At 56.8% G+C, this 57,671-nt stretch carries 51 protein-coding genes and 1 pseudogene (2 of these 52 cut by a window edge); 28 read left to right on the top strand and 24 right to left on the bottom strand.

What is annotated here, in order from left to right:
* Positions 1 to 1,202, top strand: the 3' portion of a protein-coding gene (gene tamB / locus IPZ49_RS03480; RefSeq protein WP_063146641.1) for an autotransporter assembly complex protein TamB. The gene continues 2,575 nt to the left of window position 1, outside the view; only the last 1,202 of its 3,777 coding nucleotides appear in the window; its start codon lies beyond the left edge, outside the window; it ends in the stop codon at positions 1,200 to 1,202.
* 2 nt (positions 1,203 to 1,204) lie between these two features.
* Complete coding sequence (locus IPZ49_RS03475; RefSeq protein WP_045307822.1) at positions 1,205 to 1,549, top strand: gamma-glutamylcyclotransferase; 345 nt, start codon at positions 1,205 to 1,207, stop codon at positions 1,547 to 1,549.
* Positions 1,550 to 1,863: 314 nt separating this feature from the next.
* Here IPZ49_RS03475 and IPZ49_RS03470 read toward each other — a convergent pair whose 3' ends face one another.
* The 3 genes from IPZ49_RS03470 to ppa form a co-directional block, all read right to left on the bottom strand.
* Complete coding sequence (locus IPZ49_RS03470) at positions 1,864 to 2,334, bottom strand: hypothetical protein (protein ID WP_063146639.1); 471 nt, start codon at positions 2,332 to 2,334, stop codon at positions 1,864 to 1,866.
* Entirely contained in the window at positions 2,331 to 2,915 is a 585-nt protein-coding gene (locus tag IPZ49_RS03465) for a hypothetical protein (RefSeq protein WP_063146638.1), read from the bottom strand. The genes IPZ49_RS03470 and IPZ49_RS03465 overlap by 4 nt, the downstream gene beginning before the upstream one ends.
* 219 nt (positions 2,916 to 3,134) lie before the next feature.
* A complete protein-coding gene (gene ppa / locus IPZ49_RS03460) occupies positions 3,135 to 3,665 on the bottom strand; it encodes an inorganic diphosphatase (RefSeq protein WP_006810347.1) in 531 nt (176 codons plus the stop codon).
* A 309-nt stretch (positions 3,666 to 3,974) separates the two neighbouring features.
* Here ppa and ytfQ point away from each other — a divergent pair, with 309 nt between their 5' ends.
* The 5 genes from ytfQ to IPZ49_RS03435 all read left to right on the top strand — a co-directional run bounded on the left by ytfQ (position 3,975) and on the right by IPZ49_RS03435 (position 10,251).
* The gene (ytfQ, locus tag IPZ49_RS03455; protein WP_022646853.1) at positions 3,975 to 4,931 is read left to right on the top strand and encodes a galactofuranose ABC transporter substrate-binding protein YtfQ; all 957 of its coding nucleotides are present in this window, start codon (positions 3,975 to 3,977) and stop codon (positions 4,929 to 4,931) included.
* A gap of 131 nt (positions 4,932 to 5,062) precedes the next feature.
* Positions 5,063 to 6,565, top strand: a complete 1,503-nt coding sequence (gene ytfR / locus IPZ49_RS03450; protein ID WP_045307823.1) for a galactofuranose ABC transporter, ATP-binding protein YtfR — start codon at positions 5,063 to 5,065, stop codon at positions 6,563 to 6,565.
* A 10-nt stretch (positions 6,566 to 6,575) separates the two neighbouring features.
* Positions 6,576 to 7,601 carry a galactofuranose ABC transporter, ATP-binding protein YtfT gene (ytfT, locus tag IPZ49_RS03445; protein WP_161177600.1) on the top strand — a complete coding sequence of 342 codons (1,026 nt, stop codon included), beginning with the start codon at positions 6,576 to 6,578 and terminating at the stop codon, positions 7,599 to 7,601.
* Positions 7,588 to 8,589, top strand: a complete 1,002-nt coding sequence (yjfF, locus tag IPZ49_RS03440) for a galactofuranose ABC transporter, permease protein YjfF (RefSeq protein WP_063932811.1) — start codon at positions 7,588 to 7,590, stop codon at positions 8,587 to 8,589. Before ytfT ends, yjfF begins: the two co-directional genes overlap by 14 nt.
* A 93-nt stretch (positions 8,590 to 8,682) precedes the next feature.
* Entirely contained in the window at positions 8,683 to 10,251 is a 1,569-nt protein-coding gene (locus tag IPZ49_RS03435; protein ID WP_058647065.1) for a methyl-accepting chemotaxis protein, read from the top strand.
* A gap of 39 nt (positions 10,252 to 10,290) precedes the next feature.
* Here the strand turns inward: IPZ49_RS03435 and fbp are convergent, their stop codons facing one another.
* Positions 10,291 to 11,289: a class 1 fructose-bisphosphatase gene (gene fbp / locus IPZ49_RS03430; protein ID WP_022646858.1), complete on the bottom strand. Its 999-nt coding sequence runs from the start codon at positions 11,287 to 11,289 to the stop codon at positions 10,291 to 10,293.
* Positions 11,290 to 11,468: 179 nt separating this feature from the next.
* On the opposite strand from fbp, the gene mpl reads away from it, so the two are divergent.
* Positions 11,469 to 12,842 (top strand): UDP-N-acetylmuramate:L-alanyl-gamma-D-glutamyl-meso-diaminopimelate ligase, encoded by a 1,374-nt coding sequence (gene mpl, locus IPZ49_RS03425; protein WP_022646859.1) that lies wholly within the window; start codon positions 11,469 to 11,471, stop codon positions 12,840 to 12,842.
* A gap of 105 nt (positions 12,843 to 12,947) precedes the next feature.
* On the opposite strand, the gene yjgA is transcribed toward mpl, so the two are convergent.
* Positions 12,948 to 13,499: a ribosome biogenesis factor YjgA gene (gene yjgA / locus IPZ49_RS03420; protein WP_003856072.1), complete on the bottom strand. Its 552-nt coding sequence runs from the start codon at positions 13,497 to 13,499 to the stop codon at positions 12,948 to 12,950.
* Between the two features lie 95 nt (positions 13,500 to 13,594).
* On the opposite strand from yjgA, the gene pmbA reads away from it, so the two are divergent.
* The 12 genes from pmbA to IPZ49_RS03360 all read left to right on the top strand — a co-directional run bounded on the left by pmbA (position 13,595) and on the right by IPZ49_RS03360 (position 24,355).
* Positions 13,595 to 14,947, top strand: a complete 1,353-nt coding sequence (gene pmbA, locus IPZ49_RS03415; RefSeq protein WP_023299182.1) for a metalloprotease PmbA — start codon at positions 13,595 to 13,597, stop codon at positions 14,945 to 14,947.
* A gap of 42 nt (positions 14,948 to 14,989) precedes the next feature.
* Entirely contained in the window at positions 14,990 to 15,376 is a 387-nt protein-coding gene (gene cybC, locus IPZ49_RS03410) for a cytochrome b562 (protein ID WP_193762833.1), read from the top strand.
* A 310-nt stretch (positions 15,377 to 15,686) separates the two neighbouring features.
* On the top strand, positions 15,687 to 16,025 hold the full coding sequence (locus tag IPZ49_RS03405) for a PRD domain-containing protein (RefSeq protein ID WP_026080657.1): 339 nt from the start codon (positions 15,687 to 15,689) through the stop codon (positions 16,023 to 16,025).
* A 10-nt stretch (positions 16,026 to 16,035) separates the two neighbouring features.
* Positions 16,036 to 16,398: an SFCGS family glycine-rich protein gene (locus tag IPZ49_RS03400; protein ID WP_006810339.1), complete on the top strand. Its 363-nt coding sequence runs from the start codon at positions 16,036 to 16,038 to the stop codon at positions 16,396 to 16,398.
* A gap of 2 nt (positions 16,399 to 16,400) precedes the next feature.
* On the top strand, positions 16,401 to 16,700 hold the full coding sequence (locus tag IPZ49_RS03395; protein WP_047354580.1) for a DUF4312 family protein: 300 nt from the start codon (positions 16,401 to 16,403) through the stop codon (positions 16,698 to 16,700).
* Positions 16,701 to 16,722: 22 nt separating this feature from the next.
* Positions 16,723 to 17,499 carry a DUF4311 domain-containing protein gene (locus IPZ49_RS03390; RefSeq protein ID WP_006810337.1) on the top strand — a complete coding sequence of 259 codons (777 nt, stop codon included), beginning with the start codon at positions 16,723 to 16,725 and terminating at the stop codon, positions 17,497 to 17,499.
* Between the two features lie 13 nt (positions 17,500 to 17,512).
* Complete coding sequence (locus IPZ49_RS03385) at positions 17,513 to 18,154, top strand: DUF4310 family protein (protein ID WP_003856081.1); 642 nt, start codon at positions 17,513 to 17,515, stop codon at positions 18,152 to 18,154.
* 42 nt (positions 18,155 to 18,196) lie between these two features.
* Positions 18,197 to 19,330: an amidohydrolase/deacetylase family metallohydrolase gene (locus tag IPZ49_RS03380; RefSeq protein WP_032625226.1), complete on the top strand. Its 1,134-nt coding sequence runs from the start codon at positions 18,197 to 18,199 to the stop codon at positions 19,328 to 19,330.
* Positions 19,314 to 20,432: a DgaE family pyridoxal phosphate-dependent ammonia lyase gene (locus tag IPZ49_RS03375; protein WP_058677081.1), complete on the top strand. Its 1,119-nt coding sequence runs from the start codon at positions 19,314 to 19,316 to the stop codon at positions 20,430 to 20,432. Before IPZ49_RS03380 ends, IPZ49_RS03375 begins: the two co-directional genes overlap by 17 nt.
* Complete coding sequence (locus IPZ49_RS03370; protein WP_022646864.1) at positions 20,429 to 21,169, top strand: KDGP aldolase family protein; 741 nt, start codon at positions 20,429 to 20,431, stop codon at positions 21,167 to 21,169. Before IPZ49_RS03375 ends, IPZ49_RS03370 begins: the two co-directional genes overlap by 4 nt.
* A gap of 119 nt (positions 21,170 to 21,288) precedes the next feature.
* On the top strand, positions 21,289 to 22,425 hold the full coding sequence (locus tag IPZ49_RS03365; protein ID WP_063146637.1) for a lactonase family protein: 1,137 nt from the start codon (positions 21,289 to 21,291) through the stop codon (positions 22,423 to 22,425).
* A 19-nt stretch (positions 22,426 to 22,444) separates the two neighbouring features.
* Entirely contained in the window at positions 22,445 to 24,355 is a 1,911-nt protein-coding gene (locus IPZ49_RS03360; RefSeq protein WP_023305322.1) for a transcription antiterminator, read from the top strand.
* 32 nt (positions 24,356 to 24,387) lie between these two features.
* Here the strand turns inward: IPZ49_RS03360 and nrdG are convergent, their stop codons facing one another.
* The 5 genes from nrdG to IPZ49_RS03335 all read right to left on the bottom strand — a co-directional run bounded on the left by nrdG (position 24,388) and on the right by IPZ49_RS03335 (position 32,044).
* Entirely contained in the window at positions 24,388 to 24,852 is a 465-nt protein-coding gene (nrdG, locus tag IPZ49_RS03355) for an anaerobic ribonucleoside-triphosphate reductase-activating protein (protein WP_022646867.1), read from the bottom strand.
* Positions 24,853 to 24,957: 105 nt separating this feature from the next.
* The gene (nrdD, locus tag IPZ49_RS03350; protein ID WP_022646868.1) at positions 24,958 to 27,096 is read right to left on the bottom strand and encodes an anaerobic ribonucleoside-triphosphate reductase; all 2,139 of its coding nucleotides are present in this window, start codon (positions 27,094 to 27,096) and stop codon (positions 24,958 to 24,960) included.
* 368 nt (positions 27,097 to 27,464) lie between these two features.
* Positions 27,465 to 28,037, bottom strand: a complete 573-nt coding sequence (locus IPZ49_RS03345; RefSeq protein ID WP_063146636.1) for a PTS sugar transporter subunit IIA — start codon at positions 28,035 to 28,037, stop codon at positions 27,465 to 27,467.
* Position 28,038: 1 nt separating this feature from the next.
* Entirely contained in the window at positions 28,039 to 30,636 is a 2,598-nt protein-coding gene (locus tag IPZ49_RS03340) for a glycoside hydrolase family 38 C-terminal domain-containing protein (protein ID WP_063146635.1), read from the bottom strand.
* A gap of 10 nt (positions 30,637 to 30,646) precedes the next feature.
* Positions 30,647 to 32,044: a PTS fructose transporter subunit IIC gene (locus IPZ49_RS03335; RefSeq protein ID WP_074134716.1), complete on the bottom strand. Its 1,398-nt coding sequence runs from the start codon at positions 32,042 to 32,044 to the stop codon at positions 30,647 to 30,649.
* Between the two features lie 179 nt (positions 32,045 to 32,223).
* Here IPZ49_RS03335 and IPZ49_RS03330 point away from each other — a divergent pair, with 179 nt between their 5' ends.
* A complete protein-coding gene (locus IPZ49_RS03330; RefSeq protein ID WP_022646872.1) occupies positions 32,224 to 32,883 on the top strand; it encodes a MurR/RpiR family transcriptional regulator in 660 nt (219 codons plus the stop codon).
* A gap of 8 nt (positions 32,884 to 32,891) precedes the next feature.
* On the opposite strand, the gene IPZ49_RS03325 is transcribed toward IPZ49_RS03330, so the two are convergent.
* From IPZ49_RS03325 to treR, 4 genes are all read right to left on the bottom strand, one after another.
* The gene (locus IPZ49_RS03325; RefSeq protein ID WP_063146634.1) at positions 32,892 to 33,638 is read right to left on the bottom strand and encodes an oligogalacturonate-specific porin KdgM family protein; all 747 of its coding nucleotides are present in this window, start codon (positions 33,636 to 33,638) and stop codon (positions 32,892 to 32,894) included.
* Positions 33,639 to 33,772: 134 nt separating this feature from the next.
* Entirely contained in the window at positions 33,773 to 35,428 is a 1,656-nt protein-coding gene (treC, locus tag IPZ49_RS03320) for an alpha,alpha-phosphotrehalase (RefSeq protein ID WP_063146633.1), read from the bottom strand.
* Positions 35,429 to 35,479: 51 nt separating this feature from the next.
* On the bottom strand, positions 35,480 to 36,898 hold the full coding sequence (gene treB / locus IPZ49_RS03315) for a PTS trehalose transporter subunit IIBC (protein WP_022646875.1): 1,419 nt from the start codon (positions 36,896 to 36,898) through the stop codon (positions 35,480 to 35,482).
* 127 nt (positions 36,899 to 37,025) lie between these two features.
* The gene (gene treR, locus IPZ49_RS03310) at positions 37,026 to 37,973 is read right to left on the bottom strand and encodes a trehalose operon repressor TreR (protein WP_022646876.1); all 948 of its coding nucleotides are present in this window, start codon (positions 37,971 to 37,973) and stop codon (positions 37,026 to 37,028) included.
* 386 nt (positions 37,974 to 38,359) lie between these two features.
* On the opposite strand from treR, the gene mgtA reads away from it, so the two are divergent.
* Complete coding sequence (gene mgtA / locus IPZ49_RS03305) at positions 38,360 to 41,068, top strand: magnesium-translocating P-type ATPase (protein ID WP_063146658.1); 2,709 nt, start codon at positions 38,360 to 38,362, stop codon at positions 41,066 to 41,068.
* 200 nt (positions 41,069 to 41,268) lie between these two features.
* The gene (locus IPZ49_RS03300) at positions 41,269 to 43,653 is read left to right on the top strand and encodes a beta-N-acetylhexosaminidase (RefSeq protein ID WP_063146632.1); all 2,385 of its coding nucleotides are present in this window, start codon (positions 41,269 to 41,271) and stop codon (positions 43,651 to 43,653) included.
* A 108-nt stretch (positions 43,654 to 43,761) separates the two neighbouring features.
* Here IPZ49_RS03300 and gbpA read toward each other — a convergent pair whose 3' ends face one another.
* The 5 genes from gbpA to IPZ49_RS03275 all read right to left on the bottom strand — a co-directional run bounded on the left by gbpA (position 43,762) and on the right by IPZ49_RS03275 (position 47,355).
* On the bottom strand, positions 43,762 to 45,213 hold the full coding sequence (gene gbpA, locus IPZ49_RS03295) for an N-acetylglucosamine-binding protein GbpA (RefSeq protein WP_048966074.1): 1,452 nt from the start codon (positions 45,211 to 45,213) through the stop codon (positions 43,762 to 43,764).
* Positions 45,214 to 45,349: 136 nt separating this feature from the next.
* Entirely contained in the window at positions 45,350 to 45,736 is a 387-nt protein-coding gene (gene ridA, locus IPZ49_RS03290; RefSeq protein ID WP_003863373.1) for a 2-iminobutanoate/2-iminopropanoate deaminase, read from the bottom strand.
* 73 nt (positions 45,737 to 45,809) lie between these two features.
* Positions 45,810 to 46,271 (bottom strand): aspartate carbamoyltransferase regulatory subunit, encoded by a 462-nt coding sequence (pyrI, locus tag IPZ49_RS03285; protein ID WP_003863370.1) that lies wholly within the window; start codon positions 46,269 to 46,271, stop codon positions 45,810 to 45,812.
* Between the two features lie 12 nt (positions 46,272 to 46,283).
* Positions 46,284 to 47,216 carry an aspartate carbamoyltransferase gene (pyrB, locus tag IPZ49_RS03280; RefSeq protein ID WP_003863368.1) on the bottom strand — a complete coding sequence of 311 codons (933 nt, stop codon included), beginning with the start codon at positions 47,214 to 47,216 and terminating at the stop codon, positions 46,284 to 46,286.
* 34 nt (positions 47,217 to 47,250) lie between these two features.
* Complete coding sequence (locus IPZ49_RS03275; RefSeq protein ID WP_022646880.1) at positions 47,251 to 47,355, bottom strand: pyrBI operon leader peptide; 105 nt, start codon at positions 47,353 to 47,355, stop codon at positions 47,251 to 47,253.
* On the opposite strand from IPZ49_RS03275, the pseudogene IPZ49_RS03270 reads away from it, so the two are divergent.
* Positions 47,335 to 47,452 (top strand): annotated as a pseudogene (locus tag IPZ49_RS03270) (hypothetical protein). The gene IPZ49_RS03275 and the pseudogene IPZ49_RS03270 overlap by 21 nt on opposite strands.
* Positions 47,453 to 47,455: 3 nt before the next feature.
* Here IPZ49_RS03270 and IPZ49_RS03265 read toward each other — a convergent pair.
* The 5 genes from IPZ49_RS03265 to arcA form a co-directional block, all read right to left on the bottom strand.
* A complete protein-coding gene (locus IPZ49_RS03265; RefSeq protein ID WP_003863366.1) occupies positions 47,456 to 47,935 on the bottom strand; it encodes an arginine repressor in 480 nt (159 codons plus the stop codon).
* An 80-nt stretch (positions 47,936 to 48,015) separates the two neighbouring features.
* On the bottom strand, positions 48,016 to 49,419 hold the full coding sequence (locus IPZ49_RS03260) for a YfcC family protein (protein WP_046621045.1): 1,404 nt from the start codon (positions 49,417 to 49,419) through the stop codon (positions 48,016 to 48,018).
* 46 nt (positions 49,420 to 49,465) lie between these two features.
* Positions 49,466 to 50,470 (bottom strand): ornithine carbamoyltransferase, encoded by a 1,005-nt coding sequence (gene argF, locus IPZ49_RS03255; protein WP_003863360.1) that lies wholly within the window; start codon positions 50,468 to 50,470, stop codon positions 49,466 to 49,468.
* Between the two features lie 129 nt (positions 50,471 to 50,599).
* A complete protein-coding gene (gene arcC, locus IPZ49_RS03250; protein ID WP_063146631.1) occupies positions 50,600 to 51,511 on the bottom strand; it encodes a carbamate kinase in 912 nt (303 codons plus the stop codon).
* A gap of 10 nt (positions 51,512 to 51,521) precedes the next feature.
* Complete coding sequence (gene arcA, locus IPZ49_RS03245; protein ID WP_063146630.1) at positions 51,522 to 52,742, bottom strand: arginine deiminase; 1,221 nt, start codon at positions 52,740 to 52,742, stop codon at positions 51,522 to 51,524.
* Positions 52,743 to 53,417: 675 nt separating this feature from the next.
* Here arcA and IPZ49_RS03240 point away from each other — a divergent pair.
* The 4 genes from IPZ49_RS03240 to IPZ49_RS03225 all read left to right on the top strand — a co-directional run.
* Complete coding sequence (locus IPZ49_RS03240) at positions 53,418 to 53,870, top strand: YhcH/YjgK/YiaL family protein (RefSeq protein ID WP_022646886.1); 453 nt, start codon at positions 53,418 to 53,420, stop codon at positions 53,868 to 53,870.
* A gap of 237 nt (positions 53,871 to 54,107) precedes the next feature.
* The gene (gene yagE / locus IPZ49_RS03235) at positions 54,108 to 55,016 is read left to right on the top strand and encodes a 2-keto-3-deoxygluconate aldolase (RefSeq protein ID WP_046621051.1); all 909 of its coding nucleotides are present in this window, start codon (positions 54,108 to 54,110) and stop codon (positions 55,014 to 55,016) included.
* 14 nt (positions 55,017 to 55,030) lie between these two features.
* A complete protein-coding gene (gene yagF, locus IPZ49_RS03230; RefSeq protein WP_063146629.1) occupies positions 55,031 to 56,998 on the top strand; it encodes a xylonate dehydratase YagF in 1,968 nt (655 codons plus the stop codon).
* Positions 56,999 to 57,224: 226 nt separating this feature from the next.
* On the top strand, positions 57,225 to 57,671 hold the 5' end (the start) of the coding sequence (locus IPZ49_RS03225; protein ID WP_063146628.1) for an MFS transporter. It continues 936 nt past the right edge of the window; the window shows 447 of its 1,383 coding nt (coding positions 1–447); the start codon lies at positions 57,225 to 57,227; the stop codon falls past the right edge of the window.

Raw genomic sequence — 57,671 nt, 5'->3', positions numbered from 1 at the left:
AAAAGGCGGCGGGGATGCTCAGCGCCAACCTGCGTCTGGCGGGGGATGCGCAAAGCCCGCAGCTGTTTGGCCAAATGCGGTTAAACGGCGTGGACATTGACGGTAACTTTATGCCGTTCGATATGCAGCCAAGCCAGCTGACGATGAACTTTAACGGCCAAAGCTCAACCCTTAGTGGCTCAGTGCTGACACAGCAGGGACAAATCAACCTGACTGGTGACGCAGACTGGAGCCAGCTCGACAACTGGCGCGCCCGTATTGCGGCCAAAGGCAGCAGGGTGCGTATCACGGTACCGCCGATGGTGCGGCTGGACGTATCGCCAGACGTGGTCTTTGAGGCAACGCCAAGCCTCTTCACGCTGGACGGCCGCGTCGACGTCCCGTGGGCGCGCATCGTGGTTCACGAGGTGCCGGAAAGCGCGGTTGGCGTCTCCAGTGATGAAGTTATGCTCAATGAAAATCTGAAACCTGTTGAACAGAAGAGCGCTGGCATACCGATCAATAGTAATCTTATCGTGCACGTGGGGAATAACGTGCGTTTGGACGCGTTTGGGCTGAAGGCGAGACTCACGGGTGACCTGAAGGTGGCGCAGGATCAACAGGGGCTTGGCCTCAATGGACAAATCAATATTCCTGAAGGGCGCTTCCATGCCTACGGTCAGGATTTGATTGTGCGTAAAGGTGAGCTGCTGTTCTCCGGCCCACCGGATCAGCCGGTACTCAATATCGAAGCGATCCGTAACCCGGAAGCCACCGAAGATGATGTGATTGCGGGCGTGCGCGTGACGGGCTCCGCCGATGAACCTAAGGCAGAGATCTTCTCTGACCCGGCCATGTCGCAGCAGGAAGCGCTCTCCTACCTGCTGCGCGGCCAGGGTCTGGATAGCCAACAGGGCGATGGTGCGGCAATGACATCGATGTTAGTCGGTCTGGGGGTTGCACAAAGTGGTCAGGTTGTGGGTAAAATCGGCGAGACGTTTGGCGTAAGCAATCTGGCGCTGGACACTCAGGGCGTGGGTGACTCTTCGCAGGTAGTGGTCAGCGGCTATGTACTGCCGGGTCTACAGGTAAAATATGGCGTGGGGATCTTTGACTCACTGGCTACACTCACGTTACGTTATCGCCTGATGCCTAAGCTATATCTGGAAGCAGTGTCCGGCGTAGACCAGGCACTTGATCTGCTCTATCAGTTTGAGTTTTAGCAATGCGAATATTTGTTTACGGCAGTTTACGAACCAAGCAAGGCAACAGCCACTGGATGACCAACGCCCAGTTGCTGGGAAATTACACAATCGAAAACTACCAGTTGTACAGTCTGGGCCACTATCCAGGCGCGGTTCCGGGGAACGGAACGGTACAGGGTGAGGTTTATCGTATTGATAATGCTACGCTGGCCGAACTTGATGCCTTGCGCACCAGGGGCGGTGAATACGCTCGCCAGTTGATCCAGACGCCTTACGGCAGTGCATGGATGTATGTGTACCAACGTTCGGTCGACGGGTTAACGCTGATTGAAAGCGGTAACTGGTTAGACAGAGACCAGTTCTGAAAAACGACAACGCCACCGTAAGGTGGCGTTGTTTTTTGTTCAATCAGCTTTGTTCTGTATCCTTGCGCCGGGTTAAAAACAAAGGAATGAACAGCATGATGTACGGGGCGATAAGCCATAACAAACACAAGGAGCGTGAACGGCCATAGTAGTTTATGCACCGCGTATTGCTTGAAATGACGGGCAGAAAGAACAGTAAAAACAGCAGAATCGCATAATCGCTTCGATAAGGGATCCATAAGTAAAACATAAACCAGGCAAGCTGGAACGTCATGATGCAGAGATACTGCCCTTTGCTGTCTTTGCCATAGCAATCAAACGCCTTTATGTAGCCCATCTTTATGCTTTGAAGAAAGAAACTTAGCATGTATTACGCTCACGATCGCGACGGTCAGGAGAGTGCTCGTCAGCAACGCCCCTAAAAAATAGCTGTGGGTGATGTCAGTAGCACCAGAGCCTAAAGTATGCAATTTACTATAACCTCTATCTACTGCAACAAAAAGAGTATATAGCCCAATATTAATACAGAACTGAAGCAGACATGAAACTACAATATTTTTGGGGATTCTCTTTAATATAATGAGTAACACGTAAATAATACATGCTGAAAGGGCGAAGTAGAGCCCGTTAAATAAACTGGATACTAATGAGGGGGTTGTTTCGTTAAATATTAAATCATTGGTCCCATAATACCATGCCAGGTATTCAATATACGTGCTTCTGCCGAAGATAAACGCGGCAATGATAAGGATGGTTAAACTTACTAAATGACTTTTTTTACTCATAGTTTTGCTCCTTTTGAGAGCAGCTCTTTCATTGTCTTACTGGCTTCTAGCTGATCTTTGATTATGGCAAGATCACGCGTATTATGGTTATATTTTGCAATAGCGGTTGGTGTACCTTTTCCACCATTATCCATAAAAAAGATAATATCCTTACGACCATAAAGGAGAACATGTGGAATGGGATCTCGACCATAACTCACCGCCTGTGGCAGGGAGTGGATAGACTCTGTAGTGAGGAACCGAGGAATATTCTCAAGTTCAATATTGCCTAACGGCGTTGTGGCAACAAGGGAGCCGATAAAATCGGTTGTATACACTAGCGTATCTGTATCTTTAGTCGTGACTTTTGAACCCGTAAGGTATTTTATCTGTTGCCAAAGGGTAATATCTTTTGGGGTAACTTTAACCCCATCCATGAACATGTCTTGCTTACGTTTTAGCTGAATGACAGTACGGTGCACCTGCGTTAAAGAGGGGCTTATTTCTCCAAAGGAAGGCATAAGGCCATCGCGGGAATACAGCCTTTCAATAATAAAATAAATTCCAGTTGGGCGGGCTACATCAATGTTAATGGATGACATATGAATCCAATAATAAATGGGGATTAATGTTCATCATGACAGTATGTTGTGAACAGCCAAGCTATTCAACTACTCCCACCATAATTAATAGGGATATTTTTTTCATTTTTGAATGCCTCGCCCAAAATGAATGAGATTCTTCTTAAAAATCATCTGTAGGGCTTTTAACCAGAGAAAAAAAAAGCCCCGACGCGCGGGGCTTAGTATCAGCAGTAAGAATTACTTCTTAGCTGCACGTTCGAAAGAGGCGATGATTTCTGCTTTCGCCGCTTCTGCGTTATCCCAGCCTTCAACTTTAACCCATTTGCCTTTTTCGAGATCTTTGTAGTGCTCGAAGAAGTGGGCGATCTGCGCTTTCAGCAGCTCTGGCAGGTCGTTCACATCTTTAATGTGATCGTACTCTTTGCTCAGCTTGGTGTGCGGTACGGCAACCAGTTTCGCATCTTCACCCGCTTCGTCAGTCATTTTCAGCACGCCAACAGGGCGGCAGCGAATGACGGAGCCTGGCTGCAATGGGTATGGCGTTGGGACCAGTACGTCAACCGGATCACCGTCCAGAGACAGAGTGTGGTTGATGTAGCCGTAGTTGCACGGATAGAACATGGCGGTAGACATGAAACGGTCAACGAACAGCGCACCGGTGTCTTTGTCGATTTCGTATTTGATTGGATCTGCGTTGGCCGGGATTTCGATCACAACGTAGATGTCTTCTGGCAGTTCTTTACCCGCAGGGACGTTGAGTAAGCTCATGTCGGTGTCCTTTAAAATGGATGGTAAACAAGTGGCAGGTATTATAGCCAACTGGCGCTGAAAGTCTTCGCCTGTTTTCGTCTTATCTCCCTCGCGCTTTCACTTTTCAGACCGTTTCCATGACAGGATAATCCATAAACTCAGCCGCATTTTAAATGTGGAAATGAAAGCGATTACAAACTTGTGATTAACGTTTTATTCACTTTTCTGAAGTGTGATGTAACGCAATCCGTAACATATTCCATTGGCTATAGTTCATCCGCAGAACATCTTTTAACCAACAATAACCTACCCTACGAGGACGTTCATATGTGGAAGCGCTTACTTCTTGTTACAGCAGTTTCGGCAGCCATGTCGTCTATGGCGATGGCCGCACCGTTAACCGTTGGATTTTCGCAGGTCGGATCTGAATCCGGCTGGCGCGCCGCTGAAACGAACGTGGCGAAAAGTGAGGCCGAAAAGCGCGGTATTACCCTGAAAATCGCCGATGGTCAGCAAAAGCAAGAGAATCAGATTAAAGCGGTGCGCTCTTTTATCGCTCAGGGCGTGGATGCCATCTTTATCGCCCCGGTTGTTGCCACGGGCTGGGAGCCGGTGCTGAAGGAAGCTAAAGAGGCTGAAATTCCTGTGTTCTTGCTCGACCGTTCCATCGACGTTAAAGACAAATCTCTCTATATGACCACCGTCACCGCCGATAACGTGCTGGAAGGCAAACTGATTGGTGACTGGCTGGTGAAGCAGGTGGATGGCAAGCCGTGTAACGTGGTTGAGTTGCAGGGCACCGTCGGGGCGAGCGTGGCTATCGACCGTAAGAAAGGTTTCGCGGAGGCCATCGCCAAAGCACCAAACATCAAGATCATCCGTTCTCAGTCCGGCGACTTCACCCGCAGCAAGGGTAAAGAGGTCATGGAAAGCTTCATCAAGGCAGAAAATAACGGCAAAAATATCTGCATGGTTTACGCCCACAACGACGACATGGTGATCGGCGCCATCCAGGCCATCAAAGAAGCGGGCCTGAAGCCGGGCAAAGATATTCTCACCGGCTCGATCGACGGCGTACCGGACATCTACAAAGCGATGATTGACGGCGAAGCGAACGCCAGCGTGGAGCTGACGCCGAACATGGCGGGCCCGGCATTCGATGCGCTGGAGAAATTCAAGAAAGACGGCACCCAGCCTGAGAAGTTGACCATCACCAAATCCACGCTCTACCTGCCGGACACGGCGAAAGAAGAGTTAGAGAAGAAGAAAAATATGGGCTACTAAGCTCAGCCCACCCTCACCCTAGCCCTCTCCCCGGAGGGGAGAGGGAAAAGGGCAGTTTGGGCAGAAAATTAAAGACTGGCACGAATAATCCCCTCTCCCCTCCGGGGAGAGGGTCAGGGTGAGGGGAAACCATGACCACCGAACAACACCAGGAAATCCTCCGCACAGAGGGCCTGAGTAAATTTTTCCCTGGCGTTAAGGCGCTGGATAACGTTGATTTCAGCCTGCGGCGGGGGGAGATCATGGCGTTGCTCGGCGAAAACGGGGCGGGGAAGTCGACGCTGATTAAAACCCTGACCGGGGTCTATCACGCCGATCGCGGCGCTATCTGGCTGGAAGGTAATGCTATTTCGCCCAAAAACACCGCGCATGCGCAGCAACTGGGGATCGGCACGGTCTACCAGGAAGTGAACCTGCTGCCAAACATGTCGGTAGCGGATAACCTGTTTATTGGCCGCGAGCCCAGACGTTTTGGCCTGCTGCGCCGTAAAGAGATGGAAGCGCGCGCCGCGAAGCTGATGGAATCGTATGGCTTCTCTCTCGACGTGCGCGAACCGCTGAACCGTTTTTCCGTGGCGATGCAGCAGATCGTGGCGATCTGTCGCGCTATCGATCTCTCGGCGAAAGTGCTGATCCTCGATGAACCCACCGCCAGCCTCGATACCCAGGAAGTGGAGATGCTTTTTACCCTGATGCGCCAGCTGCGCGATCAGGGCGTGAGCCTGATCTTTGTTACGCACTTCCTCGATCAGGTTTACGAGGTAAGCGACCGTATTACGGTGCTGCGCAACGGCGGCTTTGTCGGCTGCCGGGAAACCCGCGAGCTGCCGCAGATTGAGCTGGTCAAAATGATGCTGGGCCGCGAGCTGGAGACCAACGCACTCCAGCGCGCGGGCCGTACGCTGCTGAGCGAAAAACCGATCGCCGCGTTTCACGATTACGGCAGAAAAGGGACCATCGCGCCGTTTAACCTCGAGGTACGCCCCGGTGAAATTGTGGGTCTGGCAGGGCTGTTAGGCTCCGGGCGCACCGAAACCGCCGAAGTGATCTTCGGGATCAAACCTGCCGACAGCGGAACGGCGCTGATCAAAGGCAAACCACAAACGCTACGTTCACCACATCAGGCGTCGTGCCTCGGCGTGGGCTTCTGCCCGGAGGACAGAAAAACGGACGGGATTATTGCCGCCGCCTCGGTGCGGGAAAACATCATTCTGGCGCTACAGGCCCAGCGCGGCTGGCTGCGTCCGATCCCTAAGCGCGAGCAGAACGCCATTGCCGAGCGCTTCATCCGCCAGCTCGGTATCCGTACCCCGAGCGCGGAACAGCCCATCGAGTTCCTTTCGGGCGGTAATCAGCAGAAGGTGTTGCTCTCGCGCTGGCTGCTGACCAAACCGCAGTTCCTGATCCTCGACGAGCCCACGCGCGGTATCGACGTGGGCGCGCATGCCGAAATCATCCGGCTTATCGAAACGCTGTGCGCCGACGGTCTGGCGCTGCTGGTGATCTCGTCTGAGCTGGAGGAGCTGGTTGGCTATGCCGATCGCGTCATCATCATGCGCGATCGCAGGCAGGTGGCAGAGATCCCGCTGGATAAACTGTCGGTTCCGGCGATCATGAATGCCATCGCGGCGTAAGGAGTCATATGTGATGTCCCGTTCTCTTTCGCAAACTGGCGAAGCGAAGCGCCGCTTCAGCTGGCCGACCGGCACGCCGCAAATCGTGGCGCTGCTGCTGGTGCTGCTGGTGGATAGCCTGGTGGCTCCGCATTTCTTCCAGATCGTCGTGCAGGATGGCCGCCTGTTTGGTAGCCCGATCGACATCTTAAACCGTGCCGCGCCCGTGGCACTGCTGGCGATGGGCATGACGCTGGTGATTGCCACCGGCGGGATTGACCTCTCCGTCGGTGCGGTAATGGCAATTGCGGGCGCCACCGCCGCCTCGATGACCGTTGCCGGGCACAGCCTGCCGGTGGTTCTGCTGGCCGCGCTGGGCTCCGGTGTATTAGCCGGGCTGTGGAACGGCATTCTGGTCGCGGTGCTCAAGATCCAGCCGTTTGTCGCGACGTTGATTTTGATGGTGGCCGGGCGCGGTGTGGCGCAGCTTATCACCTCCGGTCAAATCGTCACCTTTACCTCCCCGAATCTTGCGTGGATCGGCAGCGGTAATTTTCTGTTCTTCCCGACCCCGGTGATCGTCGCGCTGGTGACGCTGGTGGTGTTCTGGCTTTTCACACGCAAAACGGCGCTCGGGATGTTCATCGAAGCGGTGGGGATTAACATTCGGGCCGCGAAAAACGCCGGGGTAAATACACGGCTGATGGTGATGCTGACCTACGTGCTGAGCGGCGTCTGTGCTGCGATTGCCGGGGTGATTGTGGCGGCCGACATTCGCGGGGCGGATGCCAACAACGCCGGACTCTGGCTGGAGCTTGATGCGATCCTCGCGGTGGTTATCGGCGGTGGGTCGCTGATGGGCGGACGTTTTAATCTGCTGCTCTCGGTGGTGGGGGCGTTAATTATTCAGGGTATGAATACCGGTATTTTGCTCTCCGGGTTCCAGCCGGAGCTTAATCAGGTCGTCAAAGCGGTCGTGGTGCTTATCGTACTTATCGTGCAGTCGCCGCGCTTTATCACTCTCATTAAGGGGTTCCGCGGTCATGATAAAACGTAATTTGCCGTTAATGATCACGCTGGGTGTGTTCGTGCTGGGATACCTTTACTGCCTGACCCAGTTCCCGGGCTTCGCCTCCACGCGGGTGATTTGCAACATCCTGACCGACAACGCCTTTTTAGGCATTATCGCCGTCGGCATGACGTTTGTGATCCTCTCCGTCGGGATCGATCTCTCCGTTGGGTCGGTGATCGCCTTTACCGGCGTGTTCCTTGCCAAGGCGATTGGCTTTTGGGGCATTTCGCCGCTGCTGGCGTTCCCGCTGGTGCTGATTATGGGCTGCGCGTTCGGCGCCTTTATGGGGCTTTTGATCGACGCGCTGAAAATCCCGGCGTTTATCATCACCCTCGCCGGGATGTTCTTCCTGCGCGGCGTGAGCTATCTGGTGTCGGAGGAGTCAATTCCGATTAACCACCCGATCTACGACACGCTCTCCAGCCTGGCGTGGAAAATCCCCGGCGGGGGGCGCCTGAGCGCAATGGGGCTGCTGATGCTGGGCGTGGTGGTTATCGGGATCTTCCTCGCCCACCGTACCCGGTTTGGTAACCAGGTTTATGCCATTGGCGGCAGCGCCACGTCCGCGAACCTGATGGGGATTTCCACGCGCAGCACCACCATCCGCATCTATATGCTTTCGACCGGCCTTGCCACGCTCGCGGGGATTGTGTTTTCGGTATACACCCAGGCAGGCTATGCCCTGGCGGGGGTGGGCGTTGAGCTTGACGCCATTGCCTCGGTGGTGATTGGCGGTACGCTGCTCAGCGGCGGGGTAGGGACGGTGCTCGGTACGCTGTTTGGCGTGGCGATCCAGGGGCTGATTCAGACCTACATCAACTTCGACGGCACGCTCAGCTCCTGGTGGACCAAAATCGCCATCGGTATTCTGCTGTTTATTTTTATCGCGCTCCAGCGCGGCCTGACGGTGCTGTGGGAGAACCGCCAGAGCTCGCCTGTTACCCGTGTGAATACATCTTTAACAGGGCGATAACATGCTGAAATTGCTTAAACTCTAAACATTTTCCGGTAGCGGTCGATACTCTTTTTTTATGCCCAGAAATATCTCGCTACCGGAAATAACATCATGCTTAAAACGCTATCGATTCGTACCGGCTTGCTCTCTTTACTGGCCGTTATGACCCTTCTGCTGCTGATTGTCAGCGGCATTGGCATTTATGCCCTTACACAAAGTTCCACTTCTCTCCAGCGCATCAATCATCTTCAGGGTGAACAGATGGTGCAGCTGAATGCCGGCTATACGCTGATCCTGCGCGCGCGTAACGAAGCGGGTCAGGCCGTCCGCATGATGGAGGTCGGCCTGCTGGACGATGCGGCCAGGGCGGTCAAAACCATTAACCAGGAAGTGGCGCTGGCACAGAAAACGCTGAAGGGCGTGATCGGCGGCGGCGTGGCGGATGAGCAGGGGCAAAAGCTGCTGGATAACGTCGCCTCGAGCCTGGCGGTGTACAACCAGCAGGGTATCAGCCCGATGCTGAAGGCCCTGAACGAGCAAAGTGCGGACGGCTATTACGATCTGCTGGAAAGTAAGCTGGTCCCGGTGGCGAAGCAGTTTGATAACGATATGCAGGCGTTCCAGACGTGGAGCGAGGCGCGCGGCAAAGCGGAGGTGAGCGCCGTGCAGGCGAGTAAAACCCGTGTGCTGATCCTGATTATCGTCGCGGCGCTGCTGACGGCAGGCATTATCGTGCTGGCCTGGCTGGTGCTGCGCCATATGCTGCTCAAGCCGCTTTCAGCCTCAATTGCCCAGCTGGAGCACGTAGCGGCCGGGGATTTAACCCACACCCTGAACGCGCCGGCGAGCCAGGAATTTAATCGCCTCAACGCGGTCATCGAAGAGATGCGCCAGTCGCTGATGAACTCCGTTCTGCGGGTGCGTGACGCCAGCTCGCAGATTGATACCGGCAGCCGCGAGCTGACGGCAGGGAACCTGAACCTGGCCCAGCGCACGGAATCCACCGCCACCTCGCTGGAACAGACGGCCGCCAGCATGGAAGAGATCACCGCCACGGTGAAACTTAACGCCGATAACGCCGGGCAGGCGCATCAGCTGGCGCAGTCGGTCTCCGATACCGCCGATCATGGCAGCGAAATGGTCTGCTACGTCATTGAGAAGATGCGCGACATCGCCGGCAGCTCGGCGCGCATCGCCGATATCCTGAGCGTCATCGACGGCATTGCCTTCCAGACCAATATTCTGGCGCTGAACGCCTCCGTGGAAGCGGCGCGCGCGGGCGAGCAGGGACGGGGTTTTGCGGTCGTGGCGGGTGAGGTGCGTAATCTCGCCAGCCGCAGTGCTGATGCGGCGAAAGAGATCCGCTCGCTGATCAGCGATTCGCAAACCCACGTGAACGAGGGCAGCGAGCTGGCGCAACAGGCCGGTGAGACGATGGACGAGATCGCTACCGAAGTGCTGCGTATGACCAAACTGATGCGAGAAATTGCGACGGCGTCTCAGGAGCAGAGCCGCGGTATTGAGCAGGTTAACATTGCCGTCAATCAGATGGATGAAACGGCGCAACAAAACGCGGCGCTGGTTCAGCAATCCTCTGCGGCAACGCGTTCCCTGGAGGAACAATCGCGCGAGCTGATGGAGGCGATGGCATCCTTCAAACTGACGGCGCAAACGGCATGATAAAAATAGGGGAGCCTGTCGGGCTCCCCTATTTACGCGTTACGCGTCCGGGAATTCGCGGATCATGCGTTCAACGTCTTCAACCATGTGGTCGTTGCCGACAAAGAACGAACGGCGCTGGTGCAGGCTTTCCGGCACGATATCCAGAATACGCTCTTTACCGTCACTCGCTTTGCCGCCTGCCTGTTCGGCCAGGAATGCCATCGGGTTGCACTCGTACAGCAGACGCAGTTTTCCGTCCGGGTGGCTGGCGGTGCTTGGGTAGAGGTAAATACCACCCTTCAGCAGGTTACGGTGGAAATCCGCCACCAGCGAGCCGATATAGCGCGAGGTGTACGGGCGCTGGGTGGCTTTATCCTCTTCCTGGCAGAATTTGATGTACTTCTTCACGCCATTCGGGAATCGGATGTAGTTGCCTTCGTTGATGGAGTAGGTATTGCCCTTCTCCGGGAAGCGCATGCGCTCCTGGCTCAGACAGAAAACGCCCAGCGACGGATCGTAGGTAAAGGCGTGCACGCCGCAGCCGGTGGTGTACACCAGCATGGTGGACGAGCCATACACCACATAACCGGCAGCAACCTGCTTGCTGCCCGGCTGCAGGAAGTCTTCTTCCGTCACCGGTGTGCCAACCGGGGTGACGCGACGGTAGATGGAGAAAATGGTACCGACAGAAACGTTAACGTCGATGTTGGAGGAGCCGTCCAGCGGATCCATCAGAACAACGTATTTTGCGTGTTCACACCCTTCGAATACGACGATCTCATCTTCTTCTTCAGAGGCGATACCCGCAACGATGTCGCGCGCGCGCAGTGCTGCTTTCAGTTTTTCATTGGCGAACAGGTCGAGTTTCTGCTGAACCTCACCCTGAACGTTCTCGGCACCGCTGGCACCCAGGATATCGACCAGACCGGCCTTGTTGATATCGCGGTGGATGATCTTAGCGCCCAGCTTTATTGCCGACAGCAAAGCAGTGAGCTCACCCGTAGCATGAGAGAACTCGTGCTGCTTTTCGACAATAAATTCACCTAACGTTTTCATAACACTTTCCCTGCATCTTATGTTGAGTAAAGCGGTTGATGTCCAACAATCTTAACAAACATTCAAATATTAGCGCAGAGGTGAATCGCGCCAGCAAAATACGGATTTACCTGAAATGCGTTTCACAGCCGCTGACATGTGAGTAAAATGTGCGCCACATTGAAGAAGGATAGTGACGTATGCGCATTCATATATTGGGGATTTGTGGCACTTTCATGGGCGGACTGGCAATGCTGGCGCGCTCGCTGGGCCATGAAGTGACAGGTTCGGACGCCAATGTGTATCCGCCGATGAGCACGCTGCTGGAGAAGCAGGGGATTTCTCTGATTCAGGGATATGACGCCAGCCAGCTCGAGCCGCAGCCGGATCTGGTGATCGTTGGTAACGCCATGACCCGTGGGAATCCATGCGTTGAAGCGGTGCTGGAACGTAATATCCCGTACATGTCTGGCCCGCAGTGGCTGCATGACTTTGTCCTGCGCGACCGCTGGGTTGTCGCCGTTGCCGGGACGCACGGCAAAACCACCACCGCCGGTATGGCGACCTGGATCCTCGAAGCCTGCGGCTACAAGCCGGGGTTCGTGATCGGCGGCGTGCCGGGGAATTTCGACGTCTCCGCGCGTCTGGGCGACAGCCCGTTCTTTGTGATTGAAGCGGATGAATACGACTGCGCGTTCTTCGACAAGCGCTCCAAGTTCGTGCATTACTGCCCACGCACGCTGATCCTCAACAACCTTGAGTTCGATCACGCGGATATCTTTGACGACCTGAAAGCGATTCAGAAACAGTTCCACCATCTGGTGCGCATTGTTCCGGGTCAGGGCCGCATTATCCTGCCGGAGAACGACATCAACCTGAAGCAGACTATGGCGATGGGGTGCTGGAGCGAGCAGGAGCTGGTTGGCGAGCAGGGGCACTGGCAGGCGAAAAAGCTCAACGCGGATGCTTCCGAATGGGAAGTGCTGCTCGACGGCGAAAAAGTGGGCGAAGTGAAGTGGGGCCTGGTGGGCGAGCACAATATGCACAACGGCCTGATGGCGATCGCCGCGGCGCGTCACGTGGGCGTACTGCCTGCGGATGCCGCCAATGCGCTGGGTTCGTTCATTAACGCCCGCCGCCGTCTGGAGCTGCGTGGTGAAGCGAATGGCGTGACGGTGTACGACGATTTCGCGCACCACCCAACCGCCATTCTGGCGACGCTTGCCGCATTGCGTGGCAAAGTTGGCGGCACCGCGCGCATTCTGGCCGTGCTGGAACCGCGTTCGAACACCATGAAAATGGGGATATGCAAAGACGATCTCGCGCCGTCCTTAGGGCGTGCCGACGAGGTCTTCCTCCTGCAACCGCAGCATATTCCGTGGCAGGTGGCCGAAGTGGCCGACGCTTGCATTCAGCCAGCGCACTGGAGTGCGGACGTGGATGTCTTAGCGGATATGGTGGTGAAAGCCGCACAGCCTGGCGATCACATTCTGGTGATGAGCAACGGCGGGTTTGGTGGGATCCATCAGAAGCTGCTGGACGGTCTGGCGAAGAAAGCCGCGGCCGCAGAGTAAAAAAAAGCCCGGTGGCGCTAGCGCTTACCGGGCCTACATTTCTTCGCACGACCTTGTAGGCCGGATAAGGCGTTTACGCCGCCATCCGGCGCAAACCCGCACAGTTTACTCTTCGTTCTCAGACAGCTCGCGCAGATACTGGAAAATCAGACGCGCAGACTTCGGCGGCTTATTCCCTTCTTTCTCTTTCTTCGCGTTACGGATCAAAGAACGCAGCTGCTGGCGGTCGGCATTCGGCCACAGGTTCAGCACTTCAGGTACCGCGTCATCACCTTGCTCGATCAGACGGTCGCGGATCTGCTCCAGCTTATGGAACAGCGCAACCTGCTGGTTGTGGCGGTTCTTCAGTTTATCCAGCGCCTGACGGATCGGCTCCACGTCGCGCTGACGCAGCAGTTTCCCGATAAGCTGAAGCTGGCGGCGACGCCCTTCTTTCTTGATTTTCTGTGCCAGTTCAATGGCATCACGCAGATCCTGGTCGAGCGGGATCTTATCCAGCGCGTTCTTACCCAGTTCTACCATTTCTGCGCCAAGCTGTTTTAACTCTTCGGCGTCACGTTTAATTTCACTTTTACTGACCCAGATGATCTCATCATCTTCGTCTTCGATGTCATCACCGGGAACGTCGTCGAGCCAGTCTTCGGGCTGCTTAGTCATGTCAGGCTCCTTAAAAAAAGAGGCTAATGTTACCAGTTAAGACGCGCACTGAAAAACGGTTCTCTGTTAGACTTCACTTAACTCTCTCTTACAGTATGGCATTTGCGATGAAAGTAACCTCACAAGTTGAAGCGCAGCGTAAGATCCTGGAAGAAGCCGTCTCCACCGCGCTGATGCTCGCTTCAGGTAAATCAGATGGCGCCGAAGTGGCGGTCAGCAAAACCACCGGTATTAGCGTGAGCACCCGCTATGGCGAAGTGGAGAATGTAGAATTTAACAGCGATGGCGCGCTGGGGATCACGGTGTATCACCAGAATCGCAAAGGCAGCGCGTCGTCTACCGATCTCAGCCCGGATGCCATCGCCCGTACAGTGCAGGCGGCGCTGGATATCGCGCGGTACACCTCCCCGGATCCTTACGCTGGCGTGGCTGATAAAGAGCTGCTGGCGTTTGACGCGCCGGATCTCGATCTGTTCCATCCGGCGGAAGTGACCCCGGATGAAGCCATTGAGCTGGCCTCGCGCGCCGAGCAGGCGTCTTTGCAGGCTGACAAACGCATCACCAATACCGAAGGCGGCAGCTTTAACAGCCACTACGGCATCAAAGTGTTTGGTAACTCCCATGGCATGTTGCAGGGGTACTGCTCAACCCGCCACTCGCTTTCCAGCTGCGTGATCGCCGAAGAGAACGGCGATATGGAGCGTGATTACGCGTATACCATTGGCCGCGCGCTGGGGGATTTGCAGTCTCCGGAGTGGGTGGGAAAAGAGTGCGCCGAACGTACGCTGTCACGCCTCTCGCCGCGTAAACTCTCCACCATGAAAGCCCCGGTCATTTTTGCCAACGAAGTGGCAACCGGTCTGTTTGGTCATCTGGTGGGGGCGATTGCGGGTGGTTCGGTGTACCGTAAATCGACCTTCCTGCTCGACTCGCTGGGCAAGCAGATCCTGCCGGAATGGCTGACCATCGAAGAGCACCCGCACCTGCTGAAAGGGCTGGCCTCCACGCCGTTCGACAGCGAAGGCGTGCGCACGGAGCGCCGGGATATCGTTAAAGACGGCATTCTGACCCAGTGGCTGCTGACCAACTACTCCGCGCGTAAGCTGGGGCTGAAAAGCACCGGGCACGCGGGCGGCATTCATAACTGGCGCATTGCCGGGCAGGGCCTGAATTTTGAACAGATGCTGAAAGAGATGGGCACCGGTCTGGTGGTCACCGAGCTGATGGGGCAGGGCGTGAGCGGTATCACCGGCGACTACTCTCGCGGCGCAGCGGGCTTCTGGGTGGAAAACGGTGAAATTCAGTATCCGGTGAGCGAAATCACCATCGCCGGCAACCTCAAGGACATGTGGCGCAATATTGTTACGGTCGGTAACGATATTGAAACACGCAGCAATATTCAGTGTGGTTCTGTATTACTGCCGGAGATGAAAATCGCCGGGCAATAATCCCCGTAAAAGCGTGATTTATAATAAAAAAGGAAGTGAGCAATGCGTAAACACCTGTTAGCGATCGTCGCGGCTTCAACGCTGGTTCTTGGTTCATCTGCGTTTGCTGCCGATCTTGAAGACAACATGGACATCCTCAGTCAAAACCTGAAGGTGGTGCAGAAAACCGACGATGCGGCGGAGATGAAAGACGCACTGACCAAAATGCGTGAAGCGGCGCTGGATGCGCAAAAAGCGACGCCGCCGAAGCTGGAAAGCAAAGCGGCGGACAGCGCCGAGATGAAAGACTACCGCCACGGTTTTGACGTGCTGGGCGGCCAGATCGACGGCGCGCTGAAGCTGGCGAACGAAGGCAAAGTGAAGGAAGCCCAGGCGGCAGCCGACCAGTTTGCGGCGACCCGCAACGCGTATCACAAAAAGTATCGTTGATAGTCTGGATGAGCGGGGCGCGTTAAGCATCCCCGCTCACACTCTTCTCCCTCCCCATAAGAAAACCTTATCCACGTCACATTTCTACGAGCCTGCTCGTAATCTTTTCCACTCCGCTTACCTGTTTAGTGCCGCGTAATAGCGTGATATTCATCACGTAAATCCAGCGATTAATCCAGATTCACCGCATTTATGTGGCACAGATCACTGCCGCGGCTCGCCTTTCCACTTCGAAGTGGAAAACAACTCGCTACAAACAACGCCCCCTCGACGTTAGTTTTATTCCAGAGCCATTAACGGGGTAAGACGAGTGATTAACGGAGCGGTAATGAACGACGTTGGGGAACAGGCGGTGCAAACAGAACAGCTCGCGAACACCATGCTTCAGCAGGTCTACGCCCTGCTGGCCCGGCACAACATCATCCCCAACGCGGTACAGGAGCAGATGCTGACCTCCCACGTTCGCGCAATGGCGCACCGGTCTGTGACCGGCGAGCCGCTGCCGGAGGTTGAAGCAGAGCTGTTCGACGAAATTTCACCAGATTCAATGCAACTTGCCCGTGAAGTGGTAGCGCAGTTTGGCAATCTTCCTGATGAAGAAGCCTGGCTGCTCTCCGTTCACTTCGAAGTCGCGAAAGACAACCTTTAAGGAGCAACACATGGAACAGATTACAGTCGTGATTGGCGATCGCCTGGGTAAAGGTCAGAAAGTGGCTGCGGGTGTGGAAAAAGCCGGCGGACGCGCGGTTGTCGTACCGGGCATGGCAGCGGATATGAAGCTCGGTGACGTGATGAAAGCAGAAAACGCCACCTTCGGGATCTCGTTCTGCGGCAGCGGCGGCGCGGGTGCCATCACCGCCCAGACCAAATACGGCTACAAGGCCAAATACGGCATGCGCTCCGTGGATGAGGGGGTGACCGCTATCAACGAAGGCTGCAACGTGCTGGGCTTTGGCTTTATGGATAAAGAAGAGCTGGGCGAGCGTCTGGTACAGGCGTGGCAGAAGAAATACGGCGCGTAAGCATGAAAGAACAGTTCACGACCACGGTGAGAGTGAAGGGGAAGGGCGATGCCAAAGCGCGCGCCTTTGCCGACGCCCTCAACCACGTACAGGCCGCGGTGATGAAAGCCTCACCGCATATCTTACTGCGTATTGAGCCACAGGGTGTGCAGGTTGTTCAGGCGCAAGAAGCGGTGCGAAAAGAAGCGTTTTTGTTCTTCTTTCTGCGTCGGGAAAGACGCACCTACAGCGTGGAGCTGGATGTGACCGTCAACGTGACCGCCATCAATCTCGACCAGGTGGATTTCGTCACGCAACGCTGATTATTCATAAAAGGGCAGACTGATGTTCTTAATTATATTAATAAAATCGCTCATCATTGGCGGCCTGGTTGGCGTCGGTGTTGGAGCCGGGGCTGCACGCATGTTTCATGCGCCTACCACTCAGGGTATGGGCGCGTTTCGTACATTGGGGGAACTGAACTCCTGTGAAGGGGATCCGGCGTCCCACTTCTCCTTTGGGTTAGGTTTCTTCTTTAACGCCTGGGCCTCTTCCGTGGCCGCAGGTGCCTTCACACAGGACGTTGACCACCGCATCATCCCGAACTGGGGTGCTGCTGCACTGATGATCAAAAACCGTAACGTCGGTGAAACGCTGCATGACCCGCGCAAAATGGCGATTGCCTGCGGCATTATCGGCATGATTGTCGTGACCTTCCTTAACCTGACCGCCTCCTCCGTTCCGGCTGCGCTTCAGGTCACCGCCGTGAAGGTGCTGGTGCCTGCCGCGAACCTGCTGGTCAACACCGTGATGCCGGTGATCTTCTGGCTGGCAGCCATCGACGCGGGTAAAAAATCGGGCTTCTGGGCCACCATCTTTGGCGGCGCAGCGCAGCTGATCATGGGTAACGCCGTGCCGGGCCTGGTGCTGGGGATCCTGATCGGTAAAGGCGTGGAAGAGAGCGGCTGGAACCACGTCACCAAAGTGATGATGGCGGCGATCGTCCTGCTGTTCGTGCTGAGCGGCTTCTTCCGCGGCTTCGACATGAAGATGATCGAATCCTTCCATCTGACCGTGCCGAACTGGCTCGACATGATCCACAACTCGCTCAGCGGTAAATAACAGGAGCCTCTAAATGGAACAGAATAAAGGTTTTTGGTATGCCGACTGGTCGTTCCCGATCTTCGTTGGCCTGCTCTCCTCCGGCGTCTTCGCCGGGACGCACATGTACTACCTCTACGGCATCGGCGCGTTTAACGAAGTGGCCTTCGTGGCGATGCTGAAAGCGGGAATCGATACCGGCGTTTACGGCGCGGTGGCGGCGTTCGGCGCAAGCTTCCTGTTCGCCCGTATCATCGAAGGGTCGCTGGTCGGGATTCTCGACATCGGCGGGGCGATCCAGACCGGCGTGGGCCTCGGCGTACCGGCGCTGCTGCTGGGCGCGGGGATCATGTTCCCGGTGACCAACTTTATTGCCTCGCTGATTACCGGCCTGGTGATTGGTCTGGCGATTGGCTACGTCATCATCCTGGCGCGTAAGTTCACCATCAACCAGAGTAACTCCACCTACGGTGCAGACGTGATGATGGGCGCGGGTAACGCCTCCGGCCGCTTCCTCGGGCCGTTGATTATCCTCAGCGCCATGACCGCCTCCATTCCAATCGGCGTCGGTTCCCTGGTGGGCGCGCTGCTGTTCTACATCTGGCAGAAGCCGATTACCGGTGGCGCCATCCTCGGCGCAATGATTTTGGGCTGGCTGTTCCCGGTCGCCCTTTAATACCTGCGGGCGCTTCGGTGCCCGCCTTATCAGGAGAACCCCATGTTTGATCTACTCCTGCGCCGTGCGCGCCTCGCCGACGATACCCTGACCGATATCGCCATTCAGGACGGGAAGATCGCCGCGACAGGCCAAATTGACGCTCCCGCTCGTAAAACGGTTGAGCTTAACGGTGACGTGTTCGTCAGCGCGGGCTGGATTGACTCCCACGTCCACTGCTACCCGAACTCCCCGATCTACCACGACGAGCCGGACAGCGTGGGCATTGCCACCGGCGTCACCACCGTGGTGGACGCGGGCAGTACCGGGGCCGACGACGTGGATGATTTTTACGCCATCACCCGCAAAGCATCCACCGAGGTGTTTGCCCTGCTGAACATCTCCCGCGTGGGGCTGATTGCCCAGAACGAGCTGGCCAATATGGCCAATATTGATGCTGATGCGGTGAAGCAGGCGGTGACGCGCTACCCGGATTTTATCGTCGGCCTGAAGGCGCGCATGAGCAGCAGCGTGGTCGGTGAAAACGGCATTACCCCGCTGGAGCGCGCGAAAGCGATTCAAAAAGAGAATGGCGACCTGCCGCTGATGGTGCACATCGGCAACAACCCGCCGAACCTTGATGAGATTGCCGAGCTGTTAAGCTCCGGCGACATCATTACCCACTGCTACAACGGCAAGCCCAACCGCATTCTGACGCCCTCCGGCGAGCTGCGCGCCTCCATTACGTCTGCGCTGAAGCGCGGCGTGCGTCTGGACGTCGGCCACGGCACGGCGAGCTTCAGCTTTGAGGTGGCGAAACGCGCCATCGCGATGGGCATTCTGCCGCACACCATCAGCTCGGATATCTACTGCCGCAACCGCATCAACGGCCCGGTCGGCTCGCTGGCAAGCGTGATGTCGAAATTCCTCGCCATCGGCATGTCATTGCCGCAGGTGATTGACTGCGTCACCGCCAACGCCGCAGACGGCCTGCGCCTGACGCGCAAAGGCCGCATTCAGCCTGGCCTCGACGCTGACCTGACGCTGTTCACCCTTAAACGCCAGCCGACGGTGCTGACGGATGCTGAAAACGACAGCCTGCAGGCTGAACACATTCTGGTGCCGCTTGCCGCGATCCGCGCGGGCAAGGGCTACATGACCGAACAAGGGAGCACGGAACATGCCTTCGATTTATGAGAAGTACAACTTAAAGCAGGTTATCAACACCTCTGGCCGCATGACGGCGCTGGGTGTCTCCACGCCGCGCCCGGAGGTGGTGCAGGCGGCGATGGACGGCATGAATCACTATTTCGAGATAAAGGATCTGGTCAATAAAACCGGCGAATACATCGCGAAGCTGCTGGAGGTGGAAGGCGCAACGGTGGTCTCCTGCGCGTCAGCGGGCATTGCCCAGTCCGTGGCGGCGGTACTGGTGAAAGACAGCGACTGGCTGCTGGAAAACCTGCACGTCACACCGATTGAGAACAACGAGATCGTCCTGCCGAAAGGCCACAACGTTAACTTTGGCGCGCCGGTAGGCACCATGGTAGCGCTGGGCGGCGGCAGGCTGGTGGAAGCGGGCTACGCCAACGAATGCTCTGCCGATCAGCTGGCGGCAGCGATCACCCCGCGTACAGCGGCTATCCTCTACATTAAATCGCACCACTGCGTGCAGAAAAGCATGCTTAGCGTTGAGCAGGCGGCGGTCGTGGCGCGTAAACACGATCTGCCGCTGATCGTTGACGCCGCGGCGGAAGAAGATCTGCATACCTATTACCGATCCGGCGCCGATCTGGTGATCTACAGCGGCGCGAAGGCGATTGAAGGGCCAACCAGCGGCCTGGTGATCGGCAAAACCCAGTACGTTGAGTGGGTGAAGCGCCAGACGGCGGGCATTGGCCGCGCGATGAAGGTGGGCAAAGAGGGGATCCTCGGCCTGACCTGCGCCATCGAACACTACCTGACGGCCACCAGGGAGAGCGGGGCCGAGATGGTGGCGAAAATGACGCCGTTTATTGACGCGCTCAACACCCTGAACGGCGTCACCGCCCGCGTGGTCTGGGACAGCGCGGGTCGCGATATCGCGCGCACCGAGATTAAGTTTGACGAAGCGACCACCGGCGTCGGCACCGGTGAACTGGTGAACGCGCTCAAGCAGGGCGAATACGCCATTTACTTCCGTGGCTATAAAGCTAACGAAGGGATTATCGAAGCGGATGTGCGCAGCGTGAATGCTGACCAGCTGAACATCGTGTACCGCCGCATTAGCGAAGAATTAGGACAGGAGAAAAAAGCATGAAACTGACCCCCAACTTTTACCGTGACCGCGTCTGCCTGAACGTGCTGGCAGGATCGAAAGCCAACGCCAGCGCCATTTACGAGGCGGCGGAAGGTCATGTGCTGGTGGGCGTGCTCTCCAAAAATTACCCCGACGTGGCGAGCGCCGTCGCGGATATGCGCGAGTACGCGGCACTGATTGATAACGCGCTCTCCGTGGGGCTGGGCGCAGGCGATCCGAACCAGTCGGCGATGGTGAGTGAAATCTCCCGCCAGGTACAGCCGCAGCACGTCAATCAGGTCTTTACCGGCGTGGCCGCCAGCCGCGCGCTGCTGGGGCAGAATGAGTCGGTGGTCAACGGCCTCGTCTCCCCGACCGGTACCGTCGGCATGGTTAAAATTTCCACCGGCCCGCTGAGCAGCAACGCGCCGGACGGCATTGTGCCGGTGGAAACCGCGATCGCCCTGCTGAAAGATTTTGGCGGAAGCTCAATCAAGTACTTCCCGATGGGCGGCCTCAAGTGCCGTGACGAGTATAAAGCGGTGGCGGAAGCCTGCGCCCGTCACGACTTCTGGCTGGAGCCGACCGGGGGAATCGATCTGGAGAACTTTGAGGAGATCCTGCAGATCGCCCTGGACGCGGGCGTGAGCAAAATCATCCCGCATATCTACAGCTCGATTATCGACAAAGCCAGCGGCGACACGCGTCCGGAAGATGTGCGTACGCTGCTGGCGATGACGAAGAAGCTGGTGAAGTAGAACCTGCCCCTCACCCCAGCCCTCTCCCCAAAGGGGAGAGGGTGTAATCGTCCCCTCTCCCCTTTGGGGAGAGGGTTAGGGTGAGGGGAAACACACCGCACACACCCGAAGGAGCCACCATGCACACCCGTACCCTGCTTGTCGCTTCACTCTCAATGCTCGCCACCGCCGCTGTCGCCCAGACGCAATACGCCTGGGTGGGTACCTATAATCCCAACGGCGAAGGGCTGTACCGTTTTACCGTCGACCCGCAAACCGGCGCGCTCGATAACAAAACGCTGGTGAGCCAACTCCCGAACGCTGCGCAGCTTACCGTCTCGCACGACGGCAAAACGCTCTACCTGGCAAGCGAGGTGGAGCAGGGCGTGGTGCAGGCGTTGCGAATAGGCGATAACGGCGCGCTGAGCGAGCTGAATCAGGTGGCCTCCGGCGGCGCGGGGCCGGTGTATCTTTCCCTGACGCCGAACGGCAAACATTTGCTGGTGGCGAACTACGTCAGCGGATCGATCGCGGTGCTGCCCGTTAACGCAGACGGCAGCCTGGGCGATGCTACGGACACCCATCAGGACAAAGGCGAACCGGGCGCGGCAAAGCCGGAAGCTGCCGTCGAGGGCAGTTTCGCCATCAGCGATCATAACGGCCCTCACGCGCACATGATCGCCGCCGATCCGAGCGGGAAATACGTTTTTTCCACCGATTTGGGGCTGGATCGCATCTATCAGTACCGTTTTGACGATCGAACCGGAAAGCTGACCCCGAACGATCCGCCGTTTATAAGCGCATCCTCAAAAGGGGCCGGGCCGCGCCACTTCGTCTTTACGCCGAAGGGGGATGCCCTGTGGCTGATTAACGAAGAAGCCTCTACGCTCACCCATTATGCGCTGGACAGCAACGGCAGGCTGCAAGAGGGTAAAACGGTTTCAGCCTTGCCGGACGGTTATAAAGGCACCAGTTTTGCTGCCGGGCTGGCGCTAAGCGCCGACGGGAAACAGCTGTATGTCGCTAACCGTTTGCATAACAGCATCGGGCACTTTACCGTAACGGCGGAGGGCACGCTGACACATCAGGACGATGTCTGGACGCGGGGCGACTATCCGCGCACCCTGACGCTTGATAAGCAGGGGCGATGGCTGTACGTCATGAACCAGCGCAGCGACAACATTACCCGTTTCCGCGTGGCGCCGGACGGCAAGCTGAGCGCCGAGCCAGACTATACCCCGGTCGGCAGCCCATCCCAGATGGTCATTTCACCCTGAGCAGTAAGAGGACAACGACGTGCGATTTCCGAACCAACGTTTAGCACAACTTTTCGATCTGTTGCAAAACGAGACGCTGCCGCAGGACGAGCTGGCGCAGCGGCTGTCGGTCTCCACGCGAACCGTCCGGGCGGATATCACCGCCCTGAACGCGCTGCTGGCCAGCCATGGCGCGCAGTTCATTTTGAGCCGGGGCAACGGCTATCAGCTCAAAATCAATGATGTGGTGCGCTATCAACAATTGCAGTCGTCCCACCCGCGCGCGCTGCGTATTCCGCGAACCGGACCGGAGCGTGTGCACTATCTGGTGGTGCGTTTTCTGACGTCAGCCTTTTCCCTCAAGCTGGAGGATCTGGCCGATGAATGGTTCGTCAGCCGGGCCACATTGCAGAGCGACATGGTGGAAGTACGCGAGTGGTTTCACCGTTACAACCTGACGCTGGAAACCCGCCCGCGCCACGGCATGAAGCTGTTTGGCAGCGAGATGGCGATCCGCGCCTGCCTGACCGACCTCCTGTGGGAGCTGGCGCAGCAGGATAGCCTGAACCCGCTGGTGACCGACGTGGCGCTCAACGCGGGCGTGGCGGAAAAGATGGTCCCTGTCCTGCACGACGCGCTGACGCGCCATCACATTCGCCTGACCGATGAAGGCGAGCTGTTCCTGCGCTTGTACTGCGCGGTGTCGGTGCGGCGCATCAGCGAGGGGTATCCGCTGCCGGAATTCCACGCTGAAGACGTGGAAGAGAACGTACGCGAGGCGGCGAAAGATATCGCCGTGGCTATCCAGGAGCTGGCGGGCAAAGCGCTTTCACCATCGGAAGAGAGCTGGCTGTGCGTGCACATTGCGGCGCGGCAGATCCAGGAGATCGCCCCCAGCGCCATTAATGCTGACGACGACGAAGCCCTGGTCAACTATATCCTGCGCTACATCAACACCCACTATAACTACAACCTGTTGAGCGACGAGCAACTGCATGCAGATCTGCTCACGCACATCAAAACCATGATTACCCGCGTGCGGTATCAAATCATGATCCCCAATCCGCTGCTGGATAACATCAAGCAGCACTACCCGATGGCGTGGGATATGACCCTCGCGGCGGTGTCGAGCTGGGGCAAATACACGCCGTATGTGATCAGCGAAAACGAAATTGGTTTTCTGGTGCTGCATATCGGTGTCGGTCTGGAGCGCCACTACAACATCGGCTACCAGCGTCAGCCGCGCGTGCTGCTGGTATGTGACGCCGGTAACGCGATGGTGCGCATGATCGAGGCGGTGCTTCAGCGCAAATACCCGCAGATTGAGGTGACGCGCACGCTCACCCTGCGCGAGTACGAACTTGCCGATGCCATCGGCGAAGACTTCGTGATCTCCACCGCTCGCGTGAGCGAAAAATCCAAACCGGTGGTGATAATCGCCCCGTTCCCGACCGATTATCAGTTAGAGCAGATCGGCAAGCTGGTGCTGGTGGACCGTACCCGTCCGTGGATGCTGGAGAAATACTTCGACGCGGCCCATTTCCGCATTCTCGACAAGCCTGTCGACCAGCAAACGCTGTTCCGCGAACTGTGTGGGCAGCTTGAAAGCGAAGGCTTTGTCGGTGCGGAATTTCTGGAATCGGTTATCGAGCGTGAAGCTATCGTCAGCACTATGCTCGGCGACGGCATCGCGCTGCCGCACTCCCTCGGCCTGCTGGCGCAAAAAACGGTGGTCTACACCGTGCTGGCGCCGCAGGGCATTCAGTGGGGAGATGAAACCGCCCATGTCATTTTTCTGCTCGCCATCAGCAAAAGCGAGTACGAAGAGGCAATGGCGATTTACGATATTTTTGTCACTTTCCTGCGTGAACGCGCGATGGCGCGCCTGTGCCAGTGCGAAGACTTTGCGGCATTTAAGGCTGAGGCAATGGAGAGTGTGAGTCGGTTTTGACGTTCAGGCGGACAGCGGATATCCGCCTTCATTCAACGCAGATGATGCACAACCTGGTTGCTGCTGCCGCGCCAGATAAGCATAGGATCTTTTAGATCCTGCACGAACTTGCCGTCGACCAGGACGTTAATCAGATCCACCACTTCCTTCTGCTGCGCATTCAGTTCATCCAGCTTATAACCCGTCCAGACCCAAATGTCTTTTCCCGCGCACTCGCGGCGGATGCGTTTTACCAGCTTCAGGATCGCCGGCACGTTTTGCGGATGGAGCGGGTCGCCGCCGGAGAGCGAGATCCCCTGACGTTTAATGCGCGTGTCGTTCAGGTCGTTGATGATGCGGTCTTCCATCTCAGCGGTAAACGGCATACCCGAGTTCAGGCGCCAGGTGCTTTTGTTATAGCAGCCGGGGCACTCGTGAACGCAGCCTGATACAAAGAGGGTGCAGCGGGTGCCGGGGCCGTTGACGATGTCGACGGGGTAGTACTGGTGATAGTTCATCGCGAATAACCACGCCGGGTGGCGCTGCGCTTACCCGGCCTACAAAAGAGAGCGGTCCGTAGACCCGGTAAGCGCAGCGCCACCGGGCATTAACGTGGCAGCGGATTACCCGATCTGCCCATTCCCCAGATGTTTCACCCTGCGCTTCACCTCTTCCTGCTTACCGGCGTTAAACGGACGGGCGTCCGGGCTGCCGAGGTAGCCGCACACGCGACGGGTCACGGAGACGCGGGCTGCATCGTGGTTACCGCATTTCGGGCAGGTGAAGCCTTTGCTGGTGCACTCGAACTCACCGGTAAAGCCGCACTCGTAGCACTCGTCGATTGGCGTGTTGGTTCCGTAGTACGGCACGTGCTGATAGCTGTAATCCCACACGTCTTCCAGCGCCTTCAGGTTGTGCTGAATGTTCGGGTACTCGCCGTAGCAGATAAAACCGCCGTTCGCGATGGGCGGATAAGCCGCTTCGAAGTCGATCTTGTCGTACGGGTTCACCTTCTTCTCCACATCGAGGTGGAAGCTGTTGGTGTAGTAACCTTTGTCGGTCACCCCTTCCACGATGCCGAACTCGGCGGTATCCAGACGGCAGAAGCGATCGCAGAGGTTTTCGCTCGGCGTGCTGTACAGGCTGAAACCGTAGCCGGTTTCCTCTTTCCACTGGTCTACCGCATCGCGCAGGCGCTGCACAATCGCGATACCTTTCTCACGCAGGGCGTCGTTGTCATAGATGTGCTTGTCGCCAAACAGCGCGTTAATGGTTTCGTGAATGCCGATATAGCCGAGAGAGATCGACGCGCGACCGTTTTTGAAGATCTCCGACACATCATCATCCGCCTTCAGGCGCACGCCGCAGGCCCCTTCCATATAGAGAATTGGCGCGACGCGGGCTTTCACCCCTTCAAGGCGGGCGATGCGGGTCATCAGCGCCTTACGTGCCAGCTGTAAACGTTCATCCAGCAGCGCCCAGAAGGCCGCTTCATTACCTTTGGCTTCCAGCGCGATGCGCGGCAGGTTCAGGCTGATGACGCCCAGGTTGTTGCGCCCGTCGTGGATCTGCTCGCCGTTCTCATCCTCGTACACGCCGAGGAAGCTGCGACAGCCCATTGGCGTTTTAAACGAACCGGTGACTTTTACCACCTGGTCGTAGTTCAGAATGTCCGGGTACATACGCTTGCTCGCGCACTCCAGCGCCAGCTGTTTGATGTCGTAGTTCGGATCGCCAAACTTGTGGTTCAGGCCGTCGCGAATGGCGAACACCAGTTTCGGGAACACCGCCGTTTTACGGTTTTTACCGAGGCCGGAGATACGGTTACGCAGAATAGACTGCTGGATCAGGCGTGATTCCCAACTGGTTCCGAGGCCAAACCCGAAGGTCACAAACGGCGTCTGGCCGTTGGCGGTGTGCAGCGTGTTTACTTCATATTCCAGCGACTGGAACGCGTCGTAGCACTCTTTCTCGGTGCGGGAACGGGCATAACCGTCGGCGTCCGGGATCTGCCACTCTTCCGCCGTTTTACGGTGTTTGTTGAAGCTCTCGGTCACGAACGGGGCCAACACTTCATCGATGCGATTAATGGTGGTGCCGCCATAGATGTGGCTCGCCACCTGGGCGATAATCTGCGCCGTGACCGCCGTCGCGGTGGAGATGGATTTCGGCGGCTCAATCTCGGCGTTACCCATTTTAAAACCCTGGGTCAGCATGCCTTTCAGGTCGATCAGCATGCAGTTAAACATCGGGAAGAACGGCGAGTAGTCGAGATCGTGGTAGTGGATCTCACCGCGCTCGTGCGCCGAGACTACATCGCGCGGCAGCAGGTGCTGGCGGGCATAGTGCTTGGCGACGATACCAGCCAGCAGGTCGCGCTGGGTCGGGATCACTTTGCTGTCTTTATTGGCATTTTCATTGAGCAGCGACGAGTTGGTTTGCTCTACCAGGCCGCGGATCTCCTGGTTCAGGCGACCGCGTTTCTCACGCTGGACGTCACGGTCGTGACGATACTCAATGTAGGCGCGCGCCAGCTGCTTGTACGGACCAGACATCAGCTGGTTTTCAACCGCGGTCTGGATCTCGTTGATATCCACCTGGCTGCGTTCGTGCATCTGGCTGCTAACGACTTCTGCGACGGTGGCGCAGTAATCTGCGTCATCGACTCCCGCTGCTTTAGCTGCACGCAGAATGGCTTCTTTGATGCGCTCTGATTTAAACGGCACTTTACAGCCATCACGTTTCATCACATGCGGTGTCATGATCACTCCATTTTAAAAACAGGTTATCCACAGAGGTGGAGAAGTATTCACCGGGCGTATTCCTCGCCGAGGCAAAGACTTCCCGCGTGCCCAGCTCGTGTTATCCACAATTCCGGCCAGCGTTCGCGCCGTCTTGTTGTTGGAATAGTAGACGATAAATACAAGATGTTGGGTCGGCGTGCATTTTAAGTGCTACATATAGTGATTTGCATCAAACATGTTTGCGATTTTTTTGATGCAGGACAAAGTAAAAAGACGAGAGTACAAACGGCGGGCGCTGAGGCAATTGTAAAGACATGAAGGAAAAATCTGATTAATTATTCAACAAAAACAAGCGCTCAGCAGAGCCTGTGCTGAGCGCTGCTCGATTAACTCACCCCGCAGACCCAGCTCAACCCTGCCTGTAAAAAGGCTGCGGTAGCAATACTGCCCAGCACCACGGGGATGAGAAAGGAGCGATCGGGGCCATCGTCCTGTACTGGCGGTTCTTCAGCATTCAGGACGGACAATGCCTCTTCCCGGGTGCGCGCCGCCAGAAGCTGCTCACGCACCCGCTCATCCGTTAGTCTGCTGGTCAGCGTCGTCAGCAGTTGCATATGCGTACTGCCTGCTTCCGCTGGCGGAATGGCGAGCAGGAAAACCATTCTCACCTCTTCATCACCTTCCAGCCCCGGCCAGCATATCGGATCGTCAAAGAGCGCCAGACAAAATGCTGCCTGTAGAACCGCCTCGGTTTTACCGTGCGGGACGGCGAGTGCTTCACCCAGCGCGGTAGGACCTTCACTTTCGCGTTGTAAAACGCTTTCGATAAATGCCTCTCGATCGTTGATGACATTCTGCCTGGCGAGCGGCTCGGTGAGCCAGCGGATCAATGCTTCAGGCGTACGTTGGGGCGGGTTGATAAACACCCGATCGGGATGCGTCAATGCCAGCAAGTTCATATTAAGCCTCAATCAAAAAATCGCAGGTTGCGGAAGGTGAGATCGCTGTTACCGGTTGCACGGGCTCTTCCAGATAGTTGATCTGACGAAGCCCCGCCAGACTTGTCGGAACGGGAACCGGCTGTGTCCCGGCGTTAAATACGCGTAAGACGGTGCCATGCAACTGCTGCGCATGGGGCAGTGCGGAAAGGATGAGCGGCTCTGGCAAGGTCAGTAGCGAGAATTCTGCCGGAAGCCTGCGTTCGGGCAGACGCAACGCAAAGCGCTCAAGACGGCTATCGAGCGTGTGTAACGCTTGCGGTTGATAGGAAAAAGGCTGTCCAGCCGCCTGATTTTCCAGCTGGCGCAGCGTGAGGTGGTCGGCGTTGTCGGCCAGCGCGACGGTGAATGAAAAGTGCAACGGTTTCAGCAACTGGGCATCAGGAGTCTCAACCACCGTATTATTGATGCCGGAGGCCCGACCCGGTCGCCACTCGAGATCGCTGCGTCCGAGCACGCCCGTCGATTTAAACATCGTCAGGGCAATAGCTGCTGGTTCGCTGCCGATAATCTGAAATTCTTTCATGCCACGGCTAGTCACAACCAGCGCTTTACCCGGTTCCGTAACAGCGATAATGCCCTCGCTGGTTTCGATATCCACGGGCTTCTCACGATAGCGTTCTTGCCATTTTTCACCGTCATATCCCGTTTCGCGCTGGATGATTGCGAAGGGCAGTGAGGCGATAGCGTGACGGGTGTGAATATCGCTGCCGATCAGTAAACGTAGCCGGTGATCGCAGTGGCTGTTTTCCAGCGAAGCCTCGACATACAGGTTCGGATCGTCATGGCGTAATTCACAGACCAGACGAATGGATAACGGCGTTCGTGCCGTTTCCTGACGGCTGGCGAGATCCTGCGGAAGAAGCATTGTGGCCTCGACGGTTAGCTTTTCGACAAGCTTCGTTTTCACGCCGTCGACGAGCGTAAAATGCGAACAGCGCGTCGGTGTGTCGCCTGCAAGCGGCGAAAAATCGTAGCTGTCGCCCGCATCAGCACAGTCTTCGAGAGTAAAGAAAGAGGGGATGCGTCTGCCGCTGCGTTTGTCTTCCAGGGTAAGCGTTCCGGCGTCCAGCGACAGTCGATAATGCGCGTTTTCAATCTCGCTGCCCTTTATCTTTTCAGGCTCCTGAAAAGGCGCACGGTCATCTACAACGTTAACGGTGAGATAGCCGATCGGCGGCAGAACCGGTGTCTTTACCGCTACGTGCCAGCGGTAATAAGGGGGAATGGCCGTTTCGCACTCGCCCTCGGCGGTAAGGGAGATCGCCGTTCCGCCGGGCAGAATATCCCTTCTCAGGACGTCGAACGGGATGGGCAGCCCCTGATACGTCAGGGCGATATTATCAGCCCGGCTATACAGGGTGGTTATCACCACGCGCTGCGTTGGGGTAGCCAGCGGGTTAAAAATCAGCAGGTCGCCTTCCTGAGCGCAGGCGGCGGCCAGGGTTTTCACCACCAGGTTCCACAGGCTATGGCACAGCTGTTCGGTTTGTTCCAGACGATGCAGAATGTCGCGGTTGGTGGCATCGCTATTGCAGCCGCCAATTGAATCGTGGGCATGGTTTCGCAACAACTTTTTCCAGAGGGTATCGACCACCGAGAGGTTCACCGGCAGCCCCTGATGACGCGCCATGGCGATTGTCGGCTCCAGCTGTCGCAGGATGAACTGTTCGACTTCATCATTTTTCTTTTTGATGTCGTAGCGCACGGATCCGATCGTTTTATGGATGCGGGTATAGCGCGGCGATTTCAGCTCTCCTTCCCAGAGTTCAAACTGTTCACGCCGCGCGCGCAGAATATCGACGTAGCGCTCCAGCGAACTGATAACGTACCGGTCTTCATTAGGGGAGCGTGCGCTGGCGATCTGTAAAATTTTCGGCAGCGCCGGGTCGATACTGACCTGATCGCCGCCGCAGGGCAGCAGCAGGTCATTTATTCCGGCCCGCGAGCGCAGGAGATTGACCATCGGGAAGATTTTTCCCTGCAAATGGCTCGCGTCAGAGGAGATGTTTTTAGCCGCGCCGTAACCGAATGCCATCGCGCAGGCGATAACGGTCGCACCTGACGGCGCCCGCCACAGGAACTGGCTGCTTTTCGCCTGTCTGTCGTGATCGATGCCGCGCCAGAAGACGATGTTGTCGATATTGCAGCCCTGCAAAATCGTGGGCATTTGCGCATTGTGGCCGAAGGTGTCCGGAAGATACCCGACCTGCATGGCGTGCCCCAGCTTACGGGCGGCGAAGATGCCGTACTTGAGATTGCGAATAATGGATTCGCCATGCACGTTGTAGGTGTCCGTCTGGGTATACCACGGCCCTACAAAGATCCTTTTTCCTCTGACCAGTTTTTCCAGCCTGGCGCGATAATCGGGATTGATGACGAGAAAATCCTCCACTCCCGCCATCTGTCCGTCAAGGTGATAGCAGGTGTAAGCGGGGTCCTGCTCCAGCGTGTCGATGACGTCCGCAAAGTTATATGACGCCAGCACCATGCTGTCCTGGCGGGTGAAATACCACTCCTGATCCCAGTGCGTATGGGCAATGACGTGGATCTGATTCATGACCTTCCCCTTATCTGGCGTTCTTTGGGCTGACATAGAGCACGCCCAGAGCGCAAATCAATGCGCCAATAACGACGCTCGCCAGGTAGCCCGCTACATTAGTCGCCAGCGGCCAGCCCCAGACGGCTGGCAGAGGCAGCGTCTGCTTCACGCCAAGGGTAATAGCGACCAGCGCGCCGGCGACGGCACCGGTCATGAACACCGGGATAAGACGTGGGTTTTTCAGGATGAACGGGATCGCGCCTTCGGAGATCCCAATCACGCCCAGCAACAACGAGGTGCTACCGACGGTTTTCTCCTCCTGGCTAAAGACATCCGGTAATCCAAAGCGACCGTTGAGGAACGCAGCAAAGCCGACGCCGATGGAGGGGATCACGATGGAGAGTTCACGGGCGGTTAAATCAAACGTCTCGCTCATGCCATTCAGGCCGAGCGCGACCGAGCCTGCCGCCTTGTTGACCGGACCGCCCAGGTCGAACGCGGTACCTGCGGCGATCATCGCGGAATAGAACCCGCGTCCTGTGTCACCTGCCGAGGTAAAAAAGACCACCATCAGCTGGTTAAGCGAGCCAAAAATCGGGTTGATCAAATATTCCATGACCATCACCAGCGTAATGCCGGTGATGAGTGGGACGACAAGCATGGTTTTAATGGTGGTGAGCTGCTGATGGACGTGAATCGAATCATTGAGCCAGCGCACCAGATAGCCCACAAAAAAGCCGATACCAATGGCACCAAAAAAGCCGGATGGCATAAAGCCTTCGATATCAAAGAAGCGCTTATAGACTTCGTCTGACATGATGCCGCCGATAAGCCCGGGGATAAGCGCGGGTTTACCAGCAATGGAAAACGCCAGATACATCGCAAAAACGGGATACATGAACTTAATGGTCATAAAGCCCACTTTATCCAGCACGCTGAACGGCGAATGTTCGATGTTAATAAACTGCCCGGTAATTTTGGCCGTCGCCATCATCAGCCCGCCCATCACCACGACCGGCAGCATATAGCTGATGGCCGCCATAATATGGCCAATAAAAATCTGGTAAGCCGAACGCTGGAGATCGTCTTCTTGTGCGACAGTGGTGACGTTTTTTTCCATGGCCAGCGCCCGACGCAGATAGCGATCGGTATGTTTGATCAGCTCTTGTGTGCGGGTTTGAAGGTGAGGAAGGTTTTCAAAACGCTCGGCATCCTGAATGGGAACGTCAGTTGCCAGAATAATGGCCGTGGCGGAGGCGATATCCTGTTTTGTTAAGCGGTTTTGAACGCCATCGCTGCCCTGCGTTTCGACCTTTACCTCAATATTGTGCTCGTTAGCCCATGCAATAATTTTATTTGCCGCCATAAAGGTGTGTGCGATGCCTGTTGGACAGGCTGTTACCGCGACAACTTTTTGTTTCGTCATTGTCATAATTCCCTGAATGTGAAAACAGGGGAAGTATAAAGAGAACCTAAAACAGTTTTTAATGTTTGCTAATACTAATTACGTATCGTGATACGCGTAAATGCAATGTGTGAAGCGCCTTCCAGAGACTATTTCTCTGTTGTGTTAATATCATGTTGGGATTAAACGGGGCGTAATAGATGAATTCATTCCAGGGAAGTGAGCGTTTGATATTTGAATACATTCAGCATCATGCATATAATATTTCTAATATATCGGCAAAAGAGATTGCCCGTGACACCTTTACCACGACAACATCCGTTAATCGTGTATGTAAAAAAATGGGCTATAAAAGCTATACCGAGCTTCGGTACCGTTTTTTACGCGACCATTTTACGCCTGCACCTGCCGCCCCCGACATGGGGTCACAGGCGGATGATATTGTGACAGAAATGGCCAGGTTGCTTACGCATTCCAGCCATATCTATCTGTACGCACGGGGAGCCTCGCTCACCAGCCTCAACTACCTGTCGCGCTTTTTGTCGCTGGCGAGCCTGCCGCACCTTATTTTGAATGACATGCACCAGCTGACGCGGGTATCGAAGGGGACGCTGGTGTTGATCAGTAAATCCGGGGAGACGCAGTCGCTGATTGAAATGGCGCGTAACGCGCTGCGCAAAGGGTTGAAGATTATTGCGATTACCCGTCAGGGGTCGACATTGGTGTCGATCTCAACGCTATGCTGGCCGTTACCAATCGACATTAACGCAGTGTCTTTGTATCAGCGGGAAGGTCAGCTTGAACTGTTGAGTGCCGTGGACCGTATCGGCTGCAGGCTGCTACAGCACGATACGGTGTAGTCAGGCCGTCAGAGCTGCTTAACTATTCCCAGACGTACGGCATAATCATTTTCATGGTTGCCGTCATCGTTGATATAGGTTTTATCCAGCGATACAAGCTCGACGTAAGGCGTCCAGCCGTCGTCGAGCTTGTAGTTGAATGCGACGGTATGCTCCCAGTAGGTGTCATCCCCGGTTCCCTGATCGACGTTATCCTGCCAGCGGAAGCGCGGGTTGTAGGACATACCGAATTTGCCGATGTTATACGCGAACCAAATGTCGAACTGGTGTGACTGGCGGCGGGTATAACCGCTGCCGTCGAGTTCTTTATCGCTGTGCGCGTCATTGACGGTGTTATAGCGGTAGCGGGCGGAGAGATTCAGACCGTTATCGAATGCTTTCCAGCCCTGAATAAAAGGGCGGTAATGCGTATTGCTGGTGGTGAAGACGATTACCATCCCTGGCGCAACGGCGAAACCATTTCCCAGATCAAAACGCCAGCGCGTTTCGATTTCCTGTGCCGCTTCCGTTAGCCCTTTGTCGTCGGGATTATATCTGTCGGTATCACCAAAAAACGTATCGTTATGGTTTTGTGCGGCTTCAACGGAAAAGTAAAAACCGTTATTCGCCTGATGCATGACCTTAATACGTGAATCATTTACATCTGAGCGTGTATTATGACCAAAGCGAAGATCGACGGACGTATTTCCGCACCATCCCTGCGTGCTCAATAATAATACGCTAATACACGTTGCTTTAATAATTGTCTTTTTCATAATATCCTGCCGAGGTTATTTAATTGGCAGGCTATTTTTATTTTGAGTGCGCCATATTGTAAAAGTTATCGTCGTACATTTAGCGTATCGCTAAACATAAAAAAAGAGATACAGCATGCTGTATCTCCTGAGGTTTATTCCTGTACCCACCAGATAGCTTCAAACGGGCGCAATAGCAACGTATCGGGTCGGAAGGGAACCTCTTCATAGTTGCTGAGTGCCACCTGCCATGCTCGCTCTGCGGGGGCGGGCTGCCACTGCTGGCGCTCGTGGCTCAGGTTCGCCACCACCATCAGCGTTTGCCCCTGCCACTGACGGCGATAGCACCACAGGGAAGGGTGGTCAGGCAGGAGATCCTCATAATCCCCCCACGTCAGCACCGGCAGGGTTTTGCGCAGGCGAATCAGCGACTGATAGGTGTAAAACACCGAATCGGGGTCGTCCAGCGCCGCGCGGGCGTTCACGGTTTCGTAGTTTTCGCAGACACCAATCCACGGTTCGCCCCCGGTAAAGCCCGCATTGTGCGAGGCGTCCCACTGCATCGGCGTGCGCCCATTATCACGTGACTTACTCGCCAGAATCGCCAGCAGTTCATCCGTATCGCGGCCGTTCGCCCGCTGTTCGGCGAACATATTCAGGCTTTCTACGTCGCGGTAGTCGGTGATACGGCTGAAATGCGGGTTGGTCATGCCCAGCTCTTCACCCTGATAGATATACGGCGTGCCCTGCATCCCGTGCAGCACCATGCCGAGCATTTTCGCCGCCGCCACGCGGTGTTCCCCTTCGTCACCAAAGCGTGACACGATGCGCGGCTGGTCATGGTTACACCAGAACAGCGCGTTCCAGGCTTTGTTGTGCATCCCCTGCTGCCAGTGGCGGAAAAGGGTTTTCAGCGCCACAAAATCCGGCTTCGCAAGCGTCCACTTTTCGCCGCCGGGGTAGTCGACCTTCAGATGATGGAAGTTAAAGGTCATCGACAGCTCGCGCCCGTCGAGCGACGCATACTGCTGACAGTTCTCCAGCGAGGTGGAGGACATCTCGCCCACCGTCATCAGGTTGCGCGGCGTAAAGACATCCCGGCTCATCTCCTGGAGATATTCGTGGATGCGCGGCCCGTCAGTGTAGAAACGGCGACCGTCGCCGATGGTGTCGTCCGGGAAATCCTGATCTTTTGAAATCAGGTTAATGACGTCCAGACGCAAGCCGTCCACGCCGCGATCGGCCCAAAACTCGCACACTTTTTTCAGCTCGGCGCGCACCGCCGGGTTTTCCCAGTTGAGATCCGCCTGCTCCGGCGCGAACAGATGCAGATAATACTGCTCGCTTTCGGCATGCCAGCGCCAGGCGTTGCCGCCAAACTTGGAGCGCCAGTTGTTGGGAAGCGCGTCCGGCGTACCGTCGCGCCAGATATAGAACTCACGGTACGGACTCGCTTTATCCAGCGACTCACGGAACCAGGCGTGCTGCGTGGACGTGTGGTTAAAGACCATATCCAGCACAATGCGGATGCCACGTTCATGCGCCCGGGCAACCAGCTCGTCAAAGTCGTCCAGCGTGCCGTAGGTCGGGTCGATGGCAGTGTAGTTCGCCACGTCGTAACCGTTATCCACCTGCGGCGAGATATAAAACGGCGTCAGCCAGATGGCGTCAATGCCAAGGGTTTTCAGGTAGTCAAGGCGCTGCGTTACGCCGCGCAGATCGCCGGTGCCGCTGCCGGTGGTATCCTGAAAACTCTTTGGGTAAATCTGATAGATAACGCCGTTCTGCCACCAGTGAGGAAGGGTATTCATAGTACGTTCCTGCAAATGCGAAGGGGCGCAACTGCGCCCCGAAAAAGGGAATTAAACAATCTGCAACGTGCCCTGACGGAACTTACGCTGGTAAACCACGGTAGTCAGCGCCATTGGGATGATAATCGCCACCGCCATCGCCAGCGCAAATACCTGCCAGAATGAAGGCTGAATGGAGAGGATACCCGGCAGGCCGCCGACGCCAATCCCGTTTGCCATTACGCCGTTCAGGCCGCACAGCAAGCCCGCCAGACCGGAGCCGATCATCGCGCAGAGCATCGGGAAGCGATATTTCAGGTTGATACCGTACATCGCCGGTTCAGTGACGCCGAGGTAAGCGGAGATAGCAGCCGGAACGGAGATCTCACGCTCGTTGTGCTTACGGCTGACGATGATGATGCCGGTTACCGCCGAGGCCTGCGCAATGTTAGACAGGGCGATAATCGGCCAGACCGGCGTGCCGCCGAGGCTCTGGATCATCTGCATATCGATCGCCAGCGTGGTCTGGTGCACGCCGGTGATCACCAGCGGAGCGTACAGGAAGCCGAACAGTGCGGCGCCAATCGGTGCGAAGCTGCCGGTCATCAGGTGACGGACCGCGAAGGCCACGCCGTCGCCAATCATGCGGCCAAACGGACCGATAAAGGCATGCGCCAGGAACACCGCCAGGATCAGCGAGCAGACCGGGACCACCACCAGATAGAGATAGTCCGGCACGATGCGCTTCAGACGTGTCTCAATAAAGCCCAGCGCCAGACCCGCCAGCAATGCCGGGATAACCTGCGCCTGGTAGCCCACTTTGGCGATGGTAAACAGGCCGAAGTTCCACACCTCTGGCGTTTGCTGACCAAGTAAGTAAGCGTTCATTAACTGCGGAGAGACCAGCGTCACGCCGAGTACGATTCCGAGAATGGGCGTTCCGCCCATCTTGCGCACCGCTGACCAGCAGATCCCGACCGGCAGATAGAAGAAGATGGCTTCGCCAATCAGCCACAGGAAGTCATAGATGCTTTGCAGCGCCGGGTACATCTGCGCCAGGGTTTTGCCGTCGCTCATTGGCACATCGCCGATGACGTTACGGAAGCCCAGAATTAAGCCCCCGCTGATCAGCGCCGGCAGCAGTGGGAAGAAGATCTCCGCAAAATGGGAAATCAGCTGCTCATGCCATTTCATATTCTGGCGCGCTGCCTTCTTCGCCTGCTCTTTATCGGCGGAAGAGTGCCCGGTAGTCGCCAGCAGAGCCTGATAGTAATCGCCCACTTCGGTACCAATCACCACCTGGAACTGCCCGGCGTTGGTGAAGCAGCCTTTAACCATTTTCAACTCTTCAATGGCTTTCGGATTGGCTTTGGCCGGATCGTTCAGCACGAAGCGCAGGCGGGTAATGCAATGGCTGACGGTGGCGATGTTCTCGCGTCCGCCGACCAGGACGATCAGCTGATCGATATCGGCTTGTTTGACTTTACTCATCATGAAACCTCATGACAGATGGTGAAAGGGGTTATGACCTGTGCGCAAGCCTACTCCTTCAACGTGACGGCGAAAATGGGAACGTTCCCGAAATCGGGCGAAGATCACAATAATCCATTCAAAAAAATTATGAGAGGCGGGCTGGAATAACGATCTGACGGGGCTCGGTACGCCCGGTAATTTGCTCGATCAGCTGCGCGGCAGCCTGCCGGCCAGACTCGGCATAACCCGGGTCAACGCTGATAATCTCCGGGTGTAAGAACTTCATCAGCGGCGTGCTTCCCACGCTCGCTAACTGCAGCTCCCCGATGCGTTGTTCCTGCAAATATTTGCTCGCACCCAATGCAAGGGTATCCGTGGCGCACACCAGGGCGGTGGTTTGTGCAGTCAGCACGCTGGCGACCTGCTCATATCCCTGTTTCATACCCAGTCCAGGCAGCGCGGCCACGGCGGGGAGATTGTTTTTTTTACAAAACGCCAGGTACGCTTCATGGCGACGCTTGCCGGTGGTGATGTCGGCATGCGGCACGCCGAGATAGCTGATATGCCGATGGCCCTGCTCATACAGGCGCTGCATCAGGATCACGATTGCCCCTTCGTCATCGTAACAGACAGAGGCAAACCCGCTGGCGTCGCGCGCCAGCAGCACCAGAGACGGCTGCCAGGGTTTAAGCATGTCCTCTTTAAGGCCGGTAAACCCGAACAGCACTACGCCATCAATGTTGCGGCGCTGAAGCATACCGAGATGCTCCTCCACCATTTGCGCGGAAAACTTACTCTCCATCATGATCGGATCGTAGCCCTGCTCGTAGAACGCGGGCAGCATCGTCTGTACGGCGAGGTTTTCGGAGAGGGAATCCAGACGCGAGACAATAATGGCGACCACTTTATCGCTCTGCCCGCGCATGGCGCGCGCGGAGCGGGAAGGGGAAAAACCGTGCTGATTCATCACCGCCTCGACGCGCTCGCGTGTGCGCTCGCTGACACCGCTTTCGTTGTTAAGCACGCGTGAGACGGTCGATTTCCCCACGCCGCTTAAACGCGCGATGTCTTTAATCGTAAGGCGGTTCTGCATGCTGTATTCCCTGTAACAACGATAAAATAATCAGTTGAGCCTAATGCTATCCTGCGAATTCGCTATGGGCAAAGTCTGGTTTACGTGCGGTTTATTTACGAGGGGGTATCATACCGCCCGAATAGTCACAAAAGGTATGGTTAAATCCTTATACTGCGCGACGACATCCCATTTTTAACTTACCGGAGGCCACATGGATCCCGATCCCACACCTCTCCTGACCAGGAGAAAACCTTCTTTCCGGTAAGCCAGCCTTTTGCTGTCTCACCGGCGTGAGGCAGCAACGTTCATACGTTCCTGCTTGATAAATTAAGTGCCTGACAGGTACGGCTCTGCCACGCCTGCGGGAAAACTGCGTCCGCCTTTCCGGATGCGGGGGAATGACTATGCTGAAAAATATCACCCGGCAGCTGTTCGCGCAGCTGAGCCGCCACCTGCCACATCGCCTGATTGCGCGCGATCCGCTGCCAAATGCCAGCACCCTGGCGGGCGCGGAAATCCCCGCTTCCCTGACCGAGCGCTGCCTGAACGTGGCGGCGATGGATGAAAGCGAAGTCTGGCGCGCCTTTGGCGGCCACCCGGAAGGGCTGAACGCGCAAGAAGTGTCAAAAATCCGCGAGGAACATGGCGATAACCAGATCCCGGCGCAAAAACCCTCTCCATGGTGGGTCCACCTGTGGCTCTGCTACCGCAATCCGTTCAACCTGCTGCTGACGGTGCTCGGGATTATCTCTTACGCCACTGAAGATCTGTTTGCCGCAGGCGTAATTGCCCTGATGGTGGGGATCTCCACGCTGCTTAACTTTATTCAGGAAGCGCGCTCCACCAAAGCGGCGGATGCGCTGAAAGCGATGGTCAGCAATACTGCCACCGTGTCGCGCGTGATTAATGACCTCGGCGAAAACGCCTGGATTGAACTGCCCATTGACCAGCTGGTGCCGGGCGATCTGGTGAAGCTGGCGGCGGGGGACATGATCCCGGCGGATTTACGCATCATCCAGGCGCGGGATCTGTTCGTCGCGCAGGCGTCACTCACCGGTGAATCCCTGCCCGTAGAGAAGGTGGCGAGGACCCGCGATCCGCAGCAGATGAACCCGCTGGAATGCGACACCCTGTGCTTTATGGGCACCACGGTGGTCAGCGGCACGGCGCAGGCCATTGTCACCGCTACCGGCGGCAACACCTGGTTTGGGCAGCTTGCCGGACGCGTCAGCGAGCAGGAGAGCGAGCCGAACGCATTCCAGAAAGGCATTGGCCGCGTCAGCATGCTGCTGATCCGCTTTATGATGGTCATGACGCCGATTGTCCTGCTGATCAACGGCTACACCAAAGGTGACTGGTGGGAAGCGGCGCTGTTCGCCCTCTCCGTGGCTGTCGGCTTAACGCCGGAAATGCTGCCGATGATTGTCACCTCCACGCTGGCGCGCGGGGCGGTCAAACTCTCTAAACAAAAGGTGATCGTCAAACACCTCGATGCCATCCAGAACTTTGGCGCGATGGATATTCTTTGCACCGATAAAACCGGCACCCTGACCCAGGACAAAATCGTGCTGGAGAACCACACCGATATCGCCGGAAAGACCAGCGAACGGGTGCTGTACAGCGCGTGGCTGAACAGTCACTACCAGACAGGGCTGAAAAACCTGCTCGACGTGGCGGTGCTGGAAGGTGTGGATGAAGAGTCTGCCCTCATGCTCTCCGGCCGCTGGCAGAAGGTGGACGAAATTCCGTTCGACTTTGAACGGCGCCGCATGTCGGTGGTGGTCAGCGAGCAGCCGGACGTACATCAGCTGATCTGCAAAGGGGCATTGCAGGAGATCCTGAATGTTTCCACGCAGGTGCGTCATAACGGCGAGATCGTGCCGCTGGATGAGACCATGCTGCGCCGCATCAAACGCGTCACCGATAACCTGAACCGTCAGGGGCTGCGCGTGGTGGCGGTAGCAAGCAAGTTCCTGCCCGCGCGGGAAGGGGACTACCAGCGTATCGATGAATCCGATTTGATCCTCGAGGGTTACATCGCATTCCTCGATCCGCCGAAAGAGACCACCGCGCCGGCGCTGAAAGCACTGAAAGCGAGCGGGATCACCGTCAAAATCCTGACCGGCGACAGCGAGCTGGTGGCGGCCAAAGTGTGCCACGAAGTGGGCCTGGACGCGGGCGACGTCGTGGTGGGGAGCGACATTGAGCACCTGTCCGACGATGAGCTGGCCGAGCTTGCCCTGCGCACCACGCTGTTTGCCCGCCTGACGCCGATGCATAAAGAACGCATCGTCACTCTGCTGCGTCGTGAAGGGCACGTGGTGGGCTTTATGGGCGACGGCATCAACGATGCGCCAGCCCTGCGTGCGGCGGATATCGGTATCTCCGTGGACGGCGCGGTGGATATCGCCCGCGAGGCGGCAGATATCATTCTGCTGGAAAAGAGCCTGATGGTGCTGGAGGAGGGCGTCATCGAAGGGCGTCGCACCTTCGCCAATATGCTCAAATACATCAAAATGACCGCCAGCTCCAACTTCGGTAACGTCTTCAGCGTGCTGGTGGCGAGCGCCTTCCTGCCGTTCCTGCCGATGCTGCCGCTGCACCTGCTGATCCAGAACCTGATGTACGATGTCTCTCAGGTCGCCATCCCGTTTGATAACGTGGACGACGAGCAGATCCAGAAGCCGCAGCGCTGGAACCCCGCCGATCTGGGGCGCTTTATGCTGTTCTTTGGGCCGATCAGCTCCATCTTTGACATTCTGACCTTCTGCCTGATGTGGTTTGTGTTCCACGCCAATACCCCGGAACACCAGACGCTGTTCCAGTCCGGCTGGTTCGTGGTGGGGCTGCTGTCCCAGACCCTGATTGTGCATATGATCCGCACCCGCCGCATTCCGTTTATCCAGAGCCGTGCCGCATGGCCGCTGATCGTGATGACGGGCATTGTGATGGCGCTCGGGATCGCGCTGCCGTTCTCGCCGCTTGCAAGTTACCTGCAACTTCAGGCGCTGCCGCTGAGCTACTTCCCGTGGCTGGTGGCGATCCTCGCGGGTTACATGGTGCTGACGCAGATGGTCAAAGGGTTCTATAGCCGTCGGTATGGATGGCAGTAACGGCAAGCCCGGTGGCGCTGCGCTTACCGGGTCTACGATCCGAACGTAGGCCGGGTAAGGCGAAGCCGCCACCGGGCAGCTGGCTTTCCTCCCAAATTCAACAACCTGTGATCTCCGTCGGCGCATTCGCTTGACGACAATTTGAGCGCATGTTAACAGAATGTTTTGCCTTTATTTGGCCCGTCTGATAAGGAACATTCATGTTACGGTACAGTCTCTTAACCGCCGGGCTTATGCTCGGCGCCTCCGCCTTTGCCGCCCCGGCAGGCGACCTTCCCTTAATGCCCTGGCCTGCGAAGGTTGAACGCCCGACCACGCAGGGTGCGCTGGTGCTTAACAATCAACTCACCGTGAGCGTCAGCGGCGACGATCTGGGGGATGCGGTCAACCGCCTGCGCCAGCGCATCGCCCTGCAAACCGGCTGGACGCTACAGCCGCAGGCCGAAAAACCTGACAAGCCAACCATCCGTATTTCCATCGCTAAAAAAGTGAAGCCGCAGCCGCTGCCGGACAGCGATGAGAGCTATAAACTCACGGTGGACGCCAACGGCGTAAATATCTCCGCCAACACCCGCTTCGGCGCGCTGCGCGCCATGGAAACCTTGCTCCAGCTGATGCAGAACGGTGCCGAAAACACCTCGATTCCGTGGGTTAGCATTGAAGATTCGCCGCGCTTCCCGTGGCGCGGGCTGCTGCTCGATTCAGCGCGCCATTTCATCCCGTTACCCGATATCAAACGCCAGATCGACGGCATGGCCGCGGCTAAGCTCAACGTCCTGCACTGGCATTTGACGGACGATCAGGGCTGGCGCTTTACCTCGAAGCGTTATCCAAAATTAACCCAGCTTGCCAGCGATGGGCTGTTCTACACCCCGGAGCAGATGCGCGAGATTGTGCGTTACGCTGCCGAGCGCGGCATACGCGTGGTGCCGGAAATTGATATGCCGGGCCACGCCTCGGCGATTGCCGTCGCCTACCCGGAGCTGATGAGCGCGCCGGGGCCGTACGCCATGGAGCGCCACTGGGGCGTGCTTAAGCCAGTGCTGGATCCCACCAAAGAGGCGACCTATACCTTTGCCGACGCGATGGTCAGCGAACTGGCGGCGATCTTCCCGGATCCGTATCTGCATATTGGCGGCGATGAGGTTGACGACAGCCAGTGGAAAGCGAACGCTGCGATCCAGAGATTCATGCGCGACAACAAACTGGCGGACAGCCATGCGTTGCAGGCGTATTTCAACCGCAAGCTGGAGACGATCCTTGAGAAGCACCACCGGCAGATGGTTGGCTGGGATGAGATCTACCATCCCGATCTGCCGAAAAGCATTCTGATCCAGTCCTGGCAGGGACAGGACGCGCTGGGGCAGGTGGCGCAGAACGGCTATAAGGGCATTCTCTCTACCGGTTTCTACCTCGATCAGCCGCAATCCACCGCCTACCACTACCGCAATGAAATTGTGCCGCAGGGGTTGAACGGCGTGGATGTGATAGCAGACACCGACAGCGTCCAGAGCTGGGCTTTCTCCATGCCGCGTCTGAAAGGCAAGCCGGTGGAAGGCAGCTTTACGCTGGTGAAAGGCGATGCTGGCTGGCGCGGATTCATTGATTTTGCCGGGAAATCGCGTCGGGCGGTGGATAACATTCAGTGGCGGGACGACAATCAGGTAACGTTTACCGTTGATACCTGGATGGGTGAAACGCGTCCGGTCGTTTCTGTTGAGAACGATAAGCTCAGCGGCTATTTCCTGGTGGGTAACGCCCGCTACCCGATTAGCGGCACGCGTCTGGACGAGGTGCCGAAAGGCGTTCCGCCGGTGGTGCCGGACCCGGCGAACGAGGCCAATCTGCTCGGCGGTGAAGCCGCGCTGTGGGCGGAAAACGTAGTCGCGCCAGTACTGGATATCCGTCTGTGGCCGCGCGCCTTTGCGGTGGCGGAGCGGCTTTGGTCGGCGAAGGACGTCAACGACATCGACAACATGTATACCCGGCTCCAGGCGATGGACAGCTGGTCCACGGTATCGGTTGGGCTACAGCAGCATACCCAGCAGCAGGTACAGTTCACGCGCCTCGCTAACAATGCGGATACCTTGCCGCTGCAAATCCTCGCCCAGGCGCTTGAACCGGCGCAGTATTACACCCGTCAGCATCTTAAGTTCCAGGCTGGAAACTATCATCAGTTTGAGCCGCTCAACCGGCTCGCTGACGCGCTAAACGCGGAAAGTGCGACCGTGCGTCAGATGAATAAATGGGCTGACCGTCTGGTGAGCGATGCGGAAGACACGGAGAGCGCCGACGCGCTGCGCCACGTCTTTAACCGCTGGCAGAACAACACCAGCGACGTGCTGGCCTTGAGCGAAAACAGCTATCAGTTGAAGGCCATCAAACCGGTAATTCAGGAGGTGGACAAGCTGGCCTCGATTGGCCTGCGGCTGACGGATCTGGTGGCACGTCAGGGAACGCTGGATGATAAAGAGATCGCGTCGATCCAGAGCGAACTGGATAACGCGGCGAAAATCCAGGACGAAGTGGTGATTGCGGCGGTGTACCCGCTGGAAACGCTGCTGCGTGCGACGCAGAATCAGTAGAAAAAAATACCCCTCACCCCAACCCCTCTCCCCATAGGGGCGAGGGGCACTATCGGTACCCTCTCCCCTTTGGGGAGAGGGTTAGGGTGAGGGGTAAGGTTTTTCCACTCAGTTCTTCAACACCCACGCCTCTTTCCAGTGCGCGCCAACGCCAGGCTCAAACTGGTTTGCGGTTGGGCTGTACTGCACGCAGTAGCCGCTGTACGGGAAAGGCTTACATTCGTAGGTCTTACCGTCTTTTGGCTGTAGTACCACGGTGCCTGCTTTGTACGAGGCGATATTCTCCGGGAAGGTAAAGTCGTGGTGGCCGGTGCTGTCCGCAGCCGCATCGCTTTCCAGCATCAGGTTCAGCACGTCCTGGGCGAACATCGTGCCGTCTTTATTGGTCGCGTAGTATTTCAGCATATGGTGTCCCGCCGTCACGTCAGTCAGCGTCATGGTCACGTCCTGATTGACGTTGTTCATGTCCTGCTTCAGGTAACCTTTTTCCGCACCGTGGTGGTTCATCACGTGCGCTTCAAAATTAACGTCACCCTGCGTGTTGACGTGGAAGGTGACGGTCGCGTTGCCATGTTCGATTTTGCTGTATTGCAGATCGGAAACGGCGATGGTCTCGCTCACCTGCGCTTTTTGCTCTTCATAGGAGATGGCAACGGATTTCAGCGTGCTGCCGTCTTTCACGAATACGCTGTTGGCGCCGTGAACCGGGCTGATGTCACCGGCTTCATCTTTCACACCGACGCGGACATCGCTCTGAGCGGTGTTGATCTTTTGCGCCAGATCGTAAGACCACTGGTTAGCGTCGCCTTGTTCAGCAGAGCCGATGGTCATTTCGGTACGCATGGCGGTCACTTCACCGTTGGCGTCGAAGAAGCGTGCGATAACCTTATCGCCCACGTTCAGGTTATTACCGGCAATCTGGCCGCTAAGGGTTTTGCTCCATTCGGAAACGATCGCAGGCGTTTCATCCGGGGTAACGTTGCCACCATTCCCGAAATCAACGTCAATGGCCTGATAAAAGCTATTTGAGGTGTCCGCAATTTCCCACACGCCGTAAATAACCTGGTACCCCGTACGCGCAGGAACATTGCAAGTCATAGATTTTGTTACGGCTGGTGCCTGACTATTTCCGTTGATCGTACAGAATGGAGTTAATTCAAATTGATCGCGAGTCAGCGGCTTATTTGGATCCCAATTTTGTTTGGTGATGTAATAGCGCCAGTTAGTGGTTTTATGCGGTGCAGTATGATGCCAGACGAACTCATGCGGGCCTGCTGTTATCGGGTTTTTGGTCCAGGCATTCAGGCTTTGCTTATCCAGCTGAGAATACTGGGAAATACCTGCACTGGCGAGCTGGCCGTCCGGCGGCATAGCGCCGGTCGGGAAACCGGAAGTTTTTTCCACGCTCTGCGGTTCATACTGTACAGCGCCGCAATCAATATTTTGGCCAAGCTTACACATATAGGCGCGGCTGGCTGGAGATTCAATATAGCCGTGAGCAAATGCCGACGATGCAACGGTCACTGTCGCGAGGGCAAGTGCAATTTTTGAAAGTTTCATTACTCATCCATTATTAGAGAATATTACCGGGTGGAGAAGCTTAATAATGGACGGTGCGATTTGTCATTTTATATGGAGAGTAAAAATAGTCGAAATAAAAAGGACAGCTAAGCTGCCCTTTCTTAATTGAATTGAATTAGCGACGTACGGCAATCGCTTCAATTTCAATTTTCACGTCTTTTGGCAGACGCGCCACTTCCACGCAAGAGCGAGCCGGGAAGGTCGCGTTGTGCTCGGTGAAGAACGCTTCGTAAGTGGCGTTAACGGTCGCGAAATCATTCAGATCTTTCACGAACACAGTGGTTTTGACGATATCGCCCACTTTCAGACCGGCAGATTCCACGATCGCCTGCACGTTTTCCAGCGACTGACGCGCCTGCGCCGCTACGTCGGCTGGCACTTCACCGGTTTTTGGGTTCACCGGGATCTGACCAGAAGTGATGATCATGCTGCCCAGATCAACGCCCTGAACGTATGGGCCGATAGCCGCTGGTGCATTTTCCGTCGCGAGTACTTTGCTCATTTTTTCTCCAGAATTACAGCGTTAAGAATGTTCCCGGCCATTATAACAGCCGGGATTTCATTACCAACCTCAATTAGTTGGCCAGCACCACATAATGAGAAAACTCTTTTTCGCAGTATTTGCATTTGAGTGCGATGTCATTGGCGCGTTTTTTCACTGCGAAACTGGAGGAAACCGGCTCAGCATGACTGATGCAGTTGCTGTTCGGGCAGACCAGCACGCTTTCGATGCGATCCGGCAGGCTTGGGCGGGATTTGCCCACCACGTCGTAATCGTCGATGCGGTTAACCGTGGCGTCCGGCGCGTACAGCGACAGCTGGTTAACCTGCTCGTCGGTCAGGAAGGTGTTCTCGATTTTGATCAGGTCTTTACGGCCCATTTCACCCGACGGCAGGTTCAGGCCGATGGTGATGCGCTGGTCGGTTTCGGTCAGTTTGAACAGCGTCAGCAGCTTAAAGCCCACCTGCGCAGGGATGTGGTCAATCACGGTGCCACGCTTGATGGCTTCAACCTGGAGTTTGTTATCGTGTGTCATGGTCGTCTCCCCTTACAGAGCTAATTCGCGATTCAGAACCAGTGCCAGTAACGCCTGGCGAGCGAAGATGCCGTTTCCGGCCTGCTGGAAGTACCAGGCGTGCGGCGTTTTGTCCACGTCTGTGGTGATCTCATCGATGCGCGGCAGCGGGTGCAGCACCTTCATATTGTCACGCGCGCCTTCAAGGTCGCTGGCGCGCAGCACGAACTGCGCCTTCACGTTGGCGTACTCGGACGGATCCAGACGCTCTTTCTGCACGCGGGTCATGTAGAGAATATCCACGTTGCCCATCACCTCTTCGATACTGGCGTGCAGGCTCCACGCGATGCCTTTCTCGTCCAGCATGTCGAGAATGTACTGCGGCATCGCCAGCGCGTCCGGCGCGATAAAGAAGAAGCGGTTGCCGTTAAATTTCGCCAGCGCCTGGGTCAGGGAGTGGACGGTGCGGCCATATTTCAGGTCGCCGACCATGGCGATGTTCAGGTTCTCAAGCGTGCCCTGCGTCTCCTGAATGGTGAACAGATCCAGCAGGGTCTGCGTCGGATGCTGGTTGGCGCCGTCACCGGCGTTCAGTACCGGAATGCCGCCGGAAAACTCGGTCGCCAGACGCGCCGCGCCCTCCTGCGGGTGGCGCATCACAATCGCGTCAACGTAGGTACTGATAACCGAAATGGTATCCGCCAGGGTCTCGCCTTTTTTGCCCAGCGACGTGTTGCTGCTGTCCGAGAAGCCCACCACGCTCGCGCCCAGACGGTGCATGGAGGTTTCGAAGGAGAGGCGGGTGCGGGTCGAGGCTTCGAAGAAGCAGCTTGCAATCACCTTGTGCTTCAACAGCTCCGGTTGCGGATTGGCCTTCAGTTTTGCCGCGGTTTCCAGAACCAGTTCCAGCTCTTCGCGGCTGAGGTCGTTTATGGAAATGATGTGTTTTTGATAAAGCGGATTCATGTTTATCTCCTGACGCCGGGCAAAAAAAAGCCCCTCAAATGAGGGGCTCTGGGAATAGGTTTAGCAACGGGAAGAAAAACGGCAGGCCAGCGTCTGATTTCAGACGCGGTAAGACGTTATGTCGTACACGCTTGACCATGCTTCCTCCCGGCAAATTGTCGGGCATTATACGCAGCTCGCTTTTGGGATCAAGCGATTTAATGCACGCTTTACTCAATGCAAACGGTTCTTTGTGAATATTAATGCGTTCTGAGTAAATAATTAATTTGCTTATGCACCAGCGCGGTGCGCTTCACTACGCGGGGCGCGACCCAGACAATACTGCTCCCGGCCACTACACCTAAAATTTCCGGTAACTGGTGATAATCCAGAATACGCGCCACCGCGCGGCCATATCCGGCGACGGTATGGATAAGGATAAATTCGCTGTTGTGCTCCACGCTCACCACCATTTCAGAGACCGTACGCGCCGCGTCGGGGGCCGGGCGAAGCTGGGGATTCAGCGAATAAATCTTTAGCCCTTTGGCATTGCGAATTTTTATGACACCAAGCAACTTGAGCAGACGTGAAACGGTGGACTGGCTGATGGTCTCAAAACCACGCTCCTGTAAGTCGCGGCGGATCTCTTCCTGGGAGAGATAGCTCTTTTCCGCGATCAGACGCTGGCAGACCGTTAGCTGTAGTTGCTCTTTGGGAGAGTACTCTTCGTAATCCATCATAGTTCCCATATCAGTTCCCGAAATAACCGGTGGCACCGCACCGATCCGTAGGCCGGATAAGCGCAGCGCCATCCGGCAAATCACAACAAAGCGCCCAGGCTTAACGCCACCATAATCACCACCGTTAAAATCCCCAGCAGCGGCGCGACCCATTTCAGATAACGCACGTAGGGCACGCGGGCGATAGCCAGCCCGCCCATCACGACGGCAGAGGTGGGAGTGATCAGGTTGACGATGCCGGACGCCGACTGGTAAGCCGTAACCACCAGGTCGCGGTTGACGTTAGCGAAATCGGCAAGGGGCGCCATGATCGGCATCGTCAGAACGGCCAGGCCGGACGAAGAAGGCACAAGAAACGACAGCACCACTTCCAGCCAGTACATCACGTTGATGAACGCCACCGTCGACAATCCGGTGACCATTCCCTCGGCGCTGTGCAAAATGGTGTGGGTAATCATGCCCTTATCCATGATCACTACGATACCGCGCGCGATGCCGATTATCAGCGCGACGCCCAGCAAATCTCGCGCGCCGTTGATAAAGGTTGAGGTCAGCTCCTCTTCGCTCATGCGGGCGATCAGCCCGACAATAATGGCACTGGCGAGGAACACCGCCGAAATCTCCGCCATCCACCAGCCCAGCACCGCCACGCCGTAGATCATCACCGCGAAGGCGAGGGCGAAGATCACCAGGATGAGTTTGCGCACCGGGGTAAATTCCAGCGACTGCTCGCCCTTGTTACCGAGAAAGTGGGCGCGATTTTCTTCCTGCTTATCCGCCACGATCGACAGCGACGGATCTTTGCGCACCTTGCGGGCGTAGCGCATTACCCACGCCACGCAGATGATCCAGCCGATCACCAGCAGCGCGATGCGTAGCATGATGCCGTTGGTGAAGGGGATCCCGGCGGCGTTGGCGGCGATCACCGTGGCGAACGGGTTGATGGTGGATCCGAGCGTGCCGATCCCCGCGCCGAGCAGCACGGTAGAAGCCGCAACCACCGGATCGAACCGCGCTGCCAGCATCACCGGCACAAGTAAGGTATAGAAGGGTAGCGACTCTTCGGCCATGCCGTAAATCGTGCCGCCGGCGGCAAACAGCGCCATCAGGATCGGGATCATCCACTCTTCGCGGCCGCGCAGTCGGGTGGTGACGCGCTCGATCCCGGCGTCTATCGCCCCGGTTTTAGTGACGATCCCGAGGAACCCCCCGATGATCAGAATAAACAGCGCCACGTCGATCGCCCCGGCCTGGCCGGACTCCGGATCGTACAGCCCGGCAATCGGCGCCATCAGCACGGAGACGAGCCCCTGCGGGTGCGCTGCCACGTGCGCGTAAGTGCCAGCAATCGGCACTTCTTTGCCGAGCGCCTCGTTCATCGCCATATGGTACTGCCCGGCCGGAACAATCCACGTCAGCACGGCAACCACGGCAATCAGAAAAAAGAGAATGGTATAAGCGGAGGGAAATTTGAACTTGCCCATGATGTTCTCCTGAACCCGGCGCACCCCGCGGCGCGCCGGGCGGTGATTAGTCGCCGAGTGTCGCCACCATGACCGCTTTAATGGTGTGCATGCGGTTCTCTGCTTCGTCGAAGACGATGGAGTTCGGGGATTCAAAGACCTCCTCCGTCACCTCCAGCCCCTTCAGGCCGTACGCCATCTCGATTTCGCGGCCCACTTTGGTATGTTCGTTGTGGAACGCCGGCAGGCAGTGCATGAACTTGACGTTCGGGTTACCGGTGGCCTTCATCACGTCCGCATTAATCTGATACGGCTTCATCAGGCTAACGCGCTCGGCCCACGCCTCCTTCGGCTCGCCCATTGAAACCCACACGTCGGTGTAGAGGAAATCGGTGCCCTGCACGCCTTCTTCCACATCGTCGGTGAGGGTGATGCGCGCGCCGGTCTCTTTGGCGATGGCGCGGCACTGCTCAACCAGCCCGGCCTCCGGCCAGAAGGATTTCGGCGCCACAAGGCGGATATCCATCCCCATTTTGGCCGCGCCGACCATCAGCGAATTACCCATGTTGTTGCGCGCGTCGCCGAGGTAAGCAAAGCTCAGCTCCGGCAGTGTTTTGCCCGGAGAGTGCTCCAGCATAGTCATCAGGTCGGCAAGGATTTGCGTGGGGTGGAACTCGTCGGTCAGGCCGTTCCACACCGGCACTCCCGCGTATTCGCCCAGCTCCTCAACGATGGCCTGGCCGTAGCCGCGATACTCGATGCCGTCATACATGCGGCCCAGCACGCGCGCGGTGTCCTTCATCGACTCTTTGTGGCCAATCTGCGAGCCGCTTGGGCCGAGGTAGGTGACCTGCGCGCCCTGGTCGAACGCGCCCACTTCAAAGGCGCAGCGGGTGCGGGTGGAGGTTTTTTCAAAGATCAGGGCGATGTTTTTCCCGACCAGGGTTTGCTTTTCGCGCCCGGCTTTTTTGGCCGCCTTCAGCTCGATGGCGAGGTCGATCAGGTACTGGATCTCCGCCGGGGTGTAGTCCAGCAGTTTCAGGAAGTTGCGGTTTTTCAGGTTGATGGTCATGGGTAAATCCTTTTTAAAATTAATGTCTAAGACCTTACCCCTCACCCCAGCCCTCTCCCCAAAGGGGAGAGGGTGTAATCGTCCCCTCTCCCCTTTGGGGAGAGGGTTAGCGTGAGGGGAAATGGGTGCTCAGTTACGAATCAACGTGCCTTTCTCGCCCGCCAGGATCTCCGCGCCGTCGGCCAGCGCGCCGATCCCGGCAATGCCGTTGCAGGCTTCAACAAACTCGCGGCAGGCGGCCACTTTTGGCCCCATCGATCCGGCGTCGAACTGCATGCCTCTGAGCAGTTCCGGCGTGACCTGCGCCAGCGGGCGCTGGGTTGGCTTGCCCCAGTCGAGGTACACTGCGTCGGCATCGGTGAGGATCAGCAGGGCATCGGCCTCGATCTGCCGCGCCAGCAGAGCGGCGGAGAGGTCTTTGTCGATCACCGCCTCAATGCCGCGATAACCGTTGGCGTTTTCCACCACCGGCACGCCGCCGCCGCCGTTGCAGATGACCAGGTGGTCGCGCTGAATAAGCGCCGTAATGGCGTCGCTCTCGACGATGCGCTTCGGCTGCGGAGAGGGCACCACGCGGCGGAAATAGGCCCCGTCGACTTTGAACACCCAGCCTTTTTCCGCGGCCAGCGCTTTCGCCTGGGCTTCGCTGTAGACCGGGCCGATGTACTTGGTCGGGTTGCTGAACGCCGGGTCGGCGGCGTCCACTTCCACCTGCGTGAGCAGGACGCTGACCTCGCGCTGGGGCAGATTGTTTTTCAGCGCCTGCTGGAGCATGTAGCCGATCATTCCCTGGCTTTCTGCACCAAGAACGTCCAGCGGGTAGGGAGTGACTTTGTCGTAGGCGCTGTTTTGCAGCGCCAGCAGCCCGACCTGCGGGCCGTTGCCGTGCACCAGCACCACGCGCCATTGCTCCGTTAAGCCTGCGATGGTGCGGGCGGCCTGCTCGATGTTATGACGCTGGATGTCCGCTTCCAGCGGCTCGCCGCGCTTGAGCAGCGCGTTGCCGCCAAGGGCCACAACCAGAGTGGGTTTTCGTTCCATGATGGCTCCTTTAAATTCCGTCGCGTTCCAGTGGGCAGCTCATGCAGCGCGCGCCGCCGCGACCGCGCCCCAGCTCGTCGCCCGGGATCGGCAGCACGGTGATGCCCGCCTTGTCGTATTTCTCGTTGGTCCAGACGTTGCGCTCGTAGCCGATCACCACGCCCGGACGGATGGTCAGGACGTTGTTGGCGTCGTTCCACTGCTCGCGTTCGGCTTCAAAGGCATCGCCGCCGGTGGTGATCAGGCGCACCTGGTTAATACCGAGGGCTTTCTCGATGGCGTGCAGCAGGTCGGTTTCCTGGGTACGCAGCAGGCCGCCGCGTCCGTCCGGGGTGAGCGTCCAGCACTGGGCGTCCTTGCGCAACACTTCCGGGTAAACGGAGAAGGTGTCCACGTCGATGTGGGTCATCACGGTGTCGAGGTGCATGCAGGAGCGATGTTTCGGCAGCTCAACGGCGATCACGCGTTCGGCCTGGCGATGTTTAAACAGGCTGTTGGCGAGGAACTCCACGCCCTGCGGCGTCGTGCGCTCGGACATGCCGATCAATACCGCCCCGCGGCCAATCACTAATACGTCGCCGCCTTCCAGGGTGGCGTGGTCGTAATTAATATTCTCGTCGCCGAAATACTTAATAAACTCGCCATCGGCAAATGCGGGGTGCCAGCGATATATTGCGCGCAGATTATTGGTTTCGCGCTGACGGGCCGGTTTCGCCATCGGATTAATGGACACGCCGTTATAAATCCAGCAGGAGGTATCGCGGGTAAATAAGTGGTTCGGCAGCGGTTTCATAATAAAATCATTCGCCGTGTGGGTATCGACCACCATATTTTTAATAGCCGCCGGAATTTCACCGTAGGTTAATCCGCCGCTTAATCGGCGCGCCAGTTCGCGGTGCGGCATATCCGCCAGCCAGCCGCGGACGTCGCCGGCAAAGGCTGGGCCGAGGCGGTAGTCGGAGATTTGTGTTTCAAGAAGCCAGGCTTTTGCTTCGGCAATATCAAGCGTTTGCGTAAGAAGGTCGGTCAATAGCAGGACTTCCACACCCTGCTCGCGCAGCGTGTTTGCGAAGATATCATGCTCCTCTCCCGCCCGCTCAACCGAGAGCACGTCATCAAATAACAACTCCTGACAATTCGATGGCGTTAAACGTTTAAGACTTAAATTAGGACGGTGCAGCATAACGCTACGCAATTGACCAATTTCAGAACCGACGTAATGCTTTTCCATAATTATTCCTTTAACTGTTTTTCAGAATAAAAAGGGCATGCGCCATTTGATGTATTTAATTTCATGGCGGCTAAGCTCAATTGATTTCGTGATTCATAGTAGGCGCTTAAATAATGGTTATTGTGACGCTGCTCACGCGAAAACCGATATTGAGCAGTTTATTTTCAATTGCATGATTCGTATCAGATAATGATTAATTTCATATTATTACGGGATGAATAGCTAAGCAGGAACGGGTGGCAATATTTGAGGTTGTTATTGTTTTGTAGAATTACATGCTTTGAAATATTTAGTTATGCTGTTGATTTTAATGAATAAAATTTTGCCTCGAGAATAGCTATGCAATAATGACAGTTAACTATTTTTCACTTAAGAGAAATCGATAAATAATTATGGATTTTTAAAGGAAATAACCGAAGTAATAAAGTGTGATGCAACAACAGGTTTTGTGAGTTACGTTTTAAATTCAGCGAGTTAGATAAGTTGCGTAAAGCTTATGAAATGAGGTTATGCATAACGACTGCATAAATGCCTTTATGTAATTAACAGTGAATTAACACATTTTCCGATAAACATGCGCTGGCGCAAATCTTGTCTAAAAAGAGCTGGTATGGGAGAGGCGATTCTCGTATAAAAGATTAAAATGAAACAATGTTTTAATTTGAGGGTTGTATCATGATTATTGGCAATATTCATCATCTCCAGTCCTGGCTACCAGAAGAGCTGCGCCAGGCCATTGAGCACGTCAAGGCCCACGTCACCGACGCGACGCCGACCGGCAAGCACGACATCAGCGGCAACAGCCTGTTTTATCTGGTATCGGAGGACATGACCCAGCCGTTCGCTGAGCGTCGCGCTGAATACCATGCACGCTACCTGGATATTCAGATTGTGCTGAAGGGGCAGGAAGGGATGACCTTCAGCACCCTGCCGCACGGCACGCCGGACACCGACTGGCTGGCTGACAAAGACATCGCGTTCCTGCCCGAAGGCGAGCAGGAGAAAACCGTGGTGCTGAGCGAAGGGGATTTCGTGGTGTTTTACCCGGGCGAAGTGCATAAGCCGCTGTGCGCGGTGGGTGCACCTGCTAAGGTCAGGAAAGTGGTTGTTAAGATGCTGGTGGAGTAACCCTTACCCCTCACCCTAACCCTCTCCCCAAAGGGGAGAGGGGACTTTACCACCCTCGCCCCTTTGGGGAGAGGGCCGGGGTGAGGGGTTAGCGGACATTATGTGATCCAGCTTAAATTTCCCGCACTCCCTCCTCATCTCCCATTTACCTGTGCTTTTTCTCCGTCATAGTATGATCGTTAAATTAATGAACACTGTTCTATAATGTAGAACAAAATGATTCGGCAAGGAGATCACATGCCGCAGTCCGCGTTGTTCACGGGTATCATTCCCCCTGTCTCCACCATTTTTACCGCCGATGGCCAGCTTGATAAACCGGGTACCGCCGCGCTGATCGACGATCTGATCGCTGCGGGCGTCGACGGCCTGTTCTTCCTGGGCAGCGGCGGCGAGTTCTCCCAGCTCAGCGCCGAAGAGCGTAAATCCATTGCCCGGTTTGCGATCGATCATGTCGATCGTCGTGTGCCGGTCCTGATCGGCACCGGCGGCACCAACGCCCGGGAAACCATTGAGCTGAGCCAGCACGCGCAGCTGGCGGGCGCGGACGGCATCGTGGTGATCAACCCTTACTACTGGAAAGTGTCGGAAGCGAACCTGATCCGCTATTTCGAACAGGTGGCCGACAGCGTCACGCTGCCGGTGATGCTCTATAACTTCCCGGCGCTGACCGGGCAGGATCTGACCCCGGCGCTGGTGAAAACCCTCGCCGACTCGCGCAGTAACATCGTCGGCATCAAAGACACCATCGACTCCGTCGCCCACCTGCGCAGCATGATCCACACCGTTAAAGCGGCCCATCCACACTTTACCGTGCTCTGCGGCTACGACGATCATCTGTTTAATACCCTGCTGCTCGGCGGCGACGGGGCGATCTCGGCCAGCGGTAACTTTGCTCCGCAGGTGTCGGTAAATCTTCTGAAAGCCTGGCGGGATAAAGACGTGGCGAAAGCGGCTGAGTATCATCAGACCCTGCTGCAAATCCCGCAGATGTATCAGCTGGATACGCCGTTTGTGAACGTGATTAAAGAGGCGATCGTGCTCTGCGGTCGTCCAATTTCTACGCACGTCCTGCCACCAGCCTCGCCGCTGGACGAGCCGCGTAAGGCGCAGCTGAAAGCCCTGCTACAACAGCTCAAGCTCTGCTGAGTCGGACGATAACGATGACCATTGAGAAAATTTTCACCCCGCAGGACGACGCGTTTTATGCGGTGATCACCCACGCGGCGGGTCCGCAGGGCGCGCTGCCGCTGACTCCGCAGATGCTGATGGAATCCCCCAGCGGCAACCTGTTCGGCATGACGCAGAACGCCGGGATGGGCTGGGACGCCAACAAGCTGACCGGCAAAGAGGTGCTGATTATCGGTACTCAGGGCGGCATCCGCGCCGGAGACGGACGCCCGGTTGCGCTGGGCTACCACACCGGACACTGGGAAATCGGCATGCAGATGCAGGCGGCGGCGAAGGAGATCACACGCAACGGGGGGATCCCGTTCGCGGCCTTCGTCAGCGATCCGTGTGACGGGCGCTCGCAGGGCACGCACGGCATGTTCGACTCCCTGCCGTATCGTAACGACGCGGCGATCGTGTTTCGTCGTCTTATCCGCTCTCTTCCGACGCGGCGGGCGGTGATCGGCGTGGCAACCTGCGATAAAGGGCTGCCCGCCACCATGATTGCGCTGGCCGCGATGCACGACCTGCCGACCATTCTGGTGCCAGGCGGAGCGACGCTGCCGCCGACCGTGGGGGAAGATGCGGGCAAGGTGCAGACCATCGGCGCGCGCTTCGCCAACCATGAACTCTCCTTGCAGGAGGCCGCCGAGCTGGGCTGCCGCGCCTGCGCGTCGCCGGGCGGCGGGTGTCAGTTCCTCGGCACGGCGGGCACCTCGCAGGTGGTCGCGGAAGCGCTGGGTCTGGCGTTGCCGCACTCCGCGCTGGCCCCGTCCGGGCAGGCGGTATGGCTGGAGATCGCCCGCCAGTCGGCGCGCGCAGTCAGTGAACTGGATAACCGCGGCATTACCACGCGCGATATCCTCACCGATAAAGCCATCGAAAACGCGATGGTGATCCACGCGGCGTTCGGCGGCTCCACTAATTTACTGCTGCACATTCCGGCCATTGCCCACGCGGCGGGCTGCACGATCCCGGACGTTGAACACTGGACGCGCGTCAACCGCAGGGTGCCGCGCCTGGTGAGCGTGCTGCCCAACGGCCCGGACTATCACCCGACCGTGCGTGCCTTCCTCGCGGGCGGCGTGCCGGAGGTAATGCTCCACCTGCGCGATCTCGGCCTGCTGCACCTGGATGCCATGACCGTCACCGGCCAGACGGTGGGCGAGAACCTCGACTGGTGGCAGAGCTCGGAGCGCCGGGCGCGCTTCCGCCAGTGCCTGCGCGAGCAGGACGGCGTGGAGCCGGATGACGTGATCCTGCCGCCGGAAAAAGCAAAAGCGAAAGGGCTGACCTCGACGGTCTGCTTCCCGACGGGCAACATTGCGCCGGAAGGATCGGTGATCAAGGCCACGGCGATCGACCCGTCGGTCGTCGGTGAAGATGGCGTTTACCGCCACACCGGCCGGGTGCGGGTGTTTGTCTCGGAGGCGCAGGCGATCAGGGCCATCAAGCGGGAAGAGATTGAGCAGGGCGATATCATGGTGGTGATCGGCGGTGGACCGTCCGGTACCGGCATGGAGGAGACCTACCAGCTCACCTCCGCGCTCAAACACATCTCGTGGGGCAAAACGGTGTCGTTAATCACCGATGCGCGCTTCTCGGGCGTGTCGACGGGCGCCTGTTTCGGCCATGTGTCGCCGGAGGCGCTGGCGGGCGGGCCGATAGGCAAGCTGCGCGATAACGACATCATTGAGATTGCGGTGGACCGCCTGACATTAACAGGCAGCGTAAACTTTATCGGTACTGCGGACAACCCGCTGACGCCGGAAGAGGGCGCGCGCGAGCTGGCACGGCGGCAGGTGCATCCGGACCTGCACGCTCACGACTTTTTGCCGGACGATACCCGGCTGTGGGCGGCATTACAGTCCGTGAGCGGCGGCACCTGGAAAGGCTGTATTTATGACACCGATAAAATCATTGAGGTAATTAACGCCGGTAAAAAAGCGCTCGGTATTTAATTATTTTGTGAGAGAAAATCGTCTGCGGAAAATAGTCCGCGGGCGGTTTTTACGTGTCTGCAATTTACTAATTTAAACAATAAGTTGCGATATATCGTTGACGTCACAAAAGCGAAATAACGTAATTCAGAAATAAGATATGACCATTGCTGGTTAATTGAACAGCTCATTACACTCCATTAACACGATGTTGTAATTCAGCACACTACATAAGGGTGTAATTCTGATGACGCAATTAACCATGAAAGACAAAATTGGCTACGGGCTGGGTGACACCGCCTGCGGCTTCGTCTGGCAAGCCACGATGTTCCTGCTGGCCTATTTCTACACCGACGTGTTTGGCCTCTCCGCGGGCATTATGGGGACGCTGTTTTTAGTCTCCCGCGTGCTCGACGCCGTGACCGACCCGCTGATGGGGCTGCTGGTAGACCGCACCCGCACGCGGCATGGCCAGTTTCGCCCGTTCCTGCTGTGGGGCGCCATCCCGTTCGGCATCGTCTGCGTACTGACCTTCTACACGCCGGACTTCTCCGCGCAGGGCAAAATCATCTACGCCTGCGTGACCTACATTCTCCTGACCCTGGTCTATACCTTCGTTAACGTCCCGTACTGCGCCATGCCGGGCGTCATTACCGCCGACCCGAAAGAGCGTCACGCCCTGCAGTCCTGGCGT

It is taken from the genome of Enterobacter cloacae complex sp. S2, from assembly GCF_015159675.1.
In the GTDB taxonomy this organism is placed as follows: Bacteria; Pseudomonadota; Gammaproteobacteria; order Enterobacterales; family Enterobacteriaceae; genus Enterobacter; species Enterobacter intestinihominis.
Note: the sequence above shows the minus strand (reverse complement) of the source record. Positions and strands in the feature narration are given on the sequence as shown.

Coding starts and splice junctions, on each gene's coding strand:
- IPZ49_RS03345 (WP_063146636.1), bottom strand. CDS start 28,037: ATGAACTTGCTGGCATTGACGCATCCCGATCGGGTGTTTATCAACCCG.
- IPZ49_RS03275 (WP_022646880.1), bottom strand. CDS start 47,355: ATGGTCAAGCGTGTACGACATAACGTCTTACCGCGTCTGAAATCAGAC.
- IPZ49_RS03395 (WP_047354580.1), top strand. CDS start 16,401: ATGAAAGAACAGTTCACGACCACGGTGAGAGTGAAGGGGAAGGGCGAT.
- IPZ49_RS03365 (WP_063146637.1), top strand. CDS start 21,289: ATGCACACCCGTACCCTGCTTGTCGCTTCACTCTCAATGCTCGCCACC.
- cybC (WP_193762833.1), top strand. CDS start 14,990: ATGCGTAAACACCTGTTAGCGATCGTCGCGGCTTCAACGCTGGTTCTT.
- pmbA (WP_023299182.1), top strand. CDS start 13,595: ATGGCATTTGCGATGAAAGTAACCTCACAAGTTGAAGCGCAGCGTAAG.
- IPZ49_RS03385 (WP_003856081.1), top strand. CDS start 17,513: ATGGAACAGAATAAAGGTTTTTGGTATGCCGACTGGTCGTTCCCGATC.
- IPZ49_RS03260 (WP_046621045.1), bottom strand. CDS start 49,419: ATGGGCAAGTTCAAATTTCCCTCCGCTTATACCATTCTCTTTTTTCTG.
- argF (WP_003863360.1), bottom strand. CDS start 50,470: ATGACCATCAACCTGAAAAACCGCAACTTCCTGAAACTGCTGGACTAC.
- IPZ49_RS03375 (WP_058677081.1), top strand. CDS start 19,314: ATGCCTTCGATTTATGAGAAGTACAACTTAAAGCAGGTTATCAACACC.
- IPZ49_RS03335 (WP_074134716.1), bottom strand. CDS start 32,044: ATGACGAAACAAAAAGTTGTCGCGGTAACAGCCTGTCCAACAGGCATC.
- IPZ49_RS03475 (WP_045307822.1), top strand. CDS start 1,205: ATGCGAATATTTGTTTACGGCAGTTTACGAACCAAGCAAGGCAACAGC.
- ytfQ (WP_022646853.1), top strand. CDS start 3,975: ATGTGGAAGCGCTTACTTCTTGTTACAGCAGTTTCGGCAGCCATGTCG.
- gbpA (WP_048966074.1), bottom strand. CDS start 45,213: ATGAAACTTTCAAAAATTGCACTTGCCCTCGCGACAGTGACCGTTGCA.
- IPZ49_RS03370 (WP_022646864.1), top strand. CDS start 20,429: ATGAAACTGACCCCCAACTTTTACCGTGACCGCGTCTGCCTGAACGTG.
- IPZ49_RS03470 (WP_063146639.1), bottom strand. CDS start 2,334: ATGAGTAAAAAAAGTCATTTAGTAAGTTTAACCATCCTTATCATTGCC.
- arcA (WP_063146630.1), bottom strand. CDS start 52,742: ATGGAAAAGCATTACGTCGGTTCTGAAATTGGTCAATTGCGTAGCGTT.
- IPZ49_RS03330 (WP_022646872.1), top strand. CDS start 32,224: ATGAATTCATTCCAGGGAAGTGAGCGTTTGATATTTGAATACATTCAG.
- IPZ49_RS03265 (WP_003863366.1), bottom strand. CDS start 47,935: ATGATGGATTACGAAGAGTACTCTCCCAAAGAGCAACTACAGCTAACG.
- yagF (WP_063146629.1), top strand. CDS start 55,031: ATGACCATTGAGAAAATTTTCACCCCGCAGGACGACGCGTTTTATGCG.
- treC (WP_063146633.1), bottom strand. CDS start 35,428: ATGAATACCCTTCCTCACTGGTGGCAGAACGGCGTTATCTATCAGATT.
- ytfR (WP_045307823.1), top strand. CDS start 5,063: ATGACCACCGAACAACACCAGGAAATCCTCCGCACAGAGGGCCTGAGT.
- treR (WP_022646876.1), bottom strand. CDS start 37,973: ATGCAGAACCGCCTTACGATTAAAGACATCGCGCGTTTAAGCGGCGTG.
- IPZ49_RS03400 (WP_006810339.1), top strand. CDS start 16,036: ATGGAACAGATTACAGTCGTGATTGGCGATCGCCTGGGTAAAGGTCAG.
- IPZ49_RS03325 (WP_063146634.1), bottom strand. CDS start 33,638: ATGAAAAAGACAATTATTAAAGCAACGTGTATTAGCGTATTATTATTG.
- yjfF (WP_063932811.1), top strand. CDS start 7,588: ATGATAAAACGTAATTTGCCGTTAATGATCACGCTGGGTGTGTTCGTG.
- mgtA (WP_063146658.1), top strand. CDS start 38,360: ATGCTGAAAAATATCACCCGGCAGCTGTTCGCGCAGCTGAGCCGCCAC.
- yjgA (WP_003856072.1), bottom strand. CDS start 13,499: ATGACTAAGCAGCCCGAAGACTGGCTCGACGACGTTCCCGGTGATGAC.
- ridA (WP_003863373.1), bottom strand. CDS start 45,736: ATGAGCAAAGTACTCGCGACGGAAAATGCACCAGCGGCTATCGGCCCA.
- IPZ49_RS03340 (WP_063146635.1), bottom strand. CDS start 30,636: ATGAATCAGATCCACGTCATTGCCCATACGCACTGGGATCAGGAGTGG.
- yagE (WP_046621051.1), top strand. CDS start 54,108: ATGCCGCAGTCCGCGTTGTTCACGGGTATCATTCCCCCTGTCTCCACC.
- IPZ49_RS03390 (WP_006810337.1), top strand. CDS start 16,723: ATGTTCTTAATTATATTAATAAAATCGCTCATCATTGGCGGCCTGGTT.
- pyrB (WP_003863368.1), bottom strand. CDS start 47,216: ATGAATCCGCTTTATCAAAAACACATCATTTCCATAAACGACCTCAGC.
- IPZ49_RS03380 (WP_032625226.1), top strand. CDS start 18,197: ATGTTTGATCTACTCCTGCGCCGTGCGCGCCTCGCCGACGATACCCTG.
- IPZ49_RS03300 (WP_063146632.1), top strand. CDS start 41,269: ATGTTACGGTACAGTCTCTTAACCGCCGGGCTTATGCTCGGCGCCTCC.
- fbp (WP_022646858.1), bottom strand. CDS start 11,289: ATGAAAACGTTAGGTGAATTTATTGTCGAAAAGCAGCACGAGTTCTCT.
- pyrI (WP_003863370.1), bottom strand. CDS start 46,271: ATGACACACGATAACAAACTCCAGGTTGAAGCCATCAAGCGTGGCACC.
- IPZ49_RS03240 (WP_022646886.1), top strand. CDS start 53,418: ATGATTATTGGCAATATTCATCATCTCCAGTCCTGGCTACCAGAAGAG.
- nrdG (WP_022646867.1), bottom strand. CDS start 24,852: ATGAACTATCACCAGTACTACCCCGTCGACATCGTCAACGGCCCCGGC.
- ppa (WP_006810347.1), bottom strand. CDS start 3,665: ATGAGCTTACTCAACGTCCCTGCGGGTAAAGAACTGCCAGAAGACATC.
- nrdD (WP_022646868.1), bottom strand. CDS start 27,096: ATGACACCGCATGTGATGAAACGTGATGGCTGTAAAGTGCCGTTTAAA.
- mpl (WP_022646859.1), top strand. CDS start 11,469: ATGCGCATTCATATATTGGGGATTTGTGGCACTTTCATGGGCGGACTG.
- arcC (WP_063146631.1), bottom strand. CDS start 51,511: ATGGAACGAAAACCCACTCTGGTTGTGGCCCTTGGCGGCAACGCGCTG.
- IPZ49_RS03465 (WP_063146638.1), bottom strand. CDS start 2,915: ATGTCATCCATTAACATTGATGTAGCCCGCCCAACTGGAATTTATTTT.
- treB (WP_022646875.1), bottom strand. CDS start 36,898: ATGAGTAAAGTCAAACAAGCCGATATCGATCAGCTGATCGTCCTGGTC.
- IPZ49_RS03435 (WP_058647065.1), top strand. CDS start 8,683: ATGCTTAAAACGCTATCGATTCGTACCGGCTTGCTCTCTTTACTGGCC.